The sequence below is a fragment of the Acidithiobacillus acidisediminis genome (assembly GCF_023277115.1).
GTDB lineage: Bacteria > Pseudomonadota > Gammaproteobacteria > Acidithiobacillales > Acidithiobacillaceae > Igneacidithiobacillus > Igneacidithiobacillus acidisediminis.
In genome coordinates, this window is the sequence record NZ_JALQCS010000001.1 from 684,040 (window position 1) to 739,268 (window position 55,229).

Genomic DNA, 55,229 nt, shown 5'->3' on the forward strand with positions numbered 1-55,229 from the left:
GGGCGGTTGCCACCTGGAGTTGGGGGGTACAGCCGACCGCAACAAACGAGAATTTGCCCGGGAATTTGCCGCCTGGGAGCGTGCCTTGCAGGCAGCCCCCGGACAAGAGAAAGGTTCATTACACTGCTGATTGGGTAGGAGAGGAGCGAAAAATATGGCAAAGAGCATGGAATCCTGGGTCGAAAATCTGCCACCGGAATTTCAGCACCGCAGTGGCGCAGAGATTTTTCGTCACGAAGCGGTTTGGATCCTTGGCCTGAGCGCAATCGCCGCATTCATTGTCTTGCGTTGGGGCGCGAGCTTTGGCTATTGGCAATTTGTGGTGCTTGGGTCTTGGTATGTTGGCTTACTTCTCGCGGGTATCGCTTGGCGCCCCCTGCAATGGGCTACGGTAGCCAGCGTCTTGCCCGCCCTCTTCGCCGTGTGGCTCTATGCGCATGGGCAGACCGCGACAGACAATATCTTGCTGCATTACGTCTTGCAGGGCGTTGCCGCGGCGCTGTGGATGTCCGCCCTCCTGCTCCTCGGTACGGTAGCCTATCTTGCTTATGCCGTCACCGGCCGCGCTGGCATTGGCGCCTGGGCCACGCGCCTGACCTGGGGCGGGGTAATCTTTGGCTTCATTGGCCTGGGCGTGCGCTGGCGTGAGACCTATCTGGGGCACCCGAGTTGGGGACATATTCCCGTCAGCAACCTGTGGGAAGTCTTTGTGCTCTTCTGTGCCACCACGCCGCTGTTTTATCTGTACTATGAAAGCAAGGCGCAGAATCGCAGCCTGGGCGCCTTCGTCATGCCCCTCGTGGCCGCTGCGGTGGGCTTTTTGCTCTGGCTTACGGCGGCGCAGCATATGGATCAGATCGAGCCGCTGATTCCCGCTTTGCAGAGTTTCTGGATGAAACTGCATGTACCGATGATGTTTGTGGGGTATGCGAATTTCACCATCGCCAGTCTGATCGGGGTAGCGTATTTACTGGGGGATTGGTCTACCAAGCGCGGCGGCGTACTGGCGCAACGGCTGCCCGAGGCAGCCCTGATGGACGAGGTCATGTATCGGGCCATCGCTCTGGGCTTTCTCTTTTTTACCGTGGCTACCATTCTTGGTGCCGTTTGGGCGGCGCGGGCCTGGGGTGGTTTTTGGTCGTGGGACCCGAAAGAGACCTGGGCCTTGATCGTTTGGCTCAACTATGCGGGCTATCTGCACGCGCGGGTGGTAAAAGGCTGGCGTGGCAGAACCATGGCCTGGTGGTCCTTCCTCAGCTTATGGGTGGTAAGCTTCTGCTTCTTGGGCGTAAATATGTTTCTCTCCGGCTTGCATTCATATGGGAAGCTTTGAAGAAAAAATACATGAACTAGTTGCTAGTTTTGGTGTTGGGAGAAAAGAATCGGGCAAAGAGAAGGAGATATAGAGCCTGCAGTCCCGCCCCCAGATAAAAGGGCCAAGTGAGATAACCCGCGGCAAAGAAAAGCCCGGCGACGACTGGGCCGATGGCGCGCGGGGCTTGAATGCTCAGGCTGTTGATGGTGGCGGCCAGGCCTCGATGGCGCTGGCTGACGATGCCGAGAAACAAGGCCTGGCGCGAGCCGATGCTGCCTTGGTTCATGGCTGAACGGAAAATATAGGCGAGCATGGCCAGGAAAAAGTTGGGAGCGAACGGAATGGCCAGGAGCATCAATAAACCCAGGAGACGCAGGCGCACGACCGCCCCGACCATGCCAAAGCGAGCATTCAGGCGAATGCTCCCGATTGAGCTGGCCGCAGCGACAAGGAAGGCAATGGCCATTCCTGGGCCGATCAGCGCGGGTCCAGCGTGAAAACGTAGGTGCATCCAATACGCCATCAGCGGTCCGATCAGCCCAATGCCTAGGCCGTTGAGACTATTGATCGCCCCAAAAGCCAGCAGGGGGCGCCAGCGCAGCGGCTCGACTGCGGTGTTGTCGTCGGTCTGCAACGCTTGTGCCGGAACCTTGGGCTCCTGGGCGGAAAAGAGCAGCCACTGACTCGCCAAAGCGCCAAGCAACACTAGGACAAATAGGCTGCGGTATCCCATCGCTTCCGGGATTGCTGGCGTGAGCCAAGCGGGAAGTGCGGCAATGGCCGCGCCCAACCCCATCCCGACCAGACCGATTGCGGTATTCACCGGCAATACGTGGCCCCAGCTTTCCTGGGGCAACACGCGGGAGAGCCATGCCTGTTCGGCAGGTGCGAAGGGGCCCGCGCCGCCATTGGCGCCGCGACCGAAGGCACCAAGAATGGCGGCAATGCTCAGGAGTAGGGTATTGCTGCTGGCTAGGGCCAAGACGGCGGCGCCAGCCTGAACGCCCTCATAGACCAGCAGAAAGCGGCGAGCCCCATAGCGGTCGCTGGCAGGACCGACGAGGAGGGTGGCGAGACCGCCAAGCAGGAGACTGCCGGAATACAATGCGCCGATCGCCACCGCAGTCCAATGCAGGGCATGCAGGTATAAGGCAAAATCGACTACTAGCGCGCCTTGGCCCAGGCTGCGGGCGGCTCGCGCGGCGAGGAGCCGCTGCGCCGCCGCAGGCAGGTCTTTCAGGAGCACAGGACGCTTGGGCGGTCTAGAGGTTTCACCTCAAACGGCCAGGGGCGAACGGATGGGTCGATTATCTGGCTCGACGTGGACAACCTGGGGCTGCCAGTTACGTGCTTCTTGCGGACTGATTTGCAGATAGCTGGCAATAATGAGGAGGTCACCTAGCGCGACGCGCCGCGCCGCTGCACCGTTGACGGAGATGCAGCCGCTGCCGGCTGCGGCGCTGATCGCGTAAGTGGTGAAACGATCACCATTGTTGACGTTGTAGATCTGGATCTGCTCATGGGGCAGGATTCCGGCAGCCGCCAAGAGATCGGCGTCAATGGCGCACGAACCCTCATAGTCCAGTTCTACTGCGGTGACCCGCACGCGATGCAATTTGCTCTTCAGCATCGTCAATAACATCAAGGCTCCTCACGCTTCTTGTTGCCGCGATGTGCGAGACGATTTACGCCCATGACAACCAGAAGGAGCAAGACCGGAGTCCCAACCATGACGATGACGTCTCCCCAAACACTGAGCATGTGTGGTGCACCTCTTTCACTTACGCGTTGCAAGTGTAGCGCGCCGGGACGGGTCGGGGAATCGCGCCGGAGTTTTTGCTAGACTAGCGCAACTCTGTCCCGCTGCAAGGATTTTCTCCATGGCCCAATATGTCTTCACCATGAATCGCCTGAGCAAGGTGGTGCCACCCAAACGCGTACTGCTCAAGGATATCTCTCTATCCTTCTTTCCCGGCGCGAAGATCGGGGTCTTGGGCCTGAATGGCGCAGGGAAGTCCACTTTGCTGAAGATCATGGCCGGAGTCGATACCCAGTACGAAGGGGAGGCGACGCCGATGCCAGGGATCAAGATCGGCTATCTACCCCAAGAGCCGCAGGTGGACCCGGAAAAGACCGTGCGCGAGGCCGTGGAGGAAGGTCTGGGAGAGATTCTCACGGCGCGGGCGGAGTTGGAGCAGGTGTATGCCGCCTATGCCGAACCCGATGCCGATTTTGATGCCCTGGCGACGGAGCAGGCGCGACTGGAGGCGATTCTCGCTGCGGGGGACGGACACCAAGCCGAGCAGCAGATGGAAGTGGCCGCAGATGCCCTGCGGCTGGCCGCCTGGGACGTCAAGGTCGGTACCCTGTCCGGCGGTGAGCGGCGACGTATTGCTCTGTGTCGGCTCTTGATCAGCCGCCCGGACATGTTATTGCTGGATGAACCCACCAACCACCTCGATGCCGAGTCGGTGGAGTGGCTGGAGCAATATCTGGCGCGTTTCCCCGGTACGGTGGTGGCGGTGACCCATGATCGCTACTTCCTCGACAATGCGGCGGAATGGATCCTGGAGCTGGATCGCGGACAAGGCATCCCCTGGAAAGGGAATTACTCGACTTGGCTTGATCAGAAAGAAAAGCGCCTGGAGCAGGAGGCGCGTGCTGAGGCTTCGCGCATCAAGGCGATGAAGCAGGAGCTGGAGTGGGTGCGGCAGAGCAGCAAAGGTCGGCAGAGCAAGAGTAAGGCCCGTCTGGCCCGCTTTGAAGAACTCAGTTCCTATGAGTATCAGGCACGTAATGAAACCCAGGAAATCTTCATTCCCGTGGCCGAACGTCTGGGCAATGAGGTGATCGAATTCGAAAAAGTGAGCAAAGGTTTTGGCGATCGCCTTCTCTTTGAAGACCTCAGTTTCAAGGTGCCGCCGGGCGCCATCGTCGGGATCATCGGTCCTAACGGCGCGGGAAAATCGACCTTTTTCAAGCTGATTACCGGGCAGGAACAGCCGGATAGTGGTACCGTCAAGATCGGACCGACGGTACAGCTTGCTTACGTCGATCAGTCGCGCGATGCCCTTGATGCGAAAAAGAACGTCTGGGAAGAAATCTCCGGCGGTTTGGACATCTTACAGATTGGGAAGTTTGAGATTCCCTCGCGTGCCTATTGCGGGCGTTTCAACTTCAAGGGCGCAGACCAACAAAAATTGGTTGGTCAGCTTTCTGGCGGAGAGCGTGGCCGCCTGCATCTGGCGGCAACCCTGCTCAGCGGCGGCAACGTCCTGTTGCTCGACGAGCCGTCCAATGACCTCGATGTAGAAACCCTGCGCGCCCTGGAAGATGCCTTACTGGAATTTCCCGGTACGGTGATGGTCATTTCCCATGACCGCTGGTTCCTCGACCGCATCGCCACCCACATCATTGCTTTTGAAGGGGATGCCCACGTCGAGTTCTTCACCGGCAACTACCGCGAGTATGAGGAAGACAAGCGTCGACGTCTGGGAGAAGAGGCGGCGCGCCCACATCGGCTGCGCTATAAGCCAATCACGCGCTAGCTTTACCATCATACATACCAGTTGGTATGATGTGGCTCCATCGCGAATACAGGAGAATCTGGTATGGATGTCATGAGCGCAGTGCAAAATCGGCGGGCCGCAAAGTCCTTTGATCCGCAACATCAAATGTCGGCAGAAACGCGGCGGGTATTGCTGGAAAACGCTGCATTGGCGCCCAGTGCGTACAATATTCAGCATTGGCGTGTCGTCGACGTGCAGGACATTGAGTTGCGCAAATCCATTCGAGAGGTCGCTTGGGGGCAAGCCCAGGTAACCGACGCTTCGTTGCTCTTGGTTCTCTGTGCGGATCTGGAAGCCTGGCAAGAGCGGCCGCAACGGTACTGGGCTACGGCACCGCAACCGGTGCAGGACTTTCTCCTTCCCAAGCTCGATGAATACTATCGCGGTAAGCCAGAGGTCGCACGCGATGAGGCAATGCGCAGTCTGGGAATTTTGGGGATGACCTTGATGTTGCTAGCGCAGGATCTCGGTTATGACAGTTGTCCCATGGATGGTTTTGATTATGCGGCCGTAGCGCGTCTAATTCGTTTGCCAGCCCACTATGCGATTGGCTACATGGTGGCCATTGGTAAGGGGCAGGACAATGCCTGGGAGCGTAATCGCTTACCGCTACAGGATTGGTTGATCAAGAACCATTTCTAACTTTGCTCTGTCGATCATCTGGATTTATCGGGCACTTTGCGGCAGACTTTAGGCCTATGTACCAAACGAACATAGGCTTATGGCAGCCCACGTGCCCCACATTCTGGTAATCCACGGTCCCAACCTCAATCTTCTCGGCAGACGTGAGCCGCAGCACTATGGCCAGCAGAGCCTGGCGCAAATTGATGCTGCCTTGCAGGCGCAGGCGCAAGCCTGGGGATGGCAACTACGTTCGCTGCAAAGTAATGCGGAACATGTGCTCGTGGATGCCGTGCAAGAGGCGGTTCAGCAGGGGGTAGATTTCATCATCCTCAACCCTGCCGCGTTTACCCATACCAGCATCGCCTTGCGCGACGCGCTGAGCGCTGTTGCCATTCCCTTCATCGAAGTGCATCTATCCAACATTCACGCGCGGGAGCCCTTTCGCCGCCATTCTTATTTTTCCGATCTCGCCCAAGGGATCATCGCTGGTCTAGGTCCGGATGGTTATGGCCTCGCTCTCGAAGCGGTGCACCGCCGTTTTTCGGCCTGAACAACTGCAAGGAACTGCACATGGACATACAATTCATTCGCCGCCTGGCTGATCTCCTGGAAAAAAGCTCCATAGACGAGATTGAGGTGGTAGAAGGCGAGAGCAAGGTACGCATTACTCGCCATCAGAACATTCCAGCCGCAGCACCCATGCATTATACCCTGCCAGCAGCTGCTGCTCACCCAGCCAGTTCGGTCGCCCCACAGGCCGAGTCTGGGACGGTGACCAAGGCAGAACCGCCGCAACCAGAAGGGTACATGATCAAATCTCCCATGGTGGGCACCTTTTACCGTGCCTCTGCCCCGGAGGCTTCCCCCTTCGTTGAGGAGGGCAGCGTGGTCAAGGCTGGACAAACCCTCTGCATCATCGAGGCCATGAAGCTGCTCAACGAGATTGAGGCGGATGTGGGCGGCAAAGTACTCAAGGTTCTGGTGGGCAATGGGCAGCCCGTGGAATATGGGGAGCCACTTTTCATCATTGCCCCCGAGTCGTGACATGTTCGGCAAGATTCTGATCGCCAACCGTGGCGAAATCGCCCTGCGCGTGCAGCGTGCCTGCCGCGAGCTGGGCATCCGTACGGTTGCCGTGCACTCGGAGCCGGATCGCGACCTCATGCATGTCAAACTTGCGGATGAGTCGGTGTGTATTGGTCCGGCGCCCTCAGACAAGAGCTATCTCAATATCCCCGCGGTGATCGCCGCAGCGGAAGTGACCGATGCCCAGGCCATCCATCCGGGATTTGGCTTCCTGTCGGAAAATGCGGATTTCGCAGAACGGGTGGAGCGCAGTGGCTTTGTTTTCATTGGTCCACGCCCCGAGAGTATCCGTATGATGGGCGACAAGATTGCAGCCAAGAGCGCCATGCGCAAGGCTGGCGTCCCCTGCGTACCCGGTTCTGATGGCCCTCTGCCCGAGGATCCCGCGGAGATTCAGCGTCTCGCGCGGGAAATTGGCTACCCCGTCATTCTCAAGGCCGCCGGCGGCGGTGGCGGGCGTGGCATGCGGGTGGTTCATACCGAGGCACATTTGCTCAGTGCGGCCAGTCTCACCACCGCCGAAGCCGGACGTGCCTTCGGTAACCCGGTTCTCTATATGGAAAAGTTTCTCGAGACGCCGCGCCACATCGAGTTTCAGGTGCTCTGCGACGGGCACGGCAACTGTGTGCATCTGGGGGAGCGGGATTGTTCGGTGCAGCGGCGGCACCAAAAAGTCATCGAGGAGGCTCCGGCGCCAGGGATTACAACAGCGCAGCGGCAATCGATGGGTGCGGCGGTGGTTCAGGCTTGCAAGGATATCGGCTATCGCGGTGTAGGCACGATCGAATTCCTCTACGATCCAGTAGCAGAAACCTTCTTTTTTATCGAGATGAACACCCGCGTCCAGGTCGAGCATCCGGTCACCGAATTGATCACCGGCATCGACATCGTCAAGGCCCAGATCCGCGTCGCCGCGGGAGAAAAACTCTGGTTCAGCCAGGATGACGTGCAGCTCCGTGGTCATGCCATTGAGTGTCGCCTCAATGCCGAAGACCCCGAGCGATTCGTCCCCTCTCCGGGGCAGATCACGGCCTGGCATCCACCCGGTGGACCCGGAATCCGCGTCGATAGCCACATCTACGCGGGTTATCGGGTGCCGCCTTATTATGATTCCATGATTGGCAAGCTGATTGCGAGCGGCAGTGATCGTGCGGAGGCACTGGCGCGCATGCGCAGTGCCCTGCGCGAAATCAACATCGAGGGCATTCAGAGCAACATCGCCCTGCATCGCCGGATTATCGACGATGCCCAATTCTCCGCGGGCGGGGTACATATCCACTACCTCGAGGCCTTGCTTGACCTATGAGTTCAGCTTGGTGGCAGCTACATCTTTGCGTACCTGGCCAAGATTTGCAGGCGGTGGAAGAGTCGTTGCTGGCTGCCGGCGCTGAAGCGGTTACCTGGTTAGAGGATGACCAGGCGGCTCCCGTTTTCGTCGATGGTGAATATTGGCCCCTGAACCGGGGGGCGGCCCTGTTCGCCCGGGATGAGCAGGTACGTGCTGCGGTGGATGTCCTGCTGCGACAACACTCTTGGCAAGGCTACGAGCCGCGTTGGGAACTGCTGCCCGAGCAGGACTGGGTTGCCGAAACCCAGGCCGCCTTCCCCGCGCAAAATCATGGGCGGCTTTGGGTTGCGCCGCACTGGGCCGATGTCCCCGCTGCGGCTCTGGTGTTGCGGCTGGATCCCGGTCGCGCCTTTGGTACCGGATCGCACGCAACTACAGCCCTGTGCCTGGAGTTTTTGAGTGATCGGATCCAAGGCGGCGAATCGATACTGGATTATGGCTGTGGTTCCGGCATCCTTGCCATAGCCGCCCTGTTGTTGGGAGCAGAATCTGCGCAGGGTGTGGATACCGATCCGGTAGCTCTCGAGATCGCGCGGGCGAATGCTCAGGAGAATCATGTTGCGGACCACATTTCTTTCTGTTTGCCGGAAGGGGAGGAAACCCGGCAATATGCGGTAGTCGTTGCCAATATCCTCGCGGCGCCGCTGATTGAGCTTGCGCCACGCTTGGCGCAGCGCGTCTTGCCCGGGGGGGTGATTGCCCTCTCGGGCTTGCTTGTAGAACAGGAGGATCTGGTCATGGCTGCCTATGCGCCGTATTTTGTCTTCACGTCGACAAGGCGGCGGAGCGACTGGTCCCTGATGGTAGGAGAACGTCTGCCAGGAGAGCGAGATGGAAGTCCAATGCCCGCGTTGTGAATCTGCCTTTTCCGTGGCTCCCGAAGCATTGCGCAAGCATCAGGGCGTTTTGCAGTGCAGTGTCTGCGGTGAAGTTTTCCAGGTGCCGATTGCCGCGCCCGGCGTCGCCAAGTCCATCGAAGCCGAATCGCGCCACCCTGGAGGGCTGGGTCGCGGGTTCTTGCTGGCAATCATCGTCTTTCTGGTGCTGATCCTGATCGTGCAGATCCTGTGGTGGACGCGCAGTTATGCCTATCTGGCGACCTACGCGCCCATTCGTTCGGTGCTGCTGCAGAGTGCCCATAGTCTGGGGGTAGAGGTACCTTGGCCGGGACCGAATCGGGAAATTCATATCACCCAGAGCACGGTGACAGCGCTACCCGACCACTTGGCGATCATTCGGGGAAAACTGGAGAATACCTCCGGAATGGTGCAGGCCTATCCGCAGATTCAAGTCGTGCTGAGTAATGCCTATGGTTCGACGATCCGTACGCTGACTTATACACCCCAGTCCTATCTTCCCGGCGACGTATTGGTGGGTAAGGGATTCGTTCCCGGCCATGCAGTCGATTTTGTTTTGCAAGGTCCGCAGCTGGAGGCGGCACCAGGCTACCAGGTTACCCTCCTGAGTCAGCCATGATGCGCGAGCCCATGTTACGCGATCAGATGCCAAGCCTGCGTGACTGTATTTTTCACGAGGTGGAGCAGTATTTCTCGGACTTGGGCACTGCCCTACCGCGGGATCTCTACCAGCAGGTCATGGAGGAGGTCGAGCGTGCCTTGTTGGAGAAAGTGCTGCAGCGCAGCGGGGGGCAAAAGGGAATTGCAGCCCAGTGTCTGGGCATCAACCGCAATACGCTCAGTAAAAAGATCCAGCGTTATGGGCTCGATATCTGAATGACGGGCTTTTGCCAGGATGTATCCAGATTGGTCTGATCGCCGTTGCCTTGGAAGCGCTGGTAGTAGGCCATGACCTTGGGTACATAGTCTTGCGTTTCCTGGAAGGGCGGGATGTGATAGCCGGCCTGAATGACCGCTTGGCTGCCCGCGTTATATGCCGCCAGGGCCAGGCGCAGATCACCACTGAAGCGGTGGAGTAGGTCAGCCAGATACGCCGCACCGCCGCGCACGTTTTCTTCCGGATTGAAGGCGTTCTGCACCCCGAATCGGCTCGCGGTGGCGGGCATCAATTGCATCAGGCCCATGGCCCCCTTGCTCGATACAGCCCCTGCGTTGAAGCCAGACTCTACCCGAATCACGGCATTGAGCAGGGCAGCACTCAGCCCAAATCGCTTTGCCGCGGCCAAAACGACGGGCTGCAGCTCTGCGCGTGCGACCGGATCAAAGTGTTGTCGGGCAATCTGCGCGGCCATCTTCGGGGTACGCATCACCAAGTGATAGGGCGCCTTGTGCGACGGGAGATTGGTGAGGTGGATTACTCCGTCGCTGCCGGTGTACTCATAAATATCTGCCTGCGCCATGCCGGTCGTGAGGCTAAGTAGCGACCCCAGCAGCAGGTACCTAAGCTTCATTTGATGACTCGCAAGCTCGGACGCTGGGTGTCTCCCCGGTCGTCTGGATTTTTGGGGGTAGATTCTGGTCCCGGAGAAGTCGGTATGACGGGTTCTGGAAACCCCATCCCCTCTTGCGTTTCCGCTGCATAGATGGCAACCACTGCGGCCATGGGTACGGCAATACGCCGGGCGACACCGCCAAAGCGTGCCTGGAATTGAATCCAGCCGTCGGCCATCTGCAGCCCGACAACGGCGGCGGGAGAGATGTCGAGGACGATCCGTCCATCGCGGTCGTAGCCAGCTGGAACCTCGACGCCCGGATAGTCGATCTTGACCACAATGAACGGTGAGTATCCCTGCTCCACGCACCAAGCATGAATGGAGTCCAGCAGGAAGGGTTTGGCGGATTCTGGTAGCAACTGCATCCCTCGGTTCACGACGCACTCCCCGGATAAATTAGTACAGGTGCGCAGTATGACAAGCTTGAGGGCAGCTTGCAGCATTTCTATTATCTTCTAAAATAGTTCTGCGGTTCATCAGAAATTTTTGGCCGCAAGGTCGTACTGTTTTGGAGGAAATAATGACCGCTCTCACCAGTACCCGGCTGCGCATGCTGGGCTATGCCCTCGTCGCTGGATCTGCAGTTGCGCTTTCTGGCTGTGCGGCAACGCAAGTTGCATTGGAACACAAGGATCTCGACGTCCAGACCAAGATGTCCAATACCATCTTCCTGAATCCTGTGCCCCCGTCGGAGCAGACGGTGTACGTGCAGTTCAAGAATACCTCAGATAAAAGCTTGAACGTGGCCGCGCTGGAACAGGAGATTGATGCCAATCTGACCAATCAGGGCTACCGCATCGTTCCCTACAACCAAGCCCATTACATGCTGCAGATCAATGTGTTGTCGGTTGGTAAAATGTCAGAAGCGGCAGCACAGAAGTCTTTGACCAATGGGTATGGTGGAGCGGCATTTGGCGCGATTGCGGGTGCCGCCATCGGACAGAGTTGGACGGGGGCAGGCGCCGGTGGTTTGGTTGGGGGCGCGATCGGTCTGGTCGCTGACTCTTTGGTCAAGGATGTCACCTACGCGATGATTACCGATGTGCAGGTTGCAGAGCGGAGCAAGCAGGCGGTCCAGCAGCAGACTAACTCCAACCTCCAGCAGGGTACCAGTACCACTACCACCCAGCAGGTATCGGGTGAGGGCCACTGGCTTTACTATCGCACCCGCATTGTTTCTACGGCGAACAAGGTCAACCTATCCTTCAAGAATGCTGTGCCGGCTTTGCAGGGGCAACTGGTGCATAGCCTTTCGGGTATTTTGTAATTTTCCTGTTTGAGTAAGCAGAAAGGCCGCCTGCAGCGGCCTTTTTTGTGCCTGATTTGTCGCTGTGGCGGGCTGAGATTGGATGATTACTGGCGATGGTACTCCACCACCCGTTCGACTTCGTTTTTGGCGCCGAGGATGACGGGCACGCGCTGATGGAGTCCCTGCGGCTGCAGGTCGAGAATGCGCTCGCGCCCGGTGCTGGCCGCTCCGCCCGCCTGCTCGACAAGGAAGCCCATGGGGTTGGCCTCGTAGAGCAAGCGCAGCTTGCCGGGCTTTTTCGGATCGCGCGTGTCGAACGGATAGAGAAAGACCCCGCCACGGCAGAGGATGCGATGCACGTCGGCCACCATGGAGCCTACCCAGCGCATGTTGAAGTCCCGTTGCCGCGGACCCTCTTTCCCGGCATTCAGCTCGTCGACGTAGCGTCGTACAGGCGCTTCCCAATGCCGCAAATTACTCATGTTGATGGCATACTCGCTGGTGTCTTCGGGGACGCGCATCTGGGGGTGGGTGAGGACGTATTCGCCCACTTCGGGTAGCAGGGTAAAGCCATTTACCCCGTAGCCAGTGCTGTAGACCAGCATGTTGCTGGAGCCGTACAGGGCATAACCGGCGCAGACCTGTTTCGCACCGGGTTGCAGGAAGTCCTCCAGCGTGGCGTCCTTCCCTGCCACGGGGGCCTTGAGGATGCTGAAGATCGTGCCAACGCTGATGCCGACGTCGATGTTGCTGGAGCCGTCGAGGGGGTCGAAGAGCAACAGGTACTTGCCGCGTGGGACGCCAGCGGGTATCGCATAGGGTCCGTCTTCTTCTTCCGAGACCATGCCGGCCAGGTGACCCGTCCAGTCCATGGACTTGAGGATCGCGTCGTTGGCAATGACGTCCAGCTTTTTCTGCACTTCCCCTTGTACGTTGCCGGTTTCTGCACTGCCCAGGGCGCCGACCAGGGCGCCGCGATAGACCTGAGAGCCAATGAATTTGCACGCGACCATCAAGTCATTGAGCAGGGCGGCAAAATCTCCTGAGGCCTCGGGATAGAGGCGGGTCTCTTCGATAATGAACTGACTGAGGGTGGTACCAATCTGCATTGCTGTGAGGTCCTTATGGCCGGTTCAACAGGCGCTGAGCGCCAAACGAAAATGGATGCTGGATTCTAGCGCGCGGCTCGGTCCAGGGTCTATCCATTGGAGAAACTGGACGTGCAGCCGATGAATTCCGCCACTGATTTTGGGATAGATCTGCGGATGTTGTGTCTCAATTTGCAAAAGGGACAGCGTTTGTCGGGGATTGAGAGGGGTGCCAAAGCGCCCGTGCTCGGCGATTTGGGTGCTCCAGGCGAGAGATTCCCGCAGAAAGCGGAGAATGATTTCGATGCTGCCTTCCAGAAGGTCGAATTCGGCGCGCCAGTGCTGAAATTGCAGTGCCCGAAACTGAGGCTCTTGTTGTTCCCAGAAGGCAAGCAGGGGTAGATCGGCCCCAGTCAGTCCGCCAGCGATCGCTTGACGCCCACGCGCGAGCTGGAGTAATTCCTGTTGTCGCAAGGTGTCGGCAAAACTCTGGTGGCTATCCCGCAGCACCTGTTGCTGAGCGCGTAATTGATTTTCCCAGACCGCCAGCGCCGCGTGATCGATCAATTCCGACGCCTTCCATGCATGTAGCGCCTGAATCAGACGATCCAGCTCCAGCAGCAGATCAATCCGCAATTCGGGACGCTGACAAAAATCGAGAAGCTCCAGAAAGGTACGCAAAGCCGCTCGCACATTGCCGGGCTCCGTTCCCTCTCGGTCCAGGCAATGGAATAATCCTTCGAGTCGCAATAAGGAGCGGGTTCGCTCTTGTAACGCAGTTTCGTAGATGGCCATCGCGTCGTTCATTCCGCTTGCTAGGTCGAGAGTGCCACAAGCCCGGTGGGGAAGCAAAAAAGCTTATGGGTCGAGGGCTTGCCACCAATGCTCGAGACGCTGACGTAACGCACTGGGTGGGCGAAGATTGGGAATGATCCACTCCGCGATGCGCCGGCGCTCCTCGGGGTGGATTTGTTGCGCAATGACTTCTTTGGCCGTCTCTGGATCCCAGCCGCGGGCGAGCAATCGCTGCATCTGCAGCCAAGCTGGGCAATCCAGCAAAAGCACGCCGTCGAGGAGGGGAGCGTAGTGACTTTCCACCAGCAAGGGCAGCACCCAAAGGATGATTGCTTCAGGGGATTCTCCCGCAATCGCCGCAGTCTCCGCCAAAAAACGCTGGCGGATTTGCGGGTGCAGGAGTGCCTCTAGCCATTGTTTTGCTGCCCGGTCATGAAAAATCCGGGCCCGGAGCCGGGCGCGATTCAGGCTGCGATCGGCCTCCAGGTACTCGGGACCGAGCTGTGCAGCAATCTGCCGCAGATTGGCGTGACCGGGCTGGACCAGTTCGCGCGCAAACTGGTCGGCGTCCAGGATCCGCGCGCCCTGTTCGGCGAGGATCTCCGCGGCAAGGCTCTTGCCACTGGCAATGCCCCCAGTCAGACCGATACAGCGGCTCATCCAGGCGCGGCCAAGTGCAGGAATTGCACTATCACGACCTGCGGCCAGAGCAGCATGATGGCCGCACCGAGGGCGAGATAGGGACCGAAGGGGATGGCGTAATCTCGGCCCTTACCGCCGGCGAGAAAGAGGATTGCGACCAGTCCCCCGCTCAGGGCGGCGAGAAACAACGCGAGAAACATATCCTGCCAGCCCAGCCAGGCGCCAATCATGCCGAGGAGTTTGAAATCCCCATGCCCCATCCCCTCGCGTCCGCTCAGACGCAGGTAGATCTCCGCCAGGCCGCGCAACAGCCCATAGCCGAGGAGCAATCCCAGCACGGCATCAAGAGGCTGCGCCAAGGCGAAGGCGGGTGTCAGCCAGGCGCTGGCATTGAGCAATAGCCCGAGGAGCATCCCTGGTTTGGTGATGCGATCGGGTAACAGATAGGTTTCGAGGTCAATCAGGGTGAGGGCGAGCAATGCCCACAATAAGAGGAGCGCAGGGAGTAGCTGTCCGTGCCAGCCGAGTACCCAGGCGGCAAGCAGCGCCAGCAGGGCAGCGAGGAGTTCCACCAGCGGATAGCGCCAGGAAATGGCGCCCCGGCAGTAGCGACAGCGACCACGCAGGAACAGCCAGCTGAGAAGGGGAATGTTGTCCCAGGGGCGTAGGGGGTGCCCGCACTGCGGGCAGCGGGACCCCGGAAATGCGATGGATTCTCGGCGCGGCAGGCGGTGGATGACCACATTCAAAAAACTGCCAACCAAGAGGCCGACAATCGCTAGCAGGACCCACGCCAAGGGTTCAAGTGTTGGGGGCATGATCAACACTGCTATCACCGCGCTGCAAGCGCAGGATCAAAGAATGTGTACTGATTCCCAAGCTCTGCGCGCAGGATTCGAAGCGGTTCTGTTGCGCGGCAAGCTGGTTGCGCAAGAAGAGCTGTTCGGCAGCGCGGAGGCGTTGCGCGAGCTGCGTACTCGGCAATGGCTTGCCCTGTATGGGCGTGGCCTGCTGCGTCGGATTCAGATCCTTTAGGGTGAGTTCGGGACCGGTGTGGAGGGCAAAGGCGCGCTCCAGGAGGTTTTCCAGTTCGCGCACATTGCCGGGGAAATCTTGCTGTGCCAGCCATTGCAGAGCAGCCCCGCTGATTTGTGCAGGCGGTTTGTTCTGACGCTGGGCAATCTTTTGTAACAGGGCGTCCACCAGCAGCGGAATGTCCGCGCGGCGTTGTCGCAGTGGCGGGATCAGCAGGGGTACGACGTGGATACGGTAGTAGAGATCAGCGCGAAAGGCACCGCTCTGGATCAATTCCTGCAAGTTGCGATGGGTGGCGGTAATCAAGCGAATGTCGATGGAAATTTCTTCCTTGGCCCCAATGGGACGAATTTTCCGCTCCTGCAATACGCGCAATAATTTGACCTGCATGGCCATGGGTATGTCGCCAATTTCATCCAGAAACAGCGTGCCACCATCCGCCGCCAGAAAAAGCCCGTCGCGTCGCTGCGTCGCCCCGGTAAATGCGCCTTTCTCGCTGCCGAAAAGCTCACTTTCCAGCAGGCTCTCGGGAATGGCGGCACAATTGACGGGAATGAAGGGCTTTTCCCGGCGCGGACCGGCTTCGTGGATGGCGCGGGCGGTCAGCTCCTTGCCTGTTCCCGATTCCCCGGAGAGAAAAACCGGTGCGTTGCTGCGTGCCAAGAGTCGGATCTGTTGCCGCAGCGCTTGCATATTGGCGCTCTCGCCGACCAGGCGGGCAATGCCATCACTCCCTTTCTCCGGTTCCAGCGTGGCCAGCGCTTGTGCCTGTTCCACCATGCGGCGCAGGCGCTGGAGCTCGATGGGTTTGGTCATGAAGTCGAAGGCGCCGGCCTGCATGGCCTCCACTGCACCTTCGGTGGAGGAGTAGGCGGTAAGGACGGCGACGGGAAGTTGGGGAATGCGTTGGTGGATGTGACGGACAAGCTCGAGGCCGCTGCCGTCCGGAAGGCGCAGATCGGTCAGGCACAGGCTGAAGGACTGTCGCTCCAGCGCCTCACGTGCGGCACGCAGGCTGTCTACACAGACTACCGCGAATCCCATCTCGGATAGGGTAATGTCGAGTAGTTCAGCGATGACCCGTTCATCATCGAGGACCAGTGCCCGCGCCGGTGCCGTCATACCGGGGTACCCAGGCGCCAGGTGGGAAGCGTGAACAGGAATTCCGCTCCACCCTGCCGATGATTTCTTGCCTCAATATCGGCGCCATTGGCACGCAGGAGTTCGCGTACCAGCGGCAAACCCAGTCCGGTGCCAAGGGATTCGGTGGTAAAGAAAGGTTCAAAGATTCGTTCGAGATCTTCTTCTGCAATGCCAGGACCATGATCGCGAACGCGGATTTCGAGGGCATCGCGTTCGGGCGACAATATTACCGAAATGTCTACCTGTACAACCTGATCGTCTTTGCGTCCGTATCGGGTCGCATTCAGTACCAGGTTGGTAAAAATTTGTCGTAACTGCTCCGGATCACAGCTCGCCAGCGGAAGATGATTGGAAACGTCGAGAGAGCTGTGCAGATCCTGCATCGACGGATCTTCCCGCAGTTGATGCAAAAGCGCCGGTAACCAAGCGGCGAGCGCGATGGGTTCAGGATGGGCCGCGCGCGGCCGGGCCATCTCCAGAACCGAATCGACAATCCGATTCAGGCGCTGGGATTCGCGATCGACAATGGTCAGGAGGCGTTTCTCACTTTCATTCAGGGAGCGCTCTCCTAACAGCTGCGCGGCGTGGCGTATCGCGCTGAGCGGATTGCGAATCTCATGGGCAATGTTGGCCGCCAGACGTCCGAGTGCGGCCATCTGCACCTCGCGCTGGCGCGCCCGCAATACCGTTGCATCACGCAAGCTCAGTAGATTGTAGGGCGTATTGGGAAGCGCAACCTGGTGTACCAGAAAACTCCGTTTTTTTCCGCTGCGGTCGGCTGCAGATAAATGTACTTCCTTTTCCTGCTTGGGGTCCTGAGCATGAAGAACGTCCGCGAGTTCCGGGCGCAGCAGGTCGAGCGGTGTTGGTAGCTCGTCATCATTGCGTAGATCGATCATTGCCCGGCCGTTAGGATTGCTGAATAGCACCCGGTGCTGACGATCCAGGACCAATAACCCGGTATCCGATTGCTGGATGATCTCCTGGTTCAGGGCATTCAGATCAATGATTTGCTGCTCACGCGCGGCGCTCCAACGAGCAGCACGCTCGCGATTTCGCACTAGATTGTCGGCCAGAAAGGCGACGGTAAGCAGGGCAACGAGATAGATGAGAGTGCGGCTGGATATCCAGGTGATGTCTTGCAAGCCACTAATCAGTAACGTCAGCACGATCAAGAGCCAGACCAGTGCCAGAGCGGTTCGACCACTGAGCTGATAGGCATTGCCAATGAGCAGGAGAAATGGCAGGACGGCGAGGGTACCGGATATTCCACCGGTGAGGGAAAAGAGCGTGAGCACCAGGGCGATATCGACAGCGCTGACCACGAATTTTGTCGTTTCGCGCCAGATGCCCGGCCAAAGCTGCAGGGTAAATACGATTCCCAGACTCCAGATCAGAGCGATGGCACTGCTATCGCGCACTGCCGGGAGTAAGGCGGAGGATTTCAGAACCAGGGCATTGCTGGAAAGGTTGCTCAGCGCCAGCAGTATGGCACTCACCAAGAGTCGCGAAATCGCCACGGTCCATGCTTCGCGCGGAAGTCCCCGTGGCCGGTCGGACAGCGTGATGCTGTCAGCGATTGGTAACGCGGAGGACTTCTTCAAGACTGGTGACACCCTCTCGCACGCGGAGTAGGCCAGATTGGCGCATACTCAGAATGCCTTCCGCCTCTGCTTGCCGAGCGAGCTCCAACGCCGTACCGCCGCGCAGGATGACCTCGCGCATGGCCTCACTGATTGGCATGACCTGGTACAGACCCATGCGGCCACGATAGCCCCCATTACATTGATCGCAGCCTACTGGACCCATGGGGTTCCAGCCCTGGAGTTCTTCACTGCGGAAGCCCGCCTCGAGCAGCGCTGCTTCCGGTACTTTTTCGGGCTTTTTGCAGGCAACGCACAATTTCCGCACCAAACGTTGCGCCATCACCAAGTGCACACTGCCAGCAATGTTGTAGGTGGGTATGCCCATGTTTTCGAGGCGGGTAAGGCTCTGCGGGGCATCGTTGGTGTGCAGGGTGGCCAGCACCAGATGTCCGGTTTGCGCGGCCTTCACCGCGGTTTCTGCGGTTTCCAGGTCGCGGACCTCACCGACCATGATGATGTCCGGGTCCTGGCGCAGAAAGGAGCGTAGAGCCGAAGCGAAATTCAGCCCAATGCGCTCGTTGATATTTACTTGATTGATGCCATAGACCGGGATCTCCACGGGGTCTTCCGCCGTGCTGATGTTGACATCACCGGTATTGAGAATATTCAGCGCGGTGTAGAGCGTCGTGGTCTTGCCGGAGCCGGTGGGGCCAGTCACCAGGATCATTCCGTACGGACGATGAATGGCATCGTCAAAGGCACGTAGCTGCTCGGGCAAGAACCCCAGGGCCTCGATGGGCACCTTGGAGCTGGCAGGATCGAGGAGACGCAAAACAATGGTTTCGCCAAAGTTGGTGGGCAAGAAGGAGACACGGAAGTCAATGATTCTTGCCGGTGGGAAACGCACCCGCAGACGCCCATCCTGGGGCAGACGTCGCTCAGAAATGTCCAGGCGGCATAGAATTTTCAATCGCGAAGTGATCCCGTCGCGCAATCCCGCCGGGGGGTGCAGCATGTCTTGCAGGACACCATCGAGACGATAGCGGACACGGATGTCGCGTTCGTAAGGTTCGATATGAATGTCCGACACGCCTTTTTGGATGGCGTCAAGCAGGAGCTGCTGGACGAAGCGCACCACTGGGGCATCTTCCCCTTGTGCCTCGCCGCCGAGATCGAATTCGTCCTGGTCGTCCCGATCGTCGGGAGAAGTAAAAAACTCCTCAAGCTGGTTTTGAAAACCGCCGGCGTATTCGGCGACGGCCTTGCTGAGCTTGTCCGCCTCGACCAAGATGGGATTGATTTGCAGCCCACCGGCATTGAAGCGGATATCTTCCGTGGCCTTGACGTCTGTTGGGTCCGCCATGGCCAGATAGAGCGCGTCACGATGCAGCGATATCGGGAGCACCTGGTGGCGCTCCAGAAGCGCACGATCAATCCGGCGAATGACGGTTTCGTCGAGCTGAATGGCATCCAGATCCAGAAAAGGCATTTTGTAGCGTTCGGCAAGGTATTGCGCAAGATCCCGCGCGGAAAATGCCTTTTTCTCGACGAGAAAAGCCAGCAGCGGCCGCTTTCCTCTTGCCGGATCGCTGAGTAGGCTCCGTAAGGTGTTCTCTTCCACAAGACCGGACCCAACGATACCGCGTAGCAGAGGAGTCAGGGTTGCGAGTTCGGATGTGACAGCCATGTGCGCAATTTTTCCTCAACAACACCGGAATCCGGCGACTGGCCGGTCCAGATACGAAAGCTCTCGGCCCCCTGTTCAACAAGCATTCCCAAGCCATCCACACAACGCAAGCCGTAGGCCTGCGCCCGGCGCAGCAAGGGGGTTTGCAAAGGTTTATAGACGATATCACAAACAATGCCCGACGGCGGTAGTTGCTCGAGGGCAATTTCCGGATGATCCTCGCCCTGCAGGCCGCGGCTGCTGGTGTTGACCACCAGTTGCAGCTCGGCAAGCAATGGCGTGATGGCTGCGGCGCTGAGGTCTATGGGGCGGATGGGCAGCCGAGAGAACTCCAGCGCCAGGTCCTCGGCTCGTTGGCGCGAGCGATTGGCAAGATAGATGGGCGCGGCTCCTGCTGCAGCGAGGGCATGGAGAATAGCGCGCGCTGCCCCGCCAGCACCGATAATCAGACTCGGCCCGGCGAGGGCTCGCGCATGGCGCCGCAGGGCACGGACAAAGCCCGTCATGTCGGTATTGTCCCCAAGGGTTTTTCCCTCCTCGAAGACCAGGGTGTTGACCGCACCAATGGCCGCTGCCTGGGGAGAAAGCTCATCGACCAGTGCCAGTACCGCTTCCTTGTGTGGGATGGTGACGTTCAGGCCCCGCAGACCCAGCGCCTGCAAGCTGCGGATCGCCTCCGGTAGATGCTCTGGTCGTAGCGGAAATGGCGCATAGACGAAGTCGACCTCGGTCTGTTCGGCAAAGCGCTGTTGCATCCACGGGGACAGACTATGCTGCAGCGGATGGCCGATGATGCCACAAAGCATGGCGTCGCCACTCGGTCTCAGCATGATGCTTCGCCCCAAGTGAGAAGCCGTGACCAGTTGTCTCCCGGAACCAGGCTTCCGAGCACGACGGCGCGCTGTTGGCCGGTGACATTCTGCAGATCGAGGGCGCGGCCGAGGAGGCACTGTCCGCCCAGCCAAGCGAAGGCCATGGCCTCCATCGCTTCGCTGGGGATGGCGGTAACCTGCTCACCGATCTCGATAGAGCGTTCGGGGAGGGCGGCCTGGAGGCGTGCCAGCAGGAATGGATTGTGGGCACCGCCACCAAAGACCAGCATGCGCGCCGCCGCTGGCAGCCAGCGTTGGACGGAAAGCGCGATGCTTTCCGCCGTCAGGGCGGTGAGGGTGGCGAGAAAGTCGGCCTCCGAGTGCTGCCAGGTGGACCATTGCTGCGCTACCCAGCGCGCATCGAAGAGTTCCCGTCCCGTGCTTTTCGGCGGCGGGCGTTGAAAATAGTCCATCCCCATCCAGGTATGCAGCGCATCCGCCTGAATCCGTCCCTGCGCCGCCCAGGCGCCGTCGTGGTCATAGCGTCTAGCGCCTTGGCTCAGGAGTTGGCTTGCAGCATCGATGAGGACGTTGCCTGGACCGCTATCGAAGGCCTGTGCGCTCCTCCCGTCATCGCGTGCAGGTAGCCAGGTGATATTGGCCATGCCGCCGAGGTTGAGGACCAGGAGGGGAGAGCGATCGCGCAGCAGGGCCGCATGAAAGGGAGGGACCAATGGCGCACCTTGCCCGCCAGCGGCGAGATCGGCGCGGCGGAAATCATAGGCGACACTACGCCCGGTACTCTGAACAACGTCGTAGGGCGAGCCTATCTGCCAGGTATATCCGGGCAGCGCATCGGGTTGATGGGCTACGGTTTGACCGTGCAGCGCGACGAGATCGAATTCCCCGCCGGCGGCGAGAATCTGGTGGGCGAATTGTCCATGCAGCTGACCGATCTCCCGGTCCAGTGCGAGCAGGGCTGGGGTGGAGAGGGATTCCTGCAGACGAAAAATCCGGTCCTGCAGTTCCGCTGGGTACGGCCAGTGCCAGTGGCCAGCCAGCTTTCCCGCAGAGTCGGGGGAGAACTGCAGCAGGGCGGCGTCGATCCCATCAGCACTGGTGCCCGACATCATCCCCAGAATGTGCAAGGTTCTCCCCGCTTTTACTTCTCAGTCGTGCTCGTGCCCGTGCGGGCCATGCACGTGGCCGTGTTCCAGTTCCTCCGCACTCGCTGCGCGCACATCGCGCACCGTGACATCAAAATGAAGCCCCATTCCGGCGAGGGGATGATTCAGGTCCACCGTGATGTCATTGCCTTCCATTTCGATGATCGTGGCAATGCGCACGCCCTCGTCGGTATCGACCTCGAACTGTGCCCCGACCTCCAGATCTTCTGGATCATCGAAGTCTTCTTTGCCCACCACGTCGACCAAATCTTCGTCCCATTCCCCATACCCATCCTCCGGTCCCACGTCCGCCTGGACGCGGTCACCCGCCTGATGGCCATTGAGGGCGCGTTCCAGTCCAGGGACGATATCGCCGTGGCCATGCAGATAGACCAAGGGCTCATCGCCTTCGGAGCTGTCGAGGATTTCGCCATCCTCGTCGGTCAGGGTGTAATCCAGGGTTACAACACAGTCCTTGGCAATTTTCATGGCGATGCTCTTCCTTCCAGGGGAAATCCTCGCGAGCAGTGTAGCCGTTGCGGAGGGGTCAAGCAAAAGTCCCTAGCTGGCCGGAAGATGCTCGTCGAGAATGGCGCGAAAGTCGGCGATCCAGTCGGCATTGTCGTTGAGGCAAGGGATATAGTGCATTTGCTTGCCGCCAGCGTGCAGGAAGCTTTCCTTGCCGCCTATGGCGATTTCCTCCAGGGTCTCCAGGCAATCGGTGACGAAGCCGGGACAGAGGCAATCCACGCGCTCCACCCCCTTACGCCCAAGTTCCTCCAAGGTGACCACGGTGTAGGGCTCGAGCCAGCGCGCCGGACCAAAGCGGCTTTGAAAGGTTTGCACCCAATCCTTGTCTTGCAAAGCAAGGGCCTGCACCAGAAGTTGCGTGGTGCGCTCGCATTCCTCTCGATACGGGTCGCCAAGCGCGACGTTGCGTGCCGGCAGTCCATGGAAGGACAAGAGCAGTTGATCGGGACGACCTTCCTTCTGCCAATGCGCCTGTACCGAGCGTGCCAAGGCGGCAATGTAACGCGGGTGGGTGTGCCAATCGCGCAGAAAGGTCAGTTCAGGCAGATTGCGCCAGGTCCGCAGCTCGGCACTGACGGCATCAAAGATGGATGCCGTGGTGGTCGCCGAATACTGTGGGTAGAGGGGAACCACGAGAATCTTCTCGCAGCCCGCCGCGTGCAGAGCGCGCAGTTCCTTCGCCAGGGCTGGCTGACCGTAGCGCATGGCGAGACTGACGCGCACCTTGCCGGGTTGCTCTTGATCATAGCGTTGCTGCAAACCTGCGGCGAGGCCCTGGCTGTAGACCAGCAGCGGCGAACCCTGGTCCATCCAGATGCTGCGATAGGCGCGCGCCGAACGCGCCGGTCGGCTCAGTAGAATGGGGCCATTGAGGATGGGCCACCAGATCAGGCGAGGAATTTCCACCACCCGCGGATCACTGAGAAATTCGCGCAGGTAGCGGCGCACTGCCGGCGTGCTGGGCGCTTCGGGGGTGCCCAGATTGACGAGCAAGATACCAATCATGCAGGTTCCTCCAACTGTAAGCAGACCGGCGCGTGGTCCGAGGGTCGCTCGTTGGCACGCGCGGCGCGGTCGATGTGGATCGTCTGAATCTGGGGAAGAAGGGCCTCGCTGCCCAATAACAGATCGATGCGTAAGCCGATATCACGACGGAAGCTCGCGGCGCGATAATCCCACCAGGTCCAGGCACGTTGTTCCGGGTGTTGCTGCCGGAAGAGATCGGTCAGACCGAGATCCAGGAGCCTCTGCAGGGCGGCGCGCTCGGCCGGCGAGCAGAGGATATCCTCTCCCCAGGCCGCTGGGTCATGCACATCGAGGTCACTCGGGGCGATATTGAAATCGCCGAGGAGGAGCAAGCGCGGCCAGCGCTGCAGTTCGTCGCGCAGAAATTGCTCCAATCGCTGTAGCCATGCCAATTTATAGACATACTTTTCACTGTCCAGCGCCTGCCCGTTGGGGACATAGACATCGACAATGCGTAAGTCTCCCACGCTCGCCGCGCAGAGACGGGCCTGGCCATCGCCCCCATCGGGCCAGTCAGCCTGGCTGGCGTGCAGAGGCAGGCGGCTGAGAATGGCGACACCATTGTAGGTGGACTGTCCGTGCATCAGGCTCTGGTAACCGATGTCCTGCAGGGCTGCCACCGGAAAGCGCGCATCGGGGAGTTTGGTTTCCTGGAGACAAAGCACATCGACCTGCTCCGTCTGCAACCAGTCCAGCACTTGCGGCAGACGGACCTTGAGCGAATTCACATTCCAGCTGGCAACTTTCACGACTTGGCTCTCACTGGGGGATGGTCTCGGCAACGCTGTGACGATCGCGCAATGACTGAGTCCAGCGATGGAGATCGGCGTAGGGAAGAAGCAGTTCGGGGGCGCGCAGGTCGACATACCCGACGGCGGCAATGGTCGCAATCTGGCCCAGATCGAGAGGGCGCTGCGGTTGAGGTGACCAGTGCTGGCACTGCTCCTGCAGGTAGGCTAGGCCCCTCTGCACCTTGCCCCGCTGCTTCAAGATCAGTGTCGGATCCTGACAATCCTTGCTGTGACGATGCTCCTGTACCCATGCGATGCTGGCATCCATGATGCCATCCGCCAGGGCCTCCAGGCGCAGGCAACGAATCCGTTCCTCCGGCGCCGCAGGCAGCAGCGCTGGCTCGGGATGGAAAAGTTCGAGATATTGCAGGATCACCCGCGAGTCGTAGAGCGCCTCACCATTATTGCGTACGAGCACGGGGATTTTGCCGAGGGGATTCTGCTCCTTTCCGGCATGTTCTGGGTCGCGCAGGTCGACGTTTTCGATACTGCAGCTGAGGTTCTTCTCGAGTAGCGCCATGCGGACCTTGCGGGCATAGGGACTCGTTGGGGTACTGAATAAACGCATGGCGGTCATCCTCGCAGGCAATGTAGTGGGTCTATCATGACCAATGCCCGCGCCCAAGCCAAGCGCATCGGCTTGCCGCTCTTCCCTCTCGCTGCCGAATGCCGCACCATCCGCGACATGAACTACCGACACCAATTTCACGCCGGGAACGCGGCGGATTGCATGAAACATCTCGCCTTGGTGCTGGCCCTGGAGCAGTTGCTGCAGAAAGACCGCGCGCTCTACTACGTCGACACCCATGCCGGCGCCGGGCGCTACGATCTGGGCCAGACGGCTGAGGCGGAAATGGGCATCAAACGACTGTGGCCGCAGCGGCGAGCGTTGCTGGAGCTGCGCCCGTGGCTGGATTTGCTGTTGGCGGAAAATTCTGGCAAGGAACTGCACAGCTATTTGGGTTCCCCCCTCCTGGCGGCGCGCTTGCTGCGTCCGCAGGACATGATCTTTCTGCTCGAAAAGGTGCCAGGGATTGCGCAGGAACTGCGCCAGTCTCTCGCTGCACGCCCGCAGAGCAGCGTCCTGGTCGAGGATGGCTATCAATTTTTGCAGCGCAAGGCGCCGCCCGCGCCGGGGCGAGGGTTGGTACTGGTCGACCCGCCCTTCGAGGCAGTTGGGGAGTGGGAACAACTGGCGGATTCCCTGCTCGCAGCACAACAAAACTGGCCGCAAGCCAGTTTCCTCGTATGGTACCCGGTCAAGATCCGCGGTAAGATTTCGCGGCTCGGACAGCGACTGCAGGCCCAGACGGCGGTGCAGACCGTAGAGCTGCTGTGGGAGGAGGAGTCGGGCCCAGAGCGCTTGATCGGTTCTGGTTTGGCACTGATTCGCCCTCTCTGGGGTTTCTCCGAACGGTTCCTCGCCGCCTTGGGCCGCATGGCGCCACAACTTGCGCCGGCGGGGGGATGGTCGCTGCAGATGCGCGACCTGGCCCAGCGCGGGAGCCGTCCGCAAAACGATCAGCAAAGACTGGGAAATCGACGCAAATGAATGCATTGCCGGCAGTAGATCAGATTCGTGAACTGCACTTTTACGGTGGACCGAAGGCCGAGTTACAACTGATGCTGGCGCAGCGGCCAGATAATCGTCTCTCCATTCAGGTGCTGTATCAGCTCGCCCTGCGTCATGGTGTGATCAGCCCCAGCGGCGCGCGTGAGACGTTGGCCCAGCTCCCGCAGGAGGCCGCCGCAGCAGACGCCCGCGCCCTGCTCCAGCGCGTGCTGGACCAGGGAGAATTCCTCGCGGTACGAGTGCAGCGTTAATGCGTCTGTACAGCTGGAACGTCAATGGGTGGCGTGCCGCCCTGCGCAAGGGGCTGCGCGACTGGGTGGCGACGGCGCAACCCGACCTGCTCTGCATACAGGAAAGCAAGGCCGATCCCGACAAGCTTGCTGAGGCGGAACGCGAGTTACCGGGATACCACGGCGACTGGGCAGCCGCGGAGCGGGCCGGATACAGTGGTGTGGCAACTTTTTCCCGCTCTCCACTGCCCTTGCGGCAATCCGGCCTCGGCGATCCCCGCTACGACCGGGAGGGGCGCGTCCTGGTCCACGATTGTGGCGGCTTCGATCTTTACAATATCTATTTTCCGAATGGGAAGAAGGATGCGGAACGGCTTGCCTATAAGCTCGATTTCTATCGTGATTTTCTTGCGCAGATCGAGACCCGAGTAGCTGCGGGACGTCCAGTGATCTTTTGTGGTGATGTGAACACCGCGCACCACCCCATCGATCTCGCCCGTCCCGCAGAAAATGCCAAGATTTCCGGTTTTCTGCCAGAAGAGCGTGCCTGGCTCGATCGCTGGGAAGCGGCGGGCTGGGTCGATAGCTTTCGTTACCTGCACCCGCAGGAGCAATGTTTTTCCTGGTGGAGTCAGCGCACGGCGGCACGCGAGCGCAATGTCGGTTGGCGCCTCGATTATTTCTGGGTACATCGTAGCCTTTTGCCCCGCATCCGCGGCGCTGGGATTGCCACGGATGTTCTGGGTTCGGATCACTGCCCGGTATGGCTGGACATCGATTAGGAGGGCAGCATGCGCTGGCAAGAATATCGGAGTTTGGCAACTGGTTTGCACAGTATCGAAGACTTCTGGCGCTATGGTCAGAGCCGATTTGCGCGTGCGGCCATTGACTGCAGCCAGGGCTATCAGCAGCCGAAGGCGGAAGCAGCCGCGCTTCTGGCTCGGCGTTTGGCGCTGGAGCCGGAAGACTTGCCCGAGCTACGCAGCGCAAGACTGACGCCAGCGGAGGGCGACTGGGTCCTCGATGCGTTCTACCAGCGCGAAATCCTGCGCCGACCCACTGCCTATATCTTGCAGGAGGCCTGGTTTGCTGGCCTGCGTTTTTTTGTCGATGAGCGGGTGTTGATCCCGCGCAGTCTCCTCGAACCCTTCATTGAGGAAGGCTTTGCGCCCTGGATCGCGGCAACGGGTGTGCAGCGAATTCTGGAGATCGGCACCGGCTCGGGATGTCTGGCGGTGGCCCTCGCCGAGCGTTTTCCCGAGGCTATGGTCGATGCGGTGGATATTTCTTCCGCCGCCTTGACGGTGGCGGAGCGCAACGTCCGTGCCCATGGCCTTGAGGAGAGGATACGGCTGCTGGTCTCCGACCTCTTCTCGGCGCTGCCGGCGGAGCGCTATGACCTGATCGTCAGCAATCCGCCCTATGTAGACGCCGCGGCGATGGCGGCATTGCCCCCAGAATACCAGCACGAGCCACGTCTCGCTCTGGCCGCTGGTGAGGATGGGCTGACCTGCCTGGTGCCTCTGTTGCAAGAGGCACCAGAGCATTTACGGGCGGGAGGAATCCTGGTTCTCGAGACTGGGGATGCCGAGGAAGCCTTGCTGACCCAATATCCGGAACTGCCCCTGATCTGGCTGGAGCACCCTGCAGGTGGGTACGGTGCTTGCCTGCTCCGACCTGAAGATCCAGTCGCTTAGGCTTCGGGTACCAACACGTCGAGAAAGGCCCGCAAAGCATGGGATCCATATTCCGCTTGCGGATGCACCAGATATAGCGTCCAGAACAACCCTGTCGGCGGTTCCAGGCGCAGGGAGGCGAGGGGCCAGCGCACCTTGTCCAGGGCCTCGACCGACGCAAAACCAATGCCCAAACCCGCGGCTACCGCCTCGCGCAGGGCCTCGACGCCGGTCACTTCGACGGTATAGCTGGGTTTCAGTCCGGCTGCGCGCAGGGCCGCTTCCACCCGGCGGCGGATGCCGGAATGGGCCTCGCGCCAGACGATGGGCTCTTGCAGGATTTCTGTCCAGGTTGCGCTTTTCTTGCCCGCCAGTATCCAGGGGTGCTGTAGCGGTAGAATGGCAACCAGTTCGTCTTCGCGCCAAGGGCGCTGCTGTAGAGGCTTGGGCAGTGCCTCTGCTGCAATCGCCTCCTCGGTAAAGACCAGATCCCAGTCATTCCAGTCCCAACTCTCCAAGGGTAAGACGCCGGTCTGCAAGCGCAACTCGATGCCCGGATAGGCGGTGCGGAAGCGTGCCAAATGCTCCATGAGAAAATAGTTGGCAACGGTGCTGCTGGCGGCAATGCGGAGCTGGCCTTCCTGCTGCTGTTGTCGCTGACTGACCCAGGTCTCGATCTGCTGCAGGTCTGCCCGCAGATGGCGCAGGAGAGGGAGAAGGGCTTCTCCCGCTGGGCTAAGACGAATGCCCCGCCCCTCGCGCAGATACAGGGGCTCGCCTAGGGCGAGCTGCAGTCGCTGCAAGCGTCCAGAGATCGTCGGCTGGCTGCGGTGCAGTCGGGCCGTGGCGCTGGCAACGCCGCCCTGTTCTGCCACCTCGAGAAAGCTGAGCAGATCTTCTACTTGTAATTTCATCGATGATTCCGATGAATCAGGGAAAATAAATCCATTGGATCAATATAATTCTTGGCGCTACCGTTTGCCAGGGATTGCAGAAGGGGGAATGAATGGCAAAGAGTGCAGAAAAACTGCCTTGGCTGCTCTTCCTTGGTGTAGGGCTGGCGCTCGCCCTGGGTTCCTTCGATGGCGCGTCGGTGCAGGGAATCTTTCCCTATCTCGCTGGCGGTGTTGCCACCAGCAGCGAGCACGCGCTCTGGACGCTGACCTATTTCATCGTCAATTGGTCCGTGGGAATCACCTTGATGCCTTGGACAAGCGCACGTTTTGGCGCCCGCCGGGTCTTTCTTGCGGCCTGCCTGTTGGCGGCGCTGGGCAGTGTGATCAGCGCAAGCACCAGCAACCTCTGGATCCTGCTTCTCAGCCGGGCGATGGAAGGAATGGCCGCTGGACTCCTGGTCCCCCTAAGTCAGAGCCTGTTCCTTCGGGCAAGTCCCGCAGAGCGGCATGGCTTGGTCACCGTCCTGTGGAGCAACGCGATGCTCGTTCCCTTCTTCGTGGGTCCTGCCCTGGGCGGCTACCTCGCGGTCAACCTGAGTTATCGCTGGATATTTGCCCTTTCCGTACCGATCTGGCTATTGGCCGCTTGGTTGGGAACTCGCCAGATTGCAGAAGAGCGTGGTCCGCGCCCAGCGGCTTTCGACCTGCTCGGCTTTCTGCTGTTGTACGCGGGCTTGATGGCCCTGCAAATCGTCCTCGACAATGGTGAGCAGTATGGTTGGTGGCACTCGCAGTTCATCTTGCGCGTCAGCCTCCTTGCCTTGGCCTTGCTCTCTCTCTTTGCTTGGCGTGTGGCTACGGCAAGACATCCGCTGTTGCGCTTTCACTATTTGCGCCACCGCAACTACTGGCTGGGCTTACTCTTACTCTGTCTGGGTTGGGCATTGTTCATGGGCTGGGCGTCCCTGCTGCCCCTCTGGGCCGAGGAAAATCTGGGTTTCAATGGCTGGTGGGGTAGCCTCATTCTGATTCCCATCGGCCTCGCGGCGGTACCCGTGTCGACGCTCATGGATCGCTTACACGGGCTTTTCGGCCTCCGGCGCCTGGCCAGCGCCTGCTTTCTGCTCTTCGCCTTTGCCTACGGCACGGCCTATTTGAGCCCGATGATGAGTCTGGGAGATCTGTTCTGGCCGATCTTCTTTGTTGGGCTCGGCGTGGGCTCGCTCTTCGTACCGCTGACTTTGATCATTCTCTCCGGGGTGCCCAAGGAGGAGATTCCCTCGGCCAGCACCACCAGCAATTTTATCCGAGTGTTCAGCGCCAACATTGGCGTGAGTATCCTGGAAGTGTGGTGGACGCGGGGAACGGCGCTGGCGCAGGCACATCTGCGGGCGGATATTCGGACATCGTCTGGCTTGCCTATGCCGGTTCTGCTGCGGCACATGGAGAGTGTCGCGGCTACCCTGAGTCTCGACAATCTGCTGCGTCTCTCCCTGTGGATTGCCCTTGCAGCAGCGGTAGCGGCGTATCTGTTCCTGATCTCGCCGCGGCGTCTGGCGACGTCCGCAAGCAGCTACGTGGAGGAAGAAGAGCGAGAGACGGCTTCGGCGTAACGCTGGGCATCCTGCGCGCGGGCAAAGCTGATTTCCTGACGTGGGCGGGGGATCTCGATACCCGCCTGCTCCAGGGCATCCGCCAGGAGCCAGTGGTACTCAGCACTGGTACTGCCAGGACGCATCAGCGCGTGTCGATCGACCCAGACGATCATATCGCAGTCATAGCCAGCCTCGCCAAAGGCTTTGACCCACAAGCCCGGTTTTTTTCCTTCGACGTTCAGGGTGCTGTTGGCTTGCAGTGCCGCCGCGATGACCATGTCGCGCAGCGCTTCGCGATCCGTACCGTAGGGCACGCGAAAGGGGATGTGCAGGCGCATGGTGCTATCGCTGAGGCTCCAATTGATGACTTCACCATTCACGAACTGGGAATTGGGCACCAGGATATCGATGTTGTCGTTCGTGCGGACTTGGGTGTAGCGCACGCCGAGGTGAATCACCTCGCCATGCAAGCCATTTTCCTTGATCTGAATATAATCTCCCACCTTGATGCTTTGCTCCATCAGCAAGATCAGTCCCGACGCGAAATTACTGAAGATGTTCTGCAGACCAAAGCCCAGGCCAACCCCGATGACCCCGCCAAAGATCGACAGACTGCTGAGGTTGACGCCAATGCTCTGCAGGACGATCAGTGCCCCGAAGGCAAGAAAAAAATAATAGCCGATGCGGGAGATGGCATAGGCCAGGGAGGGATCCAGGCGTCGACTCAGGAGACTGCGCGTCAATTTTCGCAGCCAGCGGGCACCCCACCACAGGAGAATGAGCAGCAGGATCAGTTCGACAATGCCGAGTGGCTCGATCTGGATGCCGCCGGGAAATGGTATGGGGGTGCGAAACCATGTCCAGATGATTTCGAGATGCTTCACTAGGGGCGTCTCCTTGGCTCTCCTTCTCCTGCCGTCGGCCCCCTGACGGAAAGACCCAGCATAGGGTACACTGCAGCAAAAATTCTGTTTGCTCAAGGTTTACTTTGTGAAAAATTTCGTCGCCGAACCTCTCTCGCTGGCCCTGCGGGACCTGCAGCAGCAGGGAATGCTGCACGACCTGCCGGCACAACTCGACTTCGATCGTCCGCGTCAGGTCGAGCATGGTCACCTCGCCAGCAATATCGCCCTGCTCCTCGCCAAGGGCGCTGGGAAAAAGCCTCGCGATCTGGCGCAGGCCATCCTGGACGCTCTACCCGCATCCCCGTGGATCGAGCGGGTAGAAATCGCCGGGCCGGGTTTCCTCAATTTTTTCCTGCGTCCGGCAGGATTCCAGGAGGCCATTGCCCAGGTGTGCGCCGCTGGCGCTAATTTCGGTCGCCAGGATCTCGGCGCCGGCCAACGCCTGCACTTGGAATTTGTCTCGGCCAACCCCACCGGGCCCTTGCATGTGGGGCACGGGCGAGGGGCCGCCTATGGCGCCAGTCTGGCAGAGATTCTGCGCTTTTGCGGTTATGAGGTGTTCTGCGAGTACTACGTCAACGATGCTGGCCGGCAGATGGATATCCTCGCGGCCAGTGTCTATCTGCGCTACCTCGAGGCGGCGGGGGAAGATCTCCCCTGGCCCTTTCCGCAGAGCGCCTACCGCGGTGATTATGTGCGCGAGATTGCGGCGGGCCTTCTGGCTCGGGAGGGCGTGGCCTGGCTTCCTGCCGCCTTGGACATGCCGGACCTTGCCGCCATTGCCGACGGCGACACGGCTGTCGATACCCTGATTGCCTACTTGAAAGCAGCGCTTGGAAGCGAGGGATACCTGCGTTTGCATGCCGCCGGTCTGCAGGAAATCCTGAGCGATATCCGCGCCGACTTGGCCGAGTTTGGCGTCCACTACCAAAATTGGTATTCCGAGGCCTCCCTGATGCAAGGGGGCGCGGTTGAACGCGCCGTGGAGCGCTTGCAGGCGGGGGGGTATTGCTATGTTGCGGATGGAGCGATTTGGTTTCGCTCGACGGACTTCGGCGATGATAAGGACCGGGTGCTGCGGCGCGAGAATGGTGCCTATACCTATTTTGCCTCGGATGTCGCCTACCACTTCGAAAAAACAGAGCGTGGTTTTCAGCGCTTGATCGACATGTGGGGGGCCGACCATCACGGTTATATCCCCCGTGTCCGCGCCAGTATGCAGGCCCTGGGGGCTGATGCCAGCAGCCTTGAGGTTCTGTTGGTGCAGTTCGCCATCCTCTATCGTGGTAGTGAAAAGGTATCGATGTCGACCCGCGCCGGCGAGTTCGTGACCTTGCGCCAGTTGCGCGAAGAGGTGGGGAATGATGCCGCACGCTTTTTCTATGTATTGCGCCGTGCCGACCAGCACCTCGACTTCGATCTGGAGCTGGCAACCAAACACTCCGAAGAAAATCCCGTCTTCTACATCCAGTATGCCCACGCGCGGGTTCATTCCTTGCGCCGGCAGGCCTCGGAGCGCGGCCTGTCACTCCCGCCTGCGGTGGTCGATCTGACGACCTTGACGGACCCGCGCGAACTGGAATTGGCAGATCTGCTTTGGCGTTTCCCGGAGCAGGTCGCGAGTGCGGCCCGGGACCGCGAACCGCATCAGATCGCCTTTTACTTGAAGGACTTGGCAGCCAGTTTTCACACCTATTACAACGCCACCCGCATCCTGGTAGAGGACGAGGCCACCCGCTGGGCGCGTCTGACCCTCGCCGATGCTGTTGCCCAGGTCTTGCGCAATGGTCTTGGCCTGCTCGGCGTGGGCGCTCCCGAGCAGATGTAAGACTGGGTCCATGCGCGACTACAAGGATCACAGCAGCCGCAACCCAGCGCCGGAGTCCGCAGCGACGCCGATGCGGCAGGTGAAGCGCACGCGGCCGCAGGTCCCTGCGGAGGAAGAAAGCGAGCCTGTTCCTCCGGAAAGACGGCGCGGTCATGGGTGGATCTGGCTGATTCTTATCGCCCTGCTCTTGCTGAGCGGGGCAGTCTGGTGGTGGATCGCCAGCCTCCCCATGGCCAGCGGCCAGCTTGGTCTACTTCCCCAGGCGGCGAGTAGCGCAGCTACCCAGAGTGTCGTTCCCCGTGTGACAGTTAAAAAAGCAGAGTCGGCCGTGGTGACACCCGTCGTCGCGCCCAGCGTGTCGGCCACTGCCCTGATTACATCGGCCGTGGCGGTGAGCAGCAGCACAGCCTCGACGCAGAGTGTGCAATTCAATTTCTATCATATTCTGCCACAAATGAAGGTGGATATTCCGGCGGACATCCTGGGTAGCGGACCGGGCATCCCCAGCGCGGAGACGAGCAGCGTTGCCGTCGGTGAGCCGGTTCGCATTCAGGTGGGTGCGCTCAACAATTTTGCCGGTGCGCAGGTGATTCAGGAGCGTCTGGCGCTGCTCGGCATTCCCAGCCACCTGGAAAAACTGCAGAGCGGCGCTCATGCGCAGTACTACCTGGTCTTTACCCGCCGTTATGCTTCCTCCAGCGATGCCCAATCGGCCCTGGCCAAGATCCGTGGCATGGGCATCACCCCCGTGTTGCAGCCAGTCGTGGCACCGGGGCTCAGTGCGCCGTTGGCATCTCCAGCGCCTTGATCGCGGCGCTGGCGCTTTCTTTGCCCTCGGCCACGGCACGTAGCCCGGGGAGATAGTGATTGCACGTTTCCACCGCTGCCAAAAGGTAGCTTTGCAGTAGCTGGATATCCAAACAGGACTCTGGTAACTGCACGCTGCTCTTGCAGTTGAGTTCCAAGTCATCCCAGTCCAGCTCAAAATTGCCGATTGGCAAACCGTAATTGGCGCGGGTCAGGAATTCCGCAAGGGCAGGCAAGTGAGTGGCCGACAACTCCAAGCCCTGTGGGCGCACATAAAAGAGGATGCGTTGCAGTTCGGCATGAACGTGGCAATAGATGTCGAGGGTGCCGTTGGGGACCCCCACGGCACAGGTAATGACCGGATAATCCTGCAAGGTCTTGGCATTCCAACCTAAATGACGAAACAAGGCCTCGGCGGCCTCCAAATGCTTCACGATGTCGCTCCTTTCTGTGCGAGTGCCTCGGCGAGGCGTTGGAAAGCTGCAAAATCCAGGGTTTCTGCCCGCGCCGAGGGAGAAATATCCAGCGCCTCCAGCATAGCGCTATCGCAGACTCCCTTGAAGTTGTTGGCCAGGGTCTTACGCCGCTGCGCAAAGGCGCGGCTCACCACCTGCGCAAAAGGCTCCAAGAGCGGCCTGGGCAGGCGCGGCGGCCGATGGGGGGTCAGGCGCAGAAAGGCCGAGTCCACCTTTGGAACGGGACGAAAATTTCCCGGGGCGACGGGAAACAGGATTTCTGCCTGTGCCTGGGCCTGTACCATGAGAGACAGGCGGCCATAGGCTGCATCCCCCGGTCCTGCCACGATGCGATCGGCCACTTCTTTCTGCAACATGAAGTGCATATCCTCTATAACATCGATCTGTGCCAGAAGATGAAAAATCAGTGGAGTAGAGATGTTGTAGGGGAGGTTGCCCAGCACGCGCAGGGGGCGCCCGATCTCCTCGGCAAGGTGCCGATAGTCCACCTGCAAGGCGTCGCCGGCAATGATTTGCAAACGCTCAACCGGGGCCAGGGCGCGCAAGCGCGGCAGGAGATCGCGGTCGAGCTCAATCACGCGCAAGGGCTCCGTGCCCCGATCGTTGGCGGACAACAGTGCTTCCGTCAGGGCACCGGGGCCGGGACCGATCTCGAGCAGGGCATCCCGCGCTTGCGGTGCGATAACGGAAACGATCCGCGCCACGATGGCCGGTTGTACCAGAAAATTCTGGCCAAAGCGTTTCTTCGCCTGGGGCAACTTCGCTGCTTGCAATTTGCGCTGTCCTTTATGCTATATTGCGTTAACGCCCCAGCGGGCGCTAAGCAACGGAAAGCCAATGCATCTCGTGCTTCGTCTCGATATCAGCGGCCGGCCCATGGCTTGGGAAACCTGGGAAGAGGCTGCTGCGCACTATGCACGCGGTAATGTCGCGTGGACCCTGGGCGATCCCTTTTTCACCGCCCACGGTGGCCTTTCGCGTTGCAGTGGCGAGACGTCGGTTCTCGACATCCATCCGCTGATCGCCGTGCGCGGACGCCATCAGGGCAAGATTCGCCCCCCGGCCCTGAATAACCCCACCCTGTTTCATCGAGATCGTCACCTTTGCCTCTACTGCGGAGGAAGCTTCCCCCAACGCGATCTGACCCGCGACCACATCATTCCCCTCTCCCGCCGGGGGCGCGACATTTGGACCAACGTCGTAACCGCCTGTCGTTGGTGTAACAGCCGTAAGGACAACCGCACCCCGGAAGAGGCTGGAATGCCCCTCTTGGCGGTCCCTTTTACGCCCACCTGGGCGGAATATCTGCTGCTCAGTAATCGCCGTATCCTTGCTGATCAAATGGAATTCCTGTTGGCGCAGGTACCCGTTTCGCGGCAGCATGTTTTCTAACGGCTAGCATTCTGCGGCACGTCGTTGGCGGACGATTTCCGCCGCGGTCTGAATCGCCTGCAACAGACTGTGAATTTCCGCGCGCCCGCTTCCCGCCAGGTCCAATGCCGTGCCATGATCGACGCTGGTGCGCACAATGGGCAGACCCAAACTGACATTCACTGCGGCGCCAAAGGCGTGGTATTTCAGTACCGGAAGGCCCTGATCATGATACATGGCCAAAACGGCGTCGGTATCTTCCAGGTAGCGTGGGGTGAAGAGCGTGTCGGCGGGCCAGGGACCGGAAATTTCCCAGCCCTCACTGTGCAGTTTGCCAATGACCGGGGCAATGATCTCGATCTCTTCCCGCCCAAGGTGACCGGCCTCGCCGGCATGCGGATTGAGGCCGGTGACCCGGATGCGCGGATCCGCCACCCCAAAATCCTGGCGCAGCCCCTGATGCAAGATCCGCAGGCTGCGTTCAAGATCTGTAGCATTGATCGCGGCGGCGACCTCGCGTAGAGGGAGATGGGTGGTCGCCAGGGCCACGCGCAGGCCGCGCCCCGCCAGCAACATCAGCACCTCGGCTTGTCCACAGCGGTCAGCCAGATACTCGGTGTGGCCGCGGAAGGGAACGCCAGCGTCGTTGATGACCCCTTTATGGATCGGCCCCGTGACCAAGGCATCGGCAAGGCCTGCTTGCAGCAGGGAAACGGCACGATCCAGGCCGGCGAGAACCATGGGAGCGTTGGCTGGATCCAGTTGGCCGGGACGGCAGGGGTGGGGCAAAGGGTTCGGCCACACCGCCAGCCCCGGCTCTGCTGCACTGGGCCAGGGTTGTTCTGGTTCCCAGGGCCGTAATGTGGCCGGAATCCCGAGCTGAATGGCACGATGGCGCAAACAGTCCAGATCCCCGATCAGGACCACGGGAGGCAAGGCATGTTGTGCCAAGGCCACACAAAGATCGGGGCCGATGCCAGCGGGTTCACCAACGCTGATCAGGAGGCGCGGCTCCCTCATGCCGCCGGCTCCCGTAGGCTGACCACACCATCCGGCCCCTCCACCCGTTGTGGCAAGCGTAGCACCTCCACCTCGACGGTGCGTTGGGTCAATTCCAAACGCAGGTGATCGCCAACCTGCACCGGAGCTCCGGCCTTGGCCAAGCGTCCATTGATCTGTATCCGGCCCGCATCGCAGAGCTGTTTCGCTACACTGCGCCGCTTGATCAAGCGCGACATCTTCAGAAACAGATCCACGCGCAGACTATCGGTCATGGTTGCGCGCCTCCTGTAGGATATCGGTAAAGACCTCCTCGAGGCGCGGTTCCTGTAAATGTAAATCAATGATCTGTGCGGGTAAGTCCTGGAGGATGCGGAGCACCTCGCTCATGGGGTGCATCGTTGCGTCGATTTGCAGTACCCGGGTGTTGCCATTGGCACCGATCAGGATCGCATCGAGAGAATCTGGTAACTCTCCGGGGTCGCGATCAAATTCCAGGGTCAGGATGCGTTTGCGTCGGTGCTTGGCGAGCAAACGCTCCTTGTGGTCCAGGGCGATGATCTGCCCGTGTTGGAGGATGGCAATCCGCTCACAGAGCTCCTCGGCCTCCTCCAGATAATGGGTGGTCAAGATCACGGTATGTCCAAGCCCATTATAGCGGCGAATGAAGCGCCAGAGGCTCTGCCGGAGCTCGACATCGACCCCCGCGGTGGGCTCGTCCAGCACGACAACGGGGGGGCGATGGACCAGCGCCTGGGCAATGAGCACGCGCCGTTTCATGCCTCCGGAGAGCGCCCGCAAATTGGTGTTGGCCTTGTCACTCAGATCGAGCTCGGCCATCAGTTCGTCAATCCAGTCATCGTTGCGGCGCAGACCGAAGTAGCCGGATTGCCAGCGGAGAAATTCCCGCACGGTGAAAAAGGGATCGTAGGCCAGCTCTTGTGGCACAACGCCCAGGAACTGGCGGCTCTGTCGATAGTGGCGCTCGACATCATAGCCAAAGATTTCCGCAACCCCACTGGAACGATGCACCACCCCCGACAGGATGTTGATCAGCGTCGACTTCCCGGCGCCATTGGGCCCGAGAAGGCCAAAGAATTCCCCCGCCTGGACATCGAGATCGACGCCGCCCAGGGCCAGAAAACCATTGCCGTAGCTCTTACGCAGACTGCGGATATGGACGGCGAGTGCTTCAGGCATCGTTCTGACCGTGCCAGATATGGCTCAAGCCGTAGAGCGCCAACAAATCTCTGAGAGTTGGTGGCAGGTCACAAGGCTCTGCTGTGCTGCCCAGGGCGCGTTGCGCCTCCTGCCACTCGAGTAGAAAGGCCAGCGTAGCACTGTCCAAGGCCGTTACACCGGCGAGGGAAAGAGAGGTCCAGGATTTCTGCAAGAGACTGCGCGCGTCGCGCCGCAAAGTTTGGTCCATGGCGCGCAGACGCCAGTCTCCGGTAAGCCGGAGGCCTCCGCTGCCATCTGCCTCCCAGCCCGCCTCAGCCGACATGGGCCGGTTGGCTGCCTGCCTCGGCAACCTTGTCTTTCAAGGCGTTGAGTAGAGCGGGAATACCGTGCTGTCCGGCAATATTGCCGAAACTTTGCCGGTAATTCAGCACCAGGCTGACGCCATCCACGTAGATATTGTAAATCTGCCATTCCTTGCCATTCTGAATCAGGGCGTAGATGACCGGGATGGTTTTCCCTTGGCGCTGCTCGATATCCATGTTGACCTGGGCGACGGGCGGATTCTGTGAGATCTGCTGGCTACCCTGTACCCGAACATCTTGCCCGTGATAATGATTCAGGGCATTGCTGTAGGTCTTCACCAGCAGTTCGCGAAAAAGGCGGGTAAATTCCTGACGTTGTTCCGCGTTCATCTGCCGCCAGTAACTCGCCATCACGTACGCAGACATGGTGTTGAAATCAACATGGGGAACGATGGCATCAGCGACTTCCTTCTTGATCGCCGAGGTCACCGGTTTGCCCTCATTCTTTTGCAGAATCTGCAAGACTTGATGGGTCATGTTCTGAACCACGGTAGTAGCGGCCTGAGCACCGCTGGTGGCCGCCAGAGCTGACTGGCCAAGCGCAAAAGACAGCAGAAAGGTCAGGAGAAGCCAGAGCTTCGGGTGGCGATGAGTTGAGCGCATGAAGATCTCCCTGTGCGTTAGGGTGTGGGTGGAGTAGTAGAGGAATTGCCGCTAGCCTTGTCAAAAACCATTTGTCCAATCAGCTGATCGATATTGACGGCCCCTTGAGTCAGGCTGATGGTGGCGCCTGGTTTCAGGTTTTGCGGCATTCCTCCCGGCTGAATCGCAATGTACTGCTCGCCGAGCAAACCCTGCGTATAGATGGAGGCGCCCGTATCGATGGGAAGTTTGATGCGCGGCTCAATGCGCATGGTTACCTGGGCCATGAAGGTTTTAGGATCGACGCTAATGTGGGTCACCTCGCCAATGGACACACCACCAAGCTTGACCGGGCTGCGATCCTTGAGGCTGCCAATGTTGTGGAAGTCGGCGTGCAGAACATAGCCATTGCCGTAGGCAAAGCCAGACAGGTTACCAACGCGCAAGGCCAATACCGCCAATGCGGCAATCCCCAGAAGTACGAAGATTCCCACCCACCAGTCGATTGCCCGTTGACTCATGATCCATTCCTCAGCATCAAAAAAGCAGGGCGGTCAGGACAAAGTCCAAACCCAGGACCGCCAGAGAAGCCATAACTACACTGCGAGTAGTGGCGGCACCCACCCCTTCGGCCGTGGGCCGCGCCGACATACCCTGCCAGACCGCAATCCAGGTCACTACCAAGCCGAAGCAGAGGGCCTTGAAGAGGCCATTGAGGATATCTCCCCGCAGTGTCACGTTGGACTGCATCTGCGCCCAAAAGGTGCCACCGTCAACGCCAAGCACGGGTACTGACACCAAGTAGCCGCCAAAGATGCCGACCAGATCAAAGATGACGCAGAGAATCGGCACGGCGAAGATCCCTCCCCACAGGCGCGGGGCCACCACCCAGGCGAGAGGATTGACCGCCATCATTTCCATCGCTGCGAGTTGCTCGGTAGCCTTCATGGAACCGATTTCTGCCGTCAGGGCCGAACCGGCGCGGCCGGCAAAAAGCAGTGCCGTCAGTACCGGTCCAAGTTCACGCAGCAAGGACAAAGCGATGAGCGTGCCCAATGCGGAAGTTGCACCAAAGCGTACCAGTGCATAGTAGCCCTGAAAGCCGAGCACCATGCCGGTGAACAAGGCGGCGACGATCATCAACGCCAAAGACAGGACCCCGAGACCGTATACCTCGCGCAGCCACTGGCGCACGCTGAAATGCCGGCTGCTTACCGCGCTCAAGCCGCCCAGCAACAGGCGGGTTGAGGCGCCCAGACGCGGAACGGTCTCCCAGACAACATGCCCCAGACGTGGGATGAAGGACTCCCTCATGACGGTCGCTCCAGACCCAGAGCCGTGGCAAAGGGTTGCGCCGCTGGGTAATGGAAGGGTACTGGTCCCTCCGGGGCGCCCCGCAGAAATTGTTGCGCCAGGGGAGACGAGCTGGCACGCAGCTCCTCTGGGCTCCCTTCGGCAATCACCTTGCCTGAGCCCAGAATGTAGCCATAGTCGGCAATGGCAAAGGTCTCCCGCACATCGTGGCTGACGACGATACTGCTCGCCCCCAGGGCATCGTTGAGACGCCGGATCAGGCTGGCAATGATACCAACGCTGATGGGATCCAGGCCGGTGAAGGGCTCATCGTAGAGGATCAGCATTGGATCCATGACTACTGCCCGCGCCAAGGCGACGCGCCGCGCCATGCCGCCGGAGAGCTCGGCCGGCATGAGAGCGGCAGCGCCACGGAGACCCACCGCTTCCAGCTTCATCAGTACGATTTTTTCCAACAGTGATTCTGGTAGGCGAAAATGGCGACGTAAGGGAAAGGCAACGTTTTCAAAGGTGTTGAGGTCGGTAAAAAGGGCGCTATGCTGAAAAAGCATGCCCATCTGCTGGCGCATTGCATATAGATCCGTGCGGGAAAGATCGCTGGGGCTGCGACCGGCAACACTGAGCTGACCGCGCTGCGCGCGCAGATTTCCCGCAATCAAATTGAGCAAGGTGGTTTTGCCCCCGCCGCTCGCGCCCATCACGGCGACAACCGCGCGCCGCGGGACATGCAGGTCCACTCCATCGAGGACCACGTGCTCGCCGCGTGCGAAGTGGAGATCGCGAATTTCTACCAGATCGTTTTGCGCCAACGTCCTTACCTGTGACAGATCAGAGTGGTGATTATAATCGCCCGACGGTCTCCGAGGCCAATCGTGGCTCCTGCGGCATTCGTGAGGCGCAAAAATCTCGCAAAATTCTGACAAAAACCTTGTTTCTTTAAGGTATTGGCTTGGCCTTTTTTGGCCTTGCATCCCCCTGCAAAAAGTGTATAGTTGCCGTCCTGTTTCCACGGCACCGAAAGCAGTTACGGAGGGGTCAGTCCTTAAGAGACTCGGAGCGCGGCATAGCCGGTTCCAGCAAGGTAGGGCATAAAACCAAGTACTGTCTGGGGGTGCACGGGAGCTACTTCTTAACCTTTTGGCTTGTTAGGGGGGGCACCGATGCGCTCATTGGGACACCAAATCGTCGCAGATTTTTATGGCTGCGACAGCAGTACCTTGTCGGATGTTGATTTTGTTACCGATGCTATGCTTGAGGCCGCTAGGCGTGCCAACTGCACCATCGTCACCCAGACCTTCCATCATTTTTCTCCTTATGGGGTGAGTGGTGCGGTCATTGTTGCTGAGTCCCACTTGGCCATTCATACCTGGCCGGAGTATGGGTATGCTGCGGTAGATGTCTTTACCTGCGGTGACGTCATTCAGCCGGAAGATGCCTTGAGCTTTCTGAAAGAGGCCTTTGGCGCTGCGCAAGTTTCTACTATGGAGATGAAGCGCGGCCAAGTGGAGATGATGGGCGTTCCCAGTCACGAAGTGCGGGTCAAACCAGCACTCTGCGCCTGAACGAGCATCGCGTTGATCGAGGCACCTCTTTGAGGTGCCTTTTTTATGATTTGCGGAGCGCGGCCTCCTTACCACCGAGCAGGCGTCGGATGTTGCTCCGATGGCGCCACAGTACCCACAACGCCAGGACGATGACCAGTAGGCGCAAACTTTCCTGCGGCAGCAGAAACCAGGCAAAGATCGGCGTGCTCAGGGTGGCGACGAGTGCCGCCAGGGAAGACACGCGGCTCGCGGCAAAAACCAGCAGCCATACAGCAAGGGAAGCCAGACCCAGGTAGGGCGACAGGGCGAGGAGAATGCCCAGGGTGGTCGCGACTCCCTTGCCACCGCGAAAGCGGAAATATAGCGGGTAGAGATGCCCGAGGAAGGTCGCCAAGGCGACCAGGGCGAACCCCCAGGCTGGAAATCCAACCAACCGCGCGGCAAGGACCGGTAGCAGGCCTTTCAATAGATCGCCCAACAGGGTGAGTGCCGCCGCTTTTTTGCCACCCAAACGCAACACGTTGGTGGCTCCCGGGTTATTTGAGCCTGCTCGACGCGGGTCGGGCAAGCGCAAGGCGCGGCTGACAAAGATGGCAGTAGCCAGAGATCCGAGCAAGTAAGCCGCCAGGCACCAAACGACAATCAGCCAGGGGGAGTGGATGGGCAAAGTGGGGCAGCCTCGCGCATGGCAGTCAGCCGGGAAATCGGTATCATAAAACATTCGCTGGGAAAGAACAGGCAGGCAGAGGAGCTGAGGGACCATGGACATCCTTTTTGTACGTGAACTCAAGGTCCAGACCCGCATCGGGATCTACGACTGGGAACGCGAGGTACCGCAGACGGTACTCATTGACCTCGAAATCGCCGCAGACGCAGCCCACGCTGCCCAAAGCGATCGCGTCGCGGCAACCATCAACTACCAGACTGTCTGTGATCGGATTGTCGAAACTCTTGAAGCCGCGGAAACCCAGTTGGTTGAAACCGTCGCGGAGAATATCGCGGAGCTGGTTCGCGGCGAATTCGCGGCCGCCTGGGTGCAGGTCAGCGTGCACAAGCCGGCGGCGGTGCGTGGTACCCGCGATGTCGGGGTGCGGATCGAGAGAGGGCTATCGAGCGCGCGAGGGGTAGCCAGAAACTGACTGCCGGTTCTGCTTGCAATCCCGCCTCCGAGTGGGTACGGTGAGGTAGTCTGACCGGAAATGGTGACGTAACCTGCTGATATGCCGACTCATTGTCGGCCATCTACGACCTGTATGGAGAGGAGAAGCGTATGCGATATCTGACAATTTCCCCGTTGCGCGCGGGGCTTTTGGGTGCCGTGCTGATGGGTTTCGGGTGCACGCTGGCTATGGCGGCAACGCCGGCGCAGGTCCATGATTTTGCTCAAGCCGTAGAGCAGATCAAGCCGTTGAATGAGCAGGTGCATGCAGCCATCAGCAAGCCGGGCGTTACGGAGCAACAGAAGGAAGCGATGAAAAAGTCCTACATGGCAAAGGTGGACTCCATTCTCGCCAGTCATCACCTCACGGCGGAGCAGTACGGTAGCATGCTCCAAGAAACCCAGAAGAACCCAGCCTTTGCGAAAGAAGTCGAAGGTGCCATGCACTGATGAGTTGTCGGCGATGGGGCGGGGCCGCTTGCCAGTGGAGGTAAACGGCAGTGTGCTCCCCTCTGCAGCGCCGCGAGGCGGTTTTTCGTTGACAGAGAGCTGGCTTGCCCGTATCCTTGCGCCCCTTGACGTTAAGGTAGAGCGGAGTGCTGCATGAAAACCTATTCTGCCAAGTCCCATGAAGTACAGGGGGATTGGTTTGTTGTCGATGCCACGGACAAGGTCCTTGGTCGTCTGTCCACGGAAATTGCCAAGCGCCTGCGGGGCAAGCACAAGCCGGAGTACACGCCGCATGCCGACATCGGGGATTACATCGTTGTCATCAATGCGGACAAGGTGGCGGTGACTGGCAACAAGGCCAAAGACAAGATGTACTATCGACACACCGGTTATGTCGGCAACCTGAAGAGTGCATCGTTCGAGAAAATGATGGAGACGCACCCGGAGCGCATCATCGAAATTGCCGTCAAGGGCATGCTACCCAAAAACCCACTGGGTCGGGCAATGTATCGCAAGCTCAAAGTCTATGCTGGAGCGCAGCACCCGCATGCGGCGCAGCAGCCCCAAACCCTGCAATTCTGAGGCGGATTTCGTATGGAACAGTATTACGGTACCGGTCGTCGCAAGAGTGCTACCGCACGAGTCTACCTGCGTCGTGGCAGCGGTAAGATCAGCATCAACAAGCGTAGTCTGGAAGAATATTTCGGTCGCGAAACTTCGCGGATGATCGTTTTGCAGCCCCTGGAGCTGACCGGTAACGGAAGTCAGTTCGACATTCTCGTCAACGTCAGTGGCGGCGGCGCCAGTGGACAGGCCGGGGCGATCCGGCATGGAATCACCCGCGCCCTCATGGCGTACGACGAGACGCTGCGGCGGCCCCTGCGCAGTGCCGGCTTCGTCACCCGTGACGCGCGCGAGGTGGAACGCAAGAAGGTCGGTAAGCACAAGGCGCGGCGCAGTCACCAATTCTCCAAGCGCTGAGATCCTTGGGGATTGTGTAAGCCGCCTGCGGGCGGCTTTTCTATTTGTACGCACAGGTTTTCTTCGGAGGAAGGAATCATGATTCGGGTGGGCATTGTTGGTGGTACGGGATATACGGGCGTCGAGCTCCTGCGCCTGTTGCTGCCCCATCCAGAAGTCGAGGTCGCGCTGGTCACCTCCCGCGCCGAGGCCGGTCAGCGGGTCGATACCCTGTTTCCCAGCCTGCGTGGTTGTACCGATCTGCAGTTCTCCAGCGCTACGGATGCAGAGTTGCGAGATCTGGACGCGGTGTTTTTTGCCACACCCCATGGCGTGGCAATGGAAATGGCGCCAGAGCTCCTGGCTGCCGGCGTCAGAGTGATCGATCTGAGTGCTGATTTTCGCTTGCAAGATGCACAGGTATTTCAGGATTGGTACCATCAGGAGCACCGCTGCCCCGAGCTTTTGTCGCAGGCCAGTTACGGCCTGCCAGAGCTCTTTCGCGAGGAGATTCGCGGCAGCCATTTGGTGGCCAATCCAGGTTGCTATCCCACGGCTGTGACTTTGGGGCTCGCTCCGTTGTTGGAAAAGGGGCTGCTTGACCTGGATTCCCTGATCGCCGATTGCAAATCCGGGGTCAGTGGCGCTGGAAGGACTGCCCGTTTGGGCCTCATATTACCGGAGAGCGCAGATTCTGTGACGGCGTATGGGGTGAGCGGACATCGACATCGTCCGGAGATCGAGGCTACCTTGAGCGCCCTTGCGGGTGGACCTGTGCAATTACAGTTTTCCCCGCACCTGATGCCGATGATCCGAGGTATTCACGCGACCCTCTATGGACGCTTGCGCACGCCATTGGGCAATGAAGAGCTGCAAGACCTTTTCCAGCAACGCTACCGGAGCGAGCCCTTCGTCGATGTTCTGCCGTTTGCAGAGCACCCCAGCACCCGCAGTGTGCGTGGCGGGAACGTCTGTCGTATTGCCGTGCATCAGCCGCGGCCCGGACAGGTTGTTGTCCTGTCGACGATTGATAATCTTGTCAAAGGGGCTGCGGGCCAGGCCGTGCAAAACCTGAACCTGCTCTTTGCATGGCCGGAGTCCCTGGGGTTGCAGCAGATTCCGTTGCTGCCCTAGTTATCAAAAAAGTTACACAATGTACAATATATTTTAAGCGCACCCATGGGCTTGCTGAATAAAAAAATTCGACTATAGTAAAGTGCGTTGGGGTTCGTTTGCCCGACAGCTTTGCTTTGAGATAAAACCATCACATTGGCAAGAACGGCGCTCCCATGATCAATGAATTCACTGCTTTTCAGGGCATACCCCGAGCTTGTAAGGCTCCAGACCGAGCCTGTGGTAGTCCTGGTTTGCAGGCCGTTTTTCAAGCTCCGGGCAAAAATTACAGCTGGCGTTTTCCCGACGATGTGCTGGCTGTTTTCCAACCTATTTATTCCGTGTATCAGGGATGTGTTGTTGCGGTCGAGGCGTTGGCCCGCATTCGCGCCAGCAACGGGGAAATTTTGTTGCCGATGCAGTTTCTCCCCTTTCTCACTCTCGATCAGCGCCGCGAGCTGAGTCGTCAGATGCTCCTGGCCGGCATCGATCTGCTCGAGACGCTCGAAGCAGGGGGAGTATCCATTGATCTTTCCTTCAATGTCGATCCCGATTTCATGGAAGATCAGGACTGTATACCCTGTTTCCTCGGCGTGCTTGGCAACACCAGCATTGCCCCGCAGCGGATCACCTTGGAGCTATTGGAGAGTGGTGATTTCTTGCAGGGCGACATCGCGGTGGATCGCTTGCACAGCCTGCGTGAAACGGGAGCGAGTATTGCGTTGGATGATATCGGCAGCGCCTATTCCTCTCTCCTGCGCCTAAAAAATCTGCCTATCCAGAAAATCAAGCTGGACCAAGAGCTGGTGCGCGATCTCGATCGTGAACCGAAAATCATGGCCTTTCTGCAGAGCATGAAATTTCTGGCTGATGGCCTGGGTGCCATCTTGATTGTCGAAGGGGTGGAAACCATTACCATTCTGGATGCCGTGGCCCAGCTTCGCCAGGATCTGGTGCAAGGCTATGCCATCGCCCGTCCTATGCCCGCCGAGGCCCTGCTGGCGTTTATCAGTGCGGGGGCGTTGCCGGACATCAGCCCCGCGCCGCAATCGTTGTTGGGGGCGTACGCCGCCCATGTGCTTCGCCGCCCGCTTATGTATAGCCTGGATCAAGAAAAAGACTCTGCCGCATTGGCAAGATTTCTGGAAAACTGTCCATTGCTGGGCTATTTGCGTACGCATGCGAGTGCTGTCGGTGATACGGTGCTGGCGGCATATACCGCGCTATTACAAGAACAGCAAGGCCTTCGTCAGGATCGGGTGAACCAGCAGATCACCGAAACGGAGTTGCGGGTGCAGTCTCTTTTATACGATGCGATTCGTGCGGAGCCATAAGAGGTTTCGGGGCCATGCGCCCATTCTCCGCGCCTTGCGGAGCGCTACGTCTTGAACCAGGGCTTCGATGCGGCGCTGCTTACGGAAGTGCGGCTACCCGTCTGGGAAAATAGAGTTCCATCTGCACAGCTATGGCGAGTGAATGCCTGGCTCTTTCTTGCGGTGATTCTGGCAAGTTTTCTTGCCGGATTCCTGTTCCAGGGTGTGTTGCCCAGTCAGTATTGGCCAATCTGGCCAGCAGAGGGGGTGGCGGCTTACGGTATCCTGGCCTGGGGGCCACGGGTGATCCCTGGGCTCTTCCTTGGGCGCCTATTACTAAGCTTGGGCATTCTTCATTTTCCTCTGCCCATTACTCTTTGGGCCGCCCTAGTAAGCATTGCCGCGCCCTGGCTGGGGCGGCTACTGCTGGTTCAACTGGTCCCAGATTGGAAAGGCTTTGGCAGTATTCGCCATACCATCGCCTTTCTGGTTCTTTTTTGTCTGATTCCGGCACTGTTAGGCGCAGCGTGGCTGATTGTCGGCATGCGAATCTTGACCCAAGTCACGGTGCCGTCCACAGAAAATCTGTTTTTCTACTGGGCGCTGGCCTCTTCTGCCTCCTTTCTGAATGTTGCTGCACTGTTGTTGGTGCTGCTGCACGGACACAATCAGGCCCCAATACGGTTACGACCTAGCTTTCCGCCCCTTGCCCTGCTGCTGTTGGCAGTGGTTTCCGCGCTTTTTTTTCAACATTTCTCGGTTGGTAGCTTAGCGGAAGCGAGTGTCGTTTTTTTGATTCTGCCGTTCATCTGGATGTTGTCCAAGTATCCGGCCCAGTTGGTGTACCCCTTGGCGAGCCTGAGTTTTCTGATTGCCCTGCTGGGAACTAGCCACGGCTTGGGGCCCTATGCCCATGATCAGCTGATCCTGCCCGAAACCTTGGCCTTGATCATTGGTTTGACCCTGGAGGTGATTGGTCTGCTGGCGGGGGCGATGATGGCAGAACGCAGTTCGGCGAGTGTGGCGTTGGAACGCATGAACCAAGAGCTGGAGCAACGGGTCTTTGCCCATTCCCGGGACTTGCGCCAACGCAATCGCGAGCTGCACATTCGCGATGCCTTTCTGCAATCGGTGACCGAGGTCAATCGACTGTTTTCTGCGCCAGAGGTGCAGGAATTACCGCAGATTCTGGAGCGCTTCTGTACTACTCTGGTATCCCGCATGCAGCTCGCCGCCGTATGGATAGGGCGGGTGGAAGATGCCGAGAATCGTATTCAGGTGGCGGCAGCAGCAGGGCCTCTCGCAGCCCCTCTCTCCCGACTACACCTTCATCGTTACGCGCGTCCGGGACAGCCGCAGTCTCCATCGGGTCGAGCGATTGAAATGCAGCGCACCCTGCTGTTCTCCGGGGATGACCCCCTATTCGCTCCCTGGTTTTCCATCATCCAGCAATACCGCATGGGCGGCAGTATCTATTCGCCGTTTTCGTGGCCGGATGGAAGTTCTGGAGTGCTCGCCCTCTATCGCTACGTGGACAACGCTTTTCCGGTAGAGGTCACAGAACTTTTGGAGCGGCTCAGTGCCGATCTGGCCGCTTACTTACGTCAGCGCCAGGTGGCACGAGAACTTGAGGATGCCCGTATTCTCCAGAAAACGATGCTGGTGAGCGGTGACATTGCGCTGCAAGCACGCGACGCGCCCCAGATGCTCCAGGCCATTTGCGACGAGCTCATTCGTAGCCGTCTGTTCAACGCCGCATTCATCGTCCGTCCCGACGCAATGGGAGTTTTTCAGGCCCTTGCCCTGGCGGGTTTCCGCGTAGATTGGATCATGCGTAGGCGCTGGACCATCCATCCGGACGATATACCCGACGGGCAATCGCTCACCTCCCGTGCATGGCGGGAGGGCCAAGATCTTGTGGTTCAGGATTATTTGGCCGCACTGGGTCGCGATGCCGCGTGGTTTGAAGAAGCCCAAGCGAACCGCTGGCATTCGGTTGCAACTTTGCCGATCTATCACCTCGACGAGCGTTGGGCGATGCTGAATGTGATCAGCGATCGCGCGCATCTGTTCAATGAGGAGATCGTGGAAGTGCTGCGGCGGGTCGCACTGTTGGTCGGACATGGTTTGGACGAGATCCATCTGAAAGGGCAATTGTCGCAGGAGCGACAACGGCAAAGCCATCTCGCGCGCCACGATGCCCTCACGGGTCTGGCCAATCGGCGTGGACTCACGGAGTTTTTGCGGCCGGCGATGGAGCGCGCGCTGCGCAACGATAGTTTGCTCGCGCTGGCGGTGCTGGATCTGGACGATTTCAAGCCAGTGAATGATCAATATGGTCATGCAGCGGGAGACCTCCTGTTGCAGGAAGTCGCCAATCGCTTGCGCCTCTCGTTGCGGCAGACCGACCATCTGGCGCGTTTGGGTGGAGATGAGTTCGTTCTGGTCTGGGATAATCTGCAGAGTCGGGAGCAGATCCACTCGGTTCTGGAAAAAATTGGCGATAGTCTGGCGCAGCCCTATTTCCTGGCGGATTTGCCCATGATTCGCATCCGCCTGAGCGCTGGGATCACCTTCTTCCCCCAACCTGAGGCAAGCTCGGGAGATACCGACCTGTTACTGCGGCAAGCCGATCACGCCTTGTATGAAGCCAAGGAAAGCAAAAACACGCGACCCCATTTCTGGTCGTTCTTTGCCGATGAGGCAGCGAGCGAACGGCAGCGCATCCAGGAGTTGTTGCGGAGCGGGCAGATGCTTTTGCAATATCAGCCCATTCTCGATCAACGCTATGACCGTATTGTCGGTGTTGAGGCCTTGGCCCGCTTGGCAGGAGGAGAGAAGGCCATTTCGCCCGGAGACTTCCTGCCCTTCCTTTCTCCCGAGGACCAATGGACCCTCACCAAGCTAGTGCTGGCGCAAGTGGCTGCAGATTGGCAGAGCTGGGCGAGACAGGGGATCAGCTTGTGGGTCGCGTTGAACATCCCACCGAGTTTTCTCGCCAGTAAACAAAGTCTGCAGAGATTACAGCAGCTGTTGGCGAGTTGTTCCGTTCCCCCTCAGCAGTTGGTTCTGGAAATTCTGGAAAGCGACGAATTGTTGTCTCTAGACCTGAGTGCGCAAGCAATTCGCCAACTCCAGTCCCTGGGATATCGCGTGGGGCTCGATGACGTCGGTACGGGCTACGCCTCACTGCTCTATCTGAAAGAGTTGCCGATCAATGAGATCAAGATCGACCAGGCCTTCGTTTTACACTTGGGAGAACATCCCAATGACCTGCATTTTCTTCGCGCCTTGCTCGATCTAGGGCAATCCCAAGGGTTGCAGGTGATTGTCGAAGGTGTGGAAAATCAGACGATTCGTAATGTTCTGCGGTTGATGCAGGTACCCTTGCTGCAAGGCTACGCCATCTCCCGTCCCATGTTTGCCGAGTCCCTCCCGGGCTGGCTGGCCGAGCGTTCTCTTGCGTCGCAGCAGGATGCCACAGCAGAGTACGATTTGCTTCAGCTGTACGCTGAAGTTGTTGATTTTCACAAGACCATCCTTGCCTTGGTCAGTCTCAATCCGGACTGGTTTTTGCGCCTGGCGCCCTGGTCAGGGCAACGGTGTCCTATTCACAGTCGCTTGCATGAGCTGGACTTTGTCGGGCAAGAAGAGGTGCTGCAGGCGCATGAGGACTACCATCGTCAGTTGGAGGCGATCACGCATGCCTTGAAACAGGGATTGACGGGGGAAATCGCGGCCTTGCAGGGCGCGGGGGAGCAGGTATTGCATTGCATTGAAGAGGTGATGCATCGTCCCCTGCGCCGCCTCTCCGACCGCCGCGTTCTCGCGTAGCCAAGGCCAATCCGAATGCCGCCGCAGCCCTTGCAAGTGCCTGCAATACAACGCAAACGGCTGCGCCGGTTACTTCGTCTGTTTTTTCTTGGTGTTGGGCTGGTTTTTTTTCTGCTTTATCTCTGGCAGACCCATACCGAGGTCCAGCGCCAGCGAGAAAACAGCATTAATCTCAGAACGCATCAGTTGAATACCTATGCGCAACAAATTCGCCAAAAACTGGACCGGAATTTTCATGATCTCGAATTTTTGCGCAAGATCATACGCTATCGTCCGGGCCAGGAGCCTTTTCCCGATGCGGCGAGCCGCCTGGCGCTGGAGAGCTTTCAGAAGAGCCATCGGGGTTCTCTAGCCGTCAATATCCAAGATGCCGATGGTGGCACCATCGTTTGGTCCACCAACTGGTCTCAGGGGCAGAAAACCCTCGTCAGCAGTGCAGCGTTTCGCACTGCGAGCAATCAGCGCGACTGGCTGGTGGGCAATCCTCTGTATGCACGGCGTTATGGGAATTGGATCGTTCCCATGCGCCTGCCCCTGTATGATGCATCAGGGAAGACCGTGGGTTTTTTGGGGCGCCCAACGGCACTGCAACAGATGCTATCGGCGGTGTCGGAACCAGGGGTTTCTATCCTGCTTGAGCGCGCTGGTCATCCCTTCGTCGAGCGCAATGGGCACGGACAATGGGGCGGGGCGGCACCAAGGACCTCCATAACCACAGAGCAGTTACGCGTCTCCGTCCCTGGCTATCCATGGGATCTGGAAATGCGCTGGCAAAGAGCCGGTTGGTTCAGCAGCCTTCCTCTCGCGGTCTGGTTGCAGACCACTTTACCCTTCCTCATTCTCCTGTTGCTATTGGGATTTCTCTACCGAGTTGCCAGCAAGGCTCTCGACTATCTGTTGGATTTGCGCCAATTTCAGAGTGCAGCCATTGCCATCCATCATCGTCTGTTACGCGTCAAAAATCGCGCGGAGCTATATCCTACCCTTTGTGATGCGCTGATTCAGGAAGGGGAGATCCACAGCTGTTTTTTGTTGCAGCGGGGGGCGGACGACAACGAGGTAACGTTGCTGGCAGTGGCGAGTGTGAGCGCCGAGTTCGCCGCCTTGCGCACCCTTCCCCCGCCAGCGGGTAGAGAGGATGGCGCGCCCATCACCCTCGTTACCAAAGCATTCCATCTTGGCAGTCTCCAACGGAGTGCGAACATTCAGGATTGTATTCTGGTCGCCTCTCTGCGTGCCGCTTTGCGGCGGGAGCGGCTCTGTTGTGCCCTTGCGCAACCCGTCTTTCTTGCCGAACAGCAGCAGCCCTGGGGGGTCTTGCTCTGCTTGCAACACTGGCAAAGTAGCGAGGGTGATGCCAGTGAGCAATTCCTGCTGCGGATCGCAGAAAGTTTTGGTCTGGTGCTGAGTCTCTGGCATCGCCGGGATGCCTTGGATCAGGCGCAAGGAATGTTGGATCTATTGGCAGACTTTGATCCCCTCACCGGTGCTGCCAATCGCGGACGCTTGGAGAAAAAGTACACCGAATTATATGCCCGTGTCGGGGAAGGGGGGGAGTCGGCGGCGCTGGCGATCGTCGATCTCGATGATTTTCATCAGATCAATCATCGCCTTGGGCGAGACGCGGCCGACCGACTGCTGTACCTGCTGCGGGAGCGACTAGAGGGTGCGTTGGCTGCCAATGATCTGGTGGCGCGTCTTGGTGGTGACGAGTTCATTCTCCTGTTTTCCTTTGCAGGTGACGAGCAGAGTCTGCGACAGAAACTGATTGGGTTGGAAAGCGCTCTGGATCCGGAGTTTGCATTGGATTCCGATACCCGTGTGCCATTGGAACTGAGTATTGGTGTAGCAGTGTTGGCAGGCACGGGCGAGCACTTTCTCGACAGCCTCCTCCGCAGTGCGCAGGAAGCGCTGCGGGTGGCCAAGATACACAAAAAGGATCGGCTGCATGCTTGGGTGATTGCGGGCCAAGCGCTGGAAACCAAGCCGCGAAACCGTGCCCAGCGTCTGCTGGCGAACAGTGCTCTGGAGGTCTGGTATCAGCCGATCATCGACGGACTGGATGGTCGTTTTCTAGGGGTGGAGGCCTTGGCCAGGTTGGCAGATGAGGGCGGGCAGATCCTAGCGCCAGCAGTGTTCCTGCCCTACCTCACGGCAGAAGAAGTTCAGAATCTAAGCTGGCAGCTTCTTTCCCAGGCACTGGAGGATATCGCGGCGCTGGAACGGGACGGCTGGCCTCTATGGCTGTCTTTCAATGTGCCGGCGGAATCCTTTACCCGTTACTGTCTACCCTGCCTGCGTGGCGTCCTCGCCAACTGCCCGCTGTCGCCGCAGCACATCACCATGGAAATTCTGGAAAGTGGGGACTTTCTCGACCAACCACAGGCTATTGAGGTGATGCGCGAGATTCGCGCCATGGGCATTCATCTGGCGCTCGACGACGTCGGTACGGCCTATGCTTCCCTGCAGCGCTTACGTGACCTGCCAGTGGACAAGATCAAGGTCGATCAACATTTTGTCCGTACTTTGCCAGAGCACCCACAGGACCTGCATTTCATTCGCATCCTACAGGACTTGGCGGAAGAGATGGGACTCGATATGGTCGTCGAGGGGGTGGAGAGTGCAGAAATCCTTGATGTGTTGCTGACTATTGGTGTCCGTCAGTTGCAGGGCTATGCCATCAGCCGACCCGTTCCCATGAGAGGCCTGCGTCGCCTTCTGGAAGAACCCTTCCGTCTGACTGGTGCGAGGCCGGCAACGCTCCTCGGCCTGTACGCCGGCATCCTGAGTATCCACGCGGTGATCAAGAAAACGCTGCAGCCTCTCGGCAGGCAACTCTTCATTATGGAGAGCGCCTTGCGCCGCGACGGTCCCTATGATCGCGCCCTGATTCGCTTGGGCTATGGTCCCGGCGAGCCATTGCATCTTGCCTACCGCCACTATCAGTCCATGCTATCGCGGGTTCTCGCGGGCGGTATCGACTCGACACGTAATCAGTATTGGCAGGACGTCGAGGGCGCACTGCGTGCGCTGCAGACGGCAATTCTCGCTGAGCGGGAACGAGCAATTGCGACGGGTGAGAACAACGCGGTGCCCGGTGAATAGTGTAGACACGTGGCGACAGGTGGCTGCAGAGACGCGACAATAACGCCTTGATATTCCATCTCTCTATAATTGGAACGAATATTGCTGTAGATCCTTGTTGAGTCAGTCTGGAAGAGGAGGGAATCGCTATGCAGTTCGTTGCTAAGACCCTGCGTGGATTGGTAATTTTTAGTGCTCTTGGTCTCTCGCTGTGGAGTTGCAGTATGGTAGCGAAGGCCGATGACTTGAATCTAGGTGTCGCTGTTCCGGGACTGAGCCTATACTTGGGTGATGCACCTCGCTACTACGTTGCGCCGCCGGTCGTTTATGCCCCTCCTCGTCGGGTATATTACCAGCCGGCGCCCCGCTGGCACCGAGGCCCGCCGCCGTGGGCGCGGCGCTGGCATCATGAGCGGGACCGCGACTGGCATGATGATTGGCGTGACGACCGGGATCGTTGACGGAATGATGGAGGAGTAGACAAATATGTTGATGGCTATTCGCCCGGCACGGGCTATCGTGCTGTTAATATTGGTTGCAGGCCTGAGCGGCTGCGCCAACATGAGCCCCACCGGGCAGCGTGCCCTGAGTGGGGGTGCGATTGGAGCTGCTGGTGGCGCTATTTTGGGTACCGTTGCGGCCGGAAATCCCGCCGTGGGTGCGGCCGTAGGTGGGGCCGTCGGAGCTGGAGTCGGGGCCGCACTTCCGCGCATTGAGCGGAGTTTGAACGGAAATTGAGCGGTGCGGCGCGGAGCGCCCATGGCTTGACGCTGGTCTGAGCCCTTTGCGATCATGGCCGGACATCATTAGTCTTGCCATAGATCCAGGAGGACCATGGACGCCAGCGATCAACAGCGCCTGCTGCGGGAAATGCTTTTTGCCCGACGTTTTGAAGAGCGTTGTGCCCAAGCCTATCAAGAACGAGAAATTGGCGGCTTTCTGCATCTGTATCCGGGGCAGGAAGCCTGCGCCATCGGCGTGCTGGAGAAGGCGCGCAAGGGGCAGGACTACGTCGTCACGGGTTACCGCGATCACATCCACGCGATTCAATGCGGAGCTGACCCCAAGGAGGTGATGGCGGAGCTGTATGGCAAGGAGACTGGTTCCTCGCGCGGACGCGGCGGTTCCATGCATATCTACGACGCGGAACACCATTTCATGGGTGGCTATGCGCTAGTGGGCGGACCATTTCCCCTCGCGGCAGGCTTTGCCAAGGCCATCAAGCTGCGCGGTGGGGACGAAATTGCCATCTGTTTCCTCGGTGATGGTGCCAATAATCAGGGAACGTTTCACGAAACCATGAATATGGCGAGTCTGTGGAAGTTGCCCGTGCTCTTCGTGTGTGAGAACAATCTCTATGGTATTGGTACGGCCATCGAGCGGGCCTCTTCCGAGATTAACCAGTACCTGCGGGTGGCGCCCTATAAGATCGCTGCCTCGCAGGTAGATGGGCAGGACCTTGATATCGTCATGACCGAGGCGGAAAAGGCGATTCGGCACGTACGCGAAAAACGCGAACCCTATTTCCTCGAGCTGATGACCTATCGCCTGCGTGGTCACTCCATGTCCGACTCCGGCGCCTATCGTCCCAAGGAAGAGGTGGAACGCTGGGCACAGCGCGATCCTATCGGGATCTACAAGCGTCGCCTCGAAGCGGCTGGCATTGTGGATGATGCCACCTTTCAGGCCATGGATGCAGAAATCCTGGAGCAGATCGAAAAAGAGATCGTGCGCTTTGCCCTCGAGAGCCCGGAACCTCGGGTGGAGGATTTGGAGCGTTACGTGTATGTAGCAGAGGGAGCGTAAGTATGGCAGAAATGATGTATTGGCAGGCCATCCTGCGTGCCCACGATGAAGAGCTGGCGCGCGATCCATTGGTTTTTGCCATGGGCGAGGACATCGGCGTGGCCGGTGGCACCTACAAGGCCACCAGCGGTCTGTATGCCAAATATGGCGCGGAGCGAGTCATTGATACCCCGATCTCGGAAAACAGCTATACCGGTATCGGTGTTGGTGCGGCAATGTTGGGCTGTCGTCCCATCGTCGAAATCATGAGCGTCAATTTCGCCTGGC

Annotated in this window: 62 protein-coding genes (2 of these 62 only partly in view); 32 read left to right on the forward strand and 30 right to left on the reverse strand. The window is 59.2% G+C overall.

Annotated features, from left to right (window positions below; all coding sequences use genetic code 11):
- On the forward strand, positions 1-130 hold the end of the coding sequence (locus M5D89_RS03400) for a cytochrome c biogenesis protein ResB (RefSeq protein WP_248884410.1). The gene continues 1,703 nt to the left of window position 1, outside the view; 130 of the gene's 1,833 nt are visible here — the last part of the coding sequence; its start codon lies off the left edge, out of view; it ends in the stop codon at positions 128-130.
- 24 nt (positions 131-154) lie between these two features.
- Positions 155-1,333 carry a c-type cytochrome biogenesis protein CcsB gene (gene ccsB, locus M5D89_RS03405; protein ID WP_248884411.1) on the forward strand — a complete coding sequence of 393 codons (1,179 nt, stop codon included), beginning with the start codon at positions 155-157 and terminating at the stop codon, positions 1,331-1,333.
- A gap of 16 nt (positions 1,334-1,349) precedes the next feature.
- Here the strand turns inward: ccsB and M5D89_RS03410 are convergent, their stop codons facing one another.
- Both M5D89_RS03410 and panD read right to left on the reverse strand, forming a co-directional pair.
- Entirely contained in the window at positions 1,350-2,561 is a 1,212-nt protein-coding gene (locus M5D89_RS03410; RefSeq protein ID WP_248884412.1) for an MFS transporter, read from the reverse strand.
- Between the two features lie 30 nt (positions 2,562-2,591).
- Complete coding sequence (panD, locus tag M5D89_RS03415) at positions 2,592-2,957, reverse strand: aspartate 1-decarboxylase (RefSeq protein WP_248884414.1); 366 nt, start codon at positions 2,955-2,957, stop codon at positions 2,592-2,594.
- Positions 2,958-3,195: 238 nt separating this feature from the next.
- Here panD and ettA point away from each other — a divergent pair, with 238 nt between their 5' ends.
- The 8 genes from ettA (at position 3,196) to M5D89_RS03455 (ending at position 9,675) form a co-directional block, all read left to right on the forward strand.
- The gene (gene ettA, locus M5D89_RS03420) at positions 3,196-4,863 is read left to right on the forward strand and encodes an energy-dependent translational throttle protein EttA (RefSeq protein ID WP_248884416.1); all 1,668 of its coding nucleotides are present in this window, start codon (positions 3,196-3,198) and stop codon (positions 4,861-4,863) included.
- Positions 4,864-4,926: 63 nt separating this feature from the next.
- Positions 4,927-5,526 (forward strand): nitroreductase family protein, encoded by a 600-nt coding sequence (locus M5D89_RS03425; RefSeq protein ID WP_248884417.1) that lies wholly within the window; start codon positions 4,927-4,929, stop codon positions 5,524-5,526.
- Positions 5,527-5,605: 79 nt separating this feature from the next.
- Entirely contained in the window at positions 5,606-6,058 is a 453-nt protein-coding gene (aroQ, locus tag M5D89_RS03430; protein ID WP_248884419.1) for a type II 3-dehydroquinate dehydratase, read from the forward strand.
- A 20-nt stretch (positions 6,059-6,078) separates the two neighbouring features.
- Positions 6,079-6,552 carry an acetyl-CoA carboxylase biotin carboxyl carrier protein gene (gene accB / locus M5D89_RS03435; RefSeq protein WP_248884421.1) on the forward strand — a complete coding sequence of 158 codons (474 nt, stop codon included), beginning with the start codon at positions 6,079-6,081 and terminating at the stop codon, positions 6,550-6,552.
- A 1-nt stretch (position 6,553) separates the two neighbouring features.
- Entirely contained in the window at positions 6,554-7,900 is a 1,347-nt protein-coding gene (gene accC / locus M5D89_RS03440) for an acetyl-CoA carboxylase biotin carboxylase subunit (protein ID WP_248884422.1), read from the forward strand.
- Entirely contained in the window at positions 7,897-8,799 is a 903-nt protein-coding gene (gene prmA, locus M5D89_RS03445; RefSeq protein WP_248884424.1) for a 50S ribosomal protein L11 methyltransferase, read from the forward strand. The genes accC and prmA overlap by 4 nt, the downstream gene beginning before the upstream one ends.
- Positions 8,774-9,418 carry a DUF3426 domain-containing protein gene (locus M5D89_RS03450; RefSeq protein WP_248884425.1) on the forward strand — a complete coding sequence of 215 codons (645 nt, stop codon included), beginning with the start codon at positions 8,774-8,776 and terminating at the stop codon, positions 9,416-9,418. Before prmA ends, M5D89_RS03450 begins: the two co-directional genes overlap by 26 nt.
- Complete coding sequence (locus M5D89_RS03455; protein ID WP_248884427.1) at positions 9,415-9,675, forward strand: helix-turn-helix domain-containing protein; 261 nt, start codon at positions 9,415-9,417, stop codon at positions 9,673-9,675. Before M5D89_RS03450 ends, M5D89_RS03455 begins: the two co-directional genes overlap by 4 nt.
- Here the strand turns inward: M5D89_RS03455 and M5D89_RS03460 are convergent.
- Both M5D89_RS03460 and M5D89_RS03465 read right to left on the reverse strand, forming a co-directional pair.
- Positions 9,657-10,310: a lytic transglycosylase domain-containing protein gene (locus M5D89_RS03460; protein ID WP_248884428.1), complete on the reverse strand. Its 654-nt coding sequence runs from the start codon at positions 10,308-10,310 to the stop codon at positions 9,657-9,659. The two genes, M5D89_RS03455 and M5D89_RS03460, sit on opposite strands and share 19 nt — an antisense overlap.
- The gene (locus tag M5D89_RS03465; RefSeq protein ID WP_248884429.1) at positions 10,307-10,729 is read right to left on the reverse strand and encodes a stringent starvation protein B; all 423 of its coding nucleotides are present in this window, start codon (positions 10,727-10,729) and stop codon (positions 10,307-10,309) included. Before M5D89_RS03465 ends, M5D89_RS03460 begins: the two co-directional genes overlap by 4 nt.
- Before the next feature lie 143 nt (positions 10,730-10,872).
- Here M5D89_RS03465 and M5D89_RS03470 point away from each other — a divergent pair, with 143 nt between their 5' ends.
- Positions 10,873-11,619: a complement resistance protein TraT gene (locus M5D89_RS03470; RefSeq protein WP_248884430.1), complete on the forward strand. Its 747-nt coding sequence runs from the start codon at positions 10,873-10,875 to the stop codon at positions 11,617-11,619.
- Positions 11,620-11,705: 86 nt separating this feature from the next.
- On the opposite strand, the gene M5D89_RS03475 is transcribed toward M5D89_RS03470, so the two are convergent.
- From M5D89_RS03475 to M5D89_RS03535, 13 genes are all read right to left on the reverse strand, one after another.
- Positions 11,706-12,710 (reverse strand): class 1 fructose-bisphosphatase, encoded by a 1,005-nt coding sequence (locus tag M5D89_RS03475; RefSeq protein ID WP_248884431.1) that lies wholly within the window; start codon positions 12,708-12,710, stop codon positions 11,706-11,708.
- Positions 12,711-12,734: 24 nt separating this feature from the next.
- A complete protein-coding gene (gene zapD, locus M5D89_RS03480) occupies positions 12,735-13,496 on the reverse strand; it encodes a cell division protein ZapD (RefSeq protein WP_248884432.1) in 762 nt (253 codons plus the stop codon).
- 51 nt (positions 13,497-13,547) lie between these two features.
- Positions 13,548-14,144: a dephospho-CoA kinase gene (gene coaE, locus M5D89_RS03485; protein ID WP_248884434.1), complete on the reverse strand. Its 597-nt coding sequence runs from the start codon at positions 14,142-14,144 to the stop codon at positions 13,548-13,550.
- Positions 14,141-14,944 carry a prepilin peptidase gene (locus tag M5D89_RS03490; protein WP_248884435.1) on the reverse strand — a complete coding sequence of 268 codons (804 nt, stop codon included), beginning with the start codon at positions 14,942-14,944 and terminating at the stop codon, positions 14,141-14,143. The genes coaE and M5D89_RS03490 overlap by 4 nt, the downstream gene beginning before the upstream one ends.
- The gene (locus tag M5D89_RS03495; protein ID WP_248884437.1) at positions 14,928-16,283 is read right to left on the reverse strand and encodes a sigma-54-dependent transcriptional regulator; all 1,356 of its coding nucleotides are present in this window, start codon (positions 16,281-16,283) and stop codon (positions 14,928-14,930) included. The genes M5D89_RS03490 and M5D89_RS03495 overlap by 17 nt, the downstream gene beginning before the upstream one ends.
- Positions 16,280-17,908 carry a sensor histidine kinase gene (locus M5D89_RS03500; protein ID WP_248884438.1) on the reverse strand — a complete coding sequence of 543 codons (1,629 nt, stop codon included), beginning with the start codon at positions 17,906-17,908 and terminating at the stop codon, positions 16,280-16,282. Before M5D89_RS03500 ends, M5D89_RS03495 begins: the two co-directional genes overlap by 4 nt.
- Complete coding sequence (gene pilB, locus M5D89_RS03505) at positions 17,877-19,577, reverse strand: type IV-A pilus assembly ATPase PilB (protein ID WP_248884439.1); 1,701 nt, start codon at positions 19,575-19,577, stop codon at positions 17,877-17,879. The genes M5D89_RS03500 and pilB overlap by 32 nt, the downstream gene beginning before the upstream one ends.
- Complete coding sequence (aroE, locus tag M5D89_RS03510; protein ID WP_248884441.1) at positions 19,547-20,407, reverse strand: shikimate dehydrogenase; 861 nt, start codon at positions 20,405-20,407, stop codon at positions 19,547-19,549. Before aroE ends, pilB begins: the two co-directional genes overlap by 31 nt.
- On the reverse strand, positions 20,401-21,537 hold the full coding sequence (locus M5D89_RS03515) for an anhydro-N-acetylmuramic acid kinase (protein ID WP_248884442.1): 1,137 nt from the start codon (positions 21,535-21,537) through the stop codon (positions 20,401-20,403). Before M5D89_RS03515 ends, aroE begins: the two co-directional genes overlap by 7 nt.
- 21 nt (positions 21,538-21,558) lie before the next feature.
- Complete coding sequence (locus M5D89_RS03520) at positions 21,559-22,044, reverse strand: FKBP-type peptidyl-prolyl cis-trans isomerase (RefSeq protein WP_248884444.1); 486 nt, start codon at positions 22,042-22,044, stop codon at positions 21,559-21,561.
- 72 nt (positions 22,045-22,116) lie between these two features.
- A complete protein-coding gene (gene hemH / locus M5D89_RS03525) occupies positions 22,117-23,091 on the reverse strand; it encodes a ferrochelatase (protein WP_248884446.1) in 975 nt (324 codons plus the stop codon).
- Positions 23,088-23,861, reverse strand: a complete 774-nt coding sequence (gene xth, locus M5D89_RS03530; RefSeq protein ID WP_248884448.1) for an exodeoxyribonuclease III — start codon at positions 23,859-23,861, stop codon at positions 23,088-23,090. Before xth ends, hemH begins: the two co-directional genes overlap by 4 nt.
- A 10-nt stretch (positions 23,862-23,871) precedes the next feature.
- A complete protein-coding gene (locus tag M5D89_RS03535) occupies positions 23,872-24,471 on the reverse strand; it encodes a glutathione S-transferase N-terminal domain-containing protein (RefSeq protein WP_248884449.1) in 600 nt (199 codons plus the stop codon).
- 36 nt (positions 24,472-24,507) lie between these two features.
- On the opposite strand from M5D89_RS03535, the gene rlmJ reads away from it, so the two are divergent.
- From rlmJ to prmB, 4 genes are read left to right on the forward strand one after another with little or no spacing between them, the layout of a single operon-like run.
- A complete protein-coding gene (gene rlmJ, locus M5D89_RS03540; RefSeq protein ID WP_248884451.1) occupies positions 24,508-25,455 on the forward strand; it encodes a 23S rRNA (adenine(2030)-N(6))-methyltransferase RlmJ in 948 nt (315 codons plus the stop codon).
- Positions 25,452-25,727 (forward strand): DUF2322 family protein, encoded by a 276-nt coding sequence (locus M5D89_RS03545; protein ID WP_248884453.1) that lies wholly within the window; start codon positions 25,452-25,454, stop codon positions 25,725-25,727. Before rlmJ ends, M5D89_RS03545 begins: the two co-directional genes overlap by 4 nt.
- Complete coding sequence (locus tag M5D89_RS03550; protein ID WP_248884454.1) at positions 25,727-26,488, forward strand: exodeoxyribonuclease III; 762 nt, start codon at positions 25,727-25,729, stop codon at positions 26,486-26,488. Before M5D89_RS03545 ends, M5D89_RS03550 begins: the two co-directional genes overlap by 1 nt.
- Positions 26,489-26,497: 9 nt before the next feature.
- Positions 26,498-27,403 carry a 50S ribosomal protein L3 N(5)-glutamine methyltransferase gene (gene prmB / locus M5D89_RS03555; RefSeq protein ID WP_248884456.1) on the forward strand — a complete coding sequence of 302 codons (906 nt, stop codon included), beginning with the start codon at positions 26,498-26,500 and terminating at the stop codon, positions 27,401-27,403.
- On the opposite strand, the gene M5D89_RS03560 is transcribed toward prmB, so the two are convergent.
- Positions 27,400-28,296, reverse strand: coding sequence for a LysR family transcriptional regulator (locus tag M5D89_RS03560; RefSeq protein WP_248884457.1), 897 nt, complete (start codon positions 28,294-28,296; stop codon positions 27,400-27,402). The genes prmB and M5D89_RS03560 overlap by 4 nt on opposite strands.
- Positions 28,297-28,388: 92 nt before the next feature.
- Here M5D89_RS03560 and M5D89_RS03565 point away from each other — a divergent pair, with 92 nt between their 5' ends.
- Complete coding sequence (locus tag M5D89_RS03565) at positions 28,389-29,891, forward strand: DHA2 family efflux MFS transporter permease subunit (RefSeq protein WP_248884459.1); 1,503 nt, start codon at positions 28,389-28,391, stop codon at positions 29,889-29,891.
- On the opposite strand, the gene M5D89_RS03570 is transcribed toward M5D89_RS03565, so the two are convergent.
- Positions 29,852-30,757 carry a mechanosensitive ion channel family protein gene (locus M5D89_RS03570; protein ID WP_248884460.1) on the reverse strand — a complete coding sequence of 302 codons (906 nt, stop codon included), beginning with the start codon at positions 30,755-30,757 and terminating at the stop codon, positions 29,852-29,854. The genes M5D89_RS03565 and M5D89_RS03570 overlap by 40 nt on opposite strands.
- Positions 30,758-30,863: 106 nt before the next feature.
- Between M5D89_RS03570 and argS the strand changes: the two genes are divergently transcribed.
- A complete protein-coding gene (gene argS, locus M5D89_RS03575; RefSeq protein ID WP_248884463.1) occupies positions 30,864-32,606 on the forward strand; it encodes an arginine--tRNA ligase in 1,743 nt (580 codons plus the stop codon).
- 10 nt (positions 32,607-32,616) lie between these two features.
- Complete coding sequence (locus M5D89_RS03580; protein WP_248884465.1) at positions 32,617-33,414, forward strand: SPOR domain-containing protein; 798 nt, start codon at positions 32,617-32,619, stop codon at positions 33,412-33,414.
- Here the strand turns inward: M5D89_RS03580 and M5D89_RS03585 are convergent.
- Both M5D89_RS03585 and rsmA read right to left on the reverse strand, forming a co-directional pair.
- A complete protein-coding gene (locus M5D89_RS03585; RefSeq protein WP_248884467.1) occupies positions 33,383-33,847 on the reverse strand; it encodes a YbjN domain-containing protein in 465 nt (154 codons plus the stop codon). The genes M5D89_RS03580 and M5D89_RS03585 overlap by 32 nt on opposite strands.
- On the reverse strand, positions 33,844-34,662 hold the full coding sequence (gene rsmA / locus M5D89_RS03590) for a 16S rRNA (adenine(1518)-N(6)/adenine(1519)-N(6))-dimethyltransferase RsmA (protein WP_248884469.1): 819 nt from the start codon (positions 34,660-34,662) through the stop codon (positions 33,844-33,846). Before rsmA ends, M5D89_RS03585 begins: the two co-directional genes overlap by 4 nt.
- 64 nt (positions 34,663-34,726) lie before the next feature.
- On the opposite strand from rsmA, the gene M5D89_RS03595 reads away from it, so the two are divergent.
- Positions 34,727-35,281, forward strand: a complete 555-nt coding sequence (locus M5D89_RS03595; RefSeq protein ID WP_248884470.1) for an HNH endonuclease — start codon at positions 34,727-34,729, stop codon at positions 35,279-35,281.
- Positions 35,282-35,284: 3 nt separating this feature from the next.
- Here M5D89_RS03595 and pdxA read toward each other — a convergent pair whose 3' ends face one another.
- Genes pdxA through M5D89_RS03635 form a run of 8 tightly spaced genes read right to left on the reverse strand, consistent with a single transcriptional unit; the run spans position 35,285 to position 40,508 of the window.
- On the reverse strand, positions 35,285-36,280 hold the full coding sequence (gene pdxA, locus M5D89_RS03600; RefSeq protein WP_248884472.1) for a 4-hydroxythreonine-4-phosphate dehydrogenase PdxA: 996 nt from the start codon (positions 36,278-36,280) through the stop codon (positions 35,285-35,287).
- Positions 36,277-36,534 (reverse strand): RNA-binding S4 domain-containing protein, encoded by a 258-nt coding sequence (locus tag M5D89_RS03605; RefSeq protein WP_248884473.1) that lies wholly within the window; start codon positions 36,532-36,534, stop codon positions 36,277-36,279. The genes pdxA and M5D89_RS03605 overlap by 4 nt, the downstream gene beginning before the upstream one ends.
- Positions 36,524-37,459, reverse strand: coding sequence for an ABC transporter ATP-binding protein (locus M5D89_RS03610; protein ID WP_248884475.1), 936 nt, complete (start codon positions 37,457-37,459; stop codon positions 36,524-36,526). Before M5D89_RS03610 ends, M5D89_RS03605 begins: the two co-directional genes overlap by 11 nt.
- On the reverse strand, positions 37,452-37,763 hold the full coding sequence (locus tag M5D89_RS03615) for an STAS domain-containing protein (RefSeq protein WP_248884477.1): 312 nt from the start codon (positions 37,761-37,763) through the stop codon (positions 37,452-37,454). The genes M5D89_RS03610 and M5D89_RS03615 overlap by 8 nt, the downstream gene beginning before the upstream one ends.
- Positions 37,753-38,406: an MlaC/ttg2D family ABC transporter substrate-binding protein gene (locus M5D89_RS03620; protein WP_248884479.1), complete on the reverse strand. Its 654-nt coding sequence runs from the start codon at positions 38,404-38,406 to the stop codon at positions 37,753-37,755. The genes M5D89_RS03615 and M5D89_RS03620 overlap by 11 nt, the downstream gene beginning before the upstream one ends.
- A gap of 17 nt (positions 38,407-38,423) precedes the next feature.
- Positions 38,424-38,906 (reverse strand): outer membrane lipid asymmetry maintenance protein MlaD, encoded by a 483-nt coding sequence (gene mlaD / locus M5D89_RS03625; RefSeq protein ID WP_248884481.1) that lies wholly within the window; start codon positions 38,904-38,906, stop codon positions 38,424-38,426.
- A 16-nt stretch (positions 38,907-38,922) separates the two neighbouring features.
- On the reverse strand, positions 38,923-39,699 hold the full coding sequence (gene mlaE / locus M5D89_RS03630) for a lipid asymmetry maintenance ABC transporter permease subunit MlaE (RefSeq protein WP_248884482.1): 777 nt from the start codon (positions 39,697-39,699) through the stop codon (positions 38,923-38,925).
- Positions 39,696-40,508 carry an ABC transporter ATP-binding protein gene (locus tag M5D89_RS03635; protein WP_248884484.1) on the reverse strand — a complete coding sequence of 271 codons (813 nt, stop codon included), beginning with the start codon at positions 40,506-40,508 and terminating at the stop codon, positions 39,696-39,698. Before M5D89_RS03635 ends, mlaE begins: the two co-directional genes overlap by 4 nt.
- A gap of 351 nt (positions 40,509-40,859) precedes the next feature.
- On the opposite strand from M5D89_RS03635, the gene speD reads away from it, so the two are divergent.
- Positions 40,860-41,261 carry an adenosylmethionine decarboxylase gene (speD, locus tag M5D89_RS03640; RefSeq protein WP_248884486.1) on the forward strand — a complete coding sequence of 134 codons (402 nt, stop codon included), beginning with the start codon at positions 40,860-40,862 and terminating at the stop codon, positions 41,259-41,261.
- A gap of 43 nt (positions 41,262-41,304) precedes the next feature.
- On the opposite strand, the gene plsY is transcribed toward speD, so the two are convergent.
- Entirely contained in the window at positions 41,305-41,910 is a 606-nt protein-coding gene (gene plsY / locus M5D89_RS03645) for a glycerol-3-phosphate 1-O-acyltransferase PlsY (protein ID WP_248884487.1), read from the reverse strand.
- A gap of 94 nt (positions 41,911-42,004) precedes the next feature.
- Between plsY and folB the strand changes: the two genes are divergently transcribed.
- The 12 genes from folB to M5D89_RS03705 all read left to right on the forward strand — a co-directional run.
- The gene (gene folB, locus M5D89_RS03650) at positions 42,005-42,382 is read left to right on the forward strand and encodes a dihydroneopterin aldolase (protein ID WP_248884488.1); all 378 of its coding nucleotides are present in this window, start codon (positions 42,005-42,007) and stop codon (positions 42,380-42,382) included.
- A gap of 131 nt (positions 42,383-42,513) precedes the next feature.
- Positions 42,514-42,852: a DUF4168 domain-containing protein gene (locus tag M5D89_RS03655; protein WP_248884489.1), complete on the forward strand. Its 339-nt coding sequence runs from the start codon at positions 42,514-42,516 to the stop codon at positions 42,850-42,852.
- A 153-nt stretch (positions 42,853-43,005) separates the two neighbouring features.
- Positions 43,006-43,434: a 50S ribosomal protein L13 gene (rplM, locus tag M5D89_RS03660; protein WP_248884490.1), complete on the forward strand. Its 429-nt coding sequence runs from the start codon at positions 43,006-43,008 to the stop codon at positions 43,432-43,434.
- A 12-nt stretch (positions 43,435-43,446) separates the two neighbouring features.
- The gene (gene rpsI, locus M5D89_RS03665; protein ID WP_215872946.1) at positions 43,447-43,833 is read left to right on the forward strand and encodes a 30S ribosomal protein S9; all 387 of its coding nucleotides are present in this window, start codon (positions 43,447-43,449) and stop codon (positions 43,831-43,833) included.
- 78 nt (positions 43,834-43,911) lie between these two features.
- A complete protein-coding gene (gene argC, locus M5D89_RS03670) occupies positions 43,912-44,946 on the forward strand; it encodes an N-acetyl-gamma-glutamyl-phosphate reductase (RefSeq protein ID WP_248884492.1) in 1,035 nt (344 codons plus the stop codon).
- 155 nt (positions 44,947-45,101) lie between these two features.
- Positions 45,102-46,259 (forward strand): EAL domain-containing protein, encoded by a 1,158-nt coding sequence (locus M5D89_RS03675; protein WP_248884493.1) that lies wholly within the window; start codon positions 45,102-45,104, stop codon positions 46,257-46,259.
- A 51-nt stretch (positions 46,260-46,310) separates the two neighbouring features.
- Positions 46,311-50,072: a bifunctional diguanylate cyclase/phosphodiesterase gene (locus M5D89_RS03680; RefSeq protein WP_248884495.1), complete on the forward strand. Its 3,762-nt coding sequence runs from the start codon at positions 46,311-46,313 to the stop codon at positions 50,070-50,072.
- A 36-nt stretch (positions 50,073-50,108) separates the two neighbouring features.
- On the forward strand, positions 50,109-53,177 hold the full coding sequence (locus M5D89_RS14320; RefSeq protein ID WP_248884496.1) for a bifunctional diguanylate cyclase/phosphodiesterase: 3,069 nt from the start codon (positions 50,109-50,111) through the stop codon (positions 53,175-53,177).
- Positions 53,178-53,305: 128 nt separating this feature from the next.
- Positions 53,306-53,617, forward strand: coding sequence for a hypothetical protein (locus M5D89_RS03690; protein ID WP_248884498.1), 312 nt, complete (start codon positions 53,306-53,308; stop codon positions 53,615-53,617).
- Between the two features lie 25 nt (positions 53,618-53,642).
- On the forward strand, positions 53,643-53,894 hold the full coding sequence (locus M5D89_RS03695) for a YMGG-like glycine zipper-containing protein (protein ID WP_248884499.1): 252 nt from the start codon (positions 53,643-53,645) through the stop codon (positions 53,892-53,894).
- 96 nt (positions 53,895-53,990) lie between these two features.
- The gene (gene pdhA / locus M5D89_RS03700; protein WP_248884501.1) at positions 53,991-54,962 is read left to right on the forward strand and encodes a pyruvate dehydrogenase (acetyl-transferring) E1 component subunit alpha; all 972 of its coding nucleotides are present in this window, start codon (positions 53,991-53,993) and stop codon (positions 54,960-54,962) included.
- A 2-nt stretch (positions 54,963-54,964) separates the two neighbouring features.
- Positions 54,965-55,229: the start of an alpha-ketoacid dehydrogenase subunit beta gene (locus M5D89_RS03705; protein WP_248884502.1), read on the forward strand. The gene runs 713 nt beyond the window's last position; 265 of the gene's 978 nt are visible here — the first part of the coding sequence; the start codon lies at positions 54,965-54,967; the stop codon falls past the right edge of the window.

Coding starts and splice junctions, on each gene's coding strand:
- ccsB (WP_248884411.1), top strand. CDS start 155: ATGGCAAAGAGCATGGAATCCTGGGTCGAAAATCTGCCACCGGAATTT.
- panD (WP_248884414.1), bottom strand. CDS start 2,957: ATGTTATTGACGATGCTGAAGAGCAAATTGCATCGCGTGCGGGTCACC.
- ettA (WP_248884416.1), top strand. CDS start 3,196: ATGGCCCAATATGTCTTCACCATGAATCGCCTGAGCAAGGTGGTGCCA.
- M5D89_RS03425 (WP_248884417.1), top strand. CDS start 4,927: ATGGATGTCATGAGCGCAGTGCAAAATCGGCGGGCCGCAAAGTCCTTT.
- aroQ (WP_248884419.1), top strand. CDS start 5,606: ATGGCAGCCCACGTGCCCCACATTCTGGTAATCCACGGTCCCAACCTC.
- accB (WP_248884421.1), top strand. CDS start 6,079: ATGGACATACAATTCATTCGCCGCCTGGCTGATCTCCTGGAAAAAAGC.
- accC (WP_248884422.1), top strand. CDS start 6,554: ATGTTCGGCAAGATTCTGATCGCCAACCGTGGCGAAATCGCCCTGCGC.
- prmA (WP_248884424.1), top strand. CDS start 7,897: ATGAGTTCAGCTTGGTGGCAGCTACATCTTTGCGTACCTGGCCAAGAT.
- M5D89_RS03450 (WP_248884425.1), top strand. CDS start 8,774: ATGGAAGTCCAATGCCCGCGTTGTGAATCTGCCTTTTCCGTGGCTCCC.
- M5D89_RS03455 (WP_248884427.1), top strand. CDS start 9,415: ATGATGCGCGAGCCCATGTTACGCGATCAGATGCCAAGCCTGCGTGAC.
- M5D89_RS03460 (WP_248884428.1), bottom strand. CDS start 10,310: ATGAAGCTTAGGTACCTGCTGCTGGGGTCGCTACTTAGCCTCACGACC.
- M5D89_RS03470 (WP_248884430.1), top strand. CDS start 10,873: ATGACCGCTCTCACCAGTACCCGGCTGCGCATGCTGGGCTATGCCCTC.
- M5D89_RS03475 (WP_248884431.1), bottom strand. CDS start 12,710: ATGCAGATTGGTACCACCCTCAGTCAGTTCATTATCGAAGAGACCCGC.
- zapD (WP_248884432.1), bottom strand. CDS start 13,496: ATGAACGACGCGATGGCCATCTACGAAACTGCGTTACAAGAGCGAACC.
- coaE (WP_248884434.1), bottom strand. CDS start 14,144: ATGAGCCGCTGTATCGGTCTGACTGGGGGCATTGCCAGTGGCAAGAGC.
- M5D89_RS03490 (WP_248884435.1), bottom strand. CDS start 14,944: ATGCCCCCAACACTTGAACCCTTGGCGTGGGTCCTGCTAGCGATTGTC.
- M5D89_RS03495 (WP_248884437.1), bottom strand. CDS start 16,283: ATGACGGCACCGGCGCGGGCACTGGTCCTCGATGATGAACGGGTCATC.
- pilB (WP_248884439.1), bottom strand. CDS start 19,577: ATGGCTGTCACATCCGAACTCGCAACCCTGACTCCTCTGCTACGCGGT.
- aroE (WP_248884441.1), bottom strand. CDS start 20,407: ATGCTGAGACCGAGTGGCGACGCCATGCTTTGTGGCATCATCGGCCAT.
- M5D89_RS03520 (WP_248884444.1), bottom strand. CDS start 22,044: ATGAAAATTGCCAAGGACTGTGTTGTAACCCTGGATTACACCCTGACC.
- hemH (WP_248884446.1), bottom strand. CDS start 23,091: ATGATTGGTATCTTGCTCGTCAATCTGGGCACCCCCGAAGCGCCCAGC.
- M5D89_RS03535 (WP_248884449.1), bottom strand. CDS start 24,471: ATGCGTTTATTCAGTACCCCAACGAGTCCCTATGCCCGCAAGGTCCGC.
- rlmJ (WP_248884451.1), top strand. CDS start 24,508: ATGACCAATGCCCGCGCCCAAGCCAAGCGCATCGGCTTGCCGCTCTTC.
- M5D89_RS03545 (WP_248884453.1), top strand. CDS start 25,452: ATGAATGCATTGCCGGCAGTAGATCAGATTCGTGAACTGCACTTTTAC.
- M5D89_RS03550 (WP_248884454.1), top strand. CDS start 25,727: ATGCGTCTGTACAGCTGGAACGTCAATGGGTGGCGTGCCGCCCTGCGC.
- prmB (WP_248884456.1), top strand. CDS start 26,498: ATGCGCTGGCAAGAATATCGGAGTTTGGCAACTGGTTTGCACAGTATC.
- M5D89_RS03560 (WP_248884457.1), bottom strand. CDS start 28,296: ATGAAATTACAAGTAGAAGATCTGCTCAGCTTTCTCGAGGTGGCAGAA.
- M5D89_RS03565 (WP_248884459.1), top strand. CDS start 28,389: ATGGCAAAGAGTGCAGAAAAACTGCCTTGGCTGCTCTTCCTTGGTGTA.
- M5D89_RS03580 (WP_248884465.1), top strand. CDS start 32,617: ATGCGCGACTACAAGGATCACAGCAGCCGCAACCCAGCGCCGGAGTCC.
- M5D89_RS03595 (WP_248884470.1), top strand. CDS start 34,727: ATGCATCTCGTGCTTCGTCTCGATATCAGCGGCCGGCCCATGGCTTGG.
- pdxA (WP_248884472.1), bottom strand. CDS start 36,280: ATGAGGGAGCCGCGCCTCCTGATCAGCGTTGGTGAACCCGCTGGCATC.
- M5D89_RS03605 (WP_248884473.1), bottom strand. CDS start 36,534: ATGACCGATAGTCTGCGCGTGGATCTGTTTCTGAAGATGTCGCGCTTG.
- M5D89_RS03610 (WP_248884475.1), bottom strand. CDS start 37,459: ATGCCTGAAGCACTCGCCGTCCATATCCGCAGTCTGCGTAAGAGCTAC.
- M5D89_RS03615 (WP_248884477.1), bottom strand. CDS start 37,763: ATGTCGGCTGAGGCGGGCTGGGAGGCAGATGGCAGCGGAGGCCTCCGG.
- M5D89_RS03620 (WP_248884479.1), bottom strand. CDS start 38,406: ATGCGCTCAACTCATCGCCACCCGAAGCTCTGGCTTCTCCTGACCTTT.
- mlaD (WP_248884481.1), bottom strand. CDS start 38,906: ATGAGTCAACGGGCAATCGACTGGTGGGTGGGAATCTTCGTACTTCTG.
- mlaE (WP_248884482.1), bottom strand. CDS start 39,699: ATGAGGGAGTCCTTCATCCCACGTCTGGGGCATGTTGTCTGGGAGACC.
- speD (WP_248884486.1), top strand. CDS start 40,860: ATGCGCTCATTGGGACACCAAATCGTCGCAGATTTTTATGGCTGCGAC.
- folB (WP_248884488.1), top strand. CDS start 42,005: ATGGACATCCTTTTTGTACGTGAACTCAAGGTCCAGACCCGCATCGGG.
- M5D89_RS03655 (WP_248884489.1), top strand. CDS start 42,514: ATGCGATATCTGACAATTTCCCCGTTGCGCGCGGGGCTTTTGGGTGCC.
- rplM (WP_248884490.1), top strand. CDS start 43,006: ATGAAAACCTATTCTGCCAAGTCCCATGAAGTACAGGGGGATTGGTTT.
- rpsI (WP_215872946.1), top strand. CDS start 43,447: ATGGAACAGTATTACGGTACCGGTCGTCGCAAGAGTGCTACCGCACGA.
- argC (WP_248884492.1), top strand. CDS start 43,912: ATGATTCGGGTGGGCATTGTTGGTGGTACGGGATATACGGGCGTCGAG.
- M5D89_RS03675 (WP_248884493.1), top strand. CDS start 45,102: ATGATCAATGAATTCACTGCTTTTCAGGGCATACCCCGAGCTTGTAAG.
- M5D89_RS03690 (WP_248884498.1), top strand. CDS start 53,306: ATGCAGTTCGTTGCTAAGACCCTGCGTGGATTGGTAATTTTTAGTGCT.
- M5D89_RS03695 (WP_248884499.1), top strand. CDS start 53,643: ATGTTGATGGCTATTCGCCCGGCACGGGCTATCGTGCTGTTAATATTG.
- pdhA (WP_248884501.1), top strand. CDS start 53,991: ATGGACGCCAGCGATCAACAGCGCCTGCTGCGGGAAATGCTTTTTGCC.